The following is a 54,600-nucleotide window of genomic DNA, read 5'->3' as shown; positions in this document are numbered from 1 at the left end:
CCGCCCGGCAGCGCGAGGAACCCGTGCCGCTGGAGCTCGCGGCGCAGGGCGGCGGCGAGACCGCCGGAGCCCGAGAGCGCGTCGGCGAGCAGCGACCGCCGGTGCAGCACGATCTCGGCGCTGGCCAGCGGGGATTCGACGAGCAGGTCGGGGCCGTGGCGGCGGATCACGGCGAACCTCGAGAGATCGAGGTCGGCGGACGGCTCAGGAGCGGGCTCGACCGCGGCCCTCAGCGGATTCACCACGAAGCCCGGACCGTCGTCGTCCCCGAACTCCTGGACGAGCCAGCCGTCCTCGCGCAGTCGCTCCGTGACGGGGTCGTCGGAACCGCCCGGCCCGCCCTCGACGAGCTGCCGGAGTCGCTCGTCGACGTCCGCGCCGTCGCCGAGCGCCAGTGCCCGCGGCCACGCCATCACGGTCGTGCCGCTGCCGTCCCGTGTCGCGTACACCCCCGGTCGCAGGCGCTCAGTGCGAGGTCCCGGCACGTTCTCGTCGCTCATGACGGCTCCTTCTCCATCGAGAGGCGGGCGGCCCGAAGCTCAGGAGGTGCGTCTCGGCGGAGGCGACCCGTCTCGAATATCGACAGAACGTCACTTTAGCCGTCGGGGCCCGACGACGAGATCGCTGCGCGCCAGGGACACACAGCAGGCCCTCCCTGCTGATCGAGCAGCCCGCGCAGCAGGCCCTCCCTGCTGATCGAGCAGCCCGCGCAGCAGGCCCTCCCTGCTGATCGAGCAGCCCGCGCAGCGGGCGTATCGAGATCCACCTACGTCAGGAGAGCGAGTCTGCAGACCCACCCTGCTGATGACGGAGGGTCTCGATACGCCCCTTCGGGGCTACTCGACCAGCATGAGGGGACGCCGCCGCGTCCTCTCCCTCACGACCAGCACGGCGGGACGCCGCCGCATCCGGTCTCTCACCACGGCCGGCGAGAAGGCTGGATCGCGTTCTCGTCCTCGTCGCCAGAGGGGCGGCTTCGCCGCTCGATCGCTGTGGCGGAGGGCTAGGGATTCGAACCCTAGAGACATCTCTGCCCACCAGTTTTCAAGACTGGCTCCATCGGCCGCTCGGACAGCCCTCCCTGTCGCTCCCCGCGGGGAGAGACAGTCGATGGTAACCGACGGCCCGCGCGGCGCGGGAGCGGCGGGCGCCGCGTCGGGTCAGCGCAGGGAGCGGCGGGCGCCGGGTCGGGTCAGCGCAGGTCGGCGAGGGCGACGGCGACGCCGTCCTCGTGCACCGTGGGGAGGATCGCGGAGGCGACCGCGAGGACCTCGTCGGGCGCCTGCCCCATCGCCAGGCCGGCGCCGTGCTCGGCGGCCCAGGTGAGCATCTCGATGTCGTTGCGGCCGTCGCCGAGCGCGACCACGTCGCTCCGCTCGATGCCGAGGCGGTTCCGGACCAGCTCGAGCGCGGTCGACTTGTTGACGCCGTGCGGGGCGATGTCGAGCCAGGCGGTCCAGCCGATGGCGTAGCTGACCTGGTGCAGGCCCATCCGCTCGACGAGCTCGGTGAACTCCTCGATGCCGGTGCCGGGCGAGATGACGACCACGCGGGTGGACTGCACGCCCAGCAGCTCCTCGAACGGCACGTGCACCGTCTCGGCGCCCATCACCGCTCCGCCGGGGAAGGCCTCGGTGTAGGAGAAGGCGCCGTCGGCGTCCTCGACGGCGTAGTGCGCGTCGGGCAGGTGCCGGCGGATGGTCTCCAGGACCTCGGTGGGGTCGAAGGTCTCGACGACGTCGGGGCGGTAGCCGCCGTCCGCCTCGGGGTCGCGGCGCAGGGTGACGGCGCCGTTGCAGCAGATGACGAACTCCGGAGCGATGCCCAGGCGCGCGACCACGGGCAGCGTGGTCGACGGCGAGCGACCGGTCGCGAGCATGACCTCGTCGCCCTGGGCGACCACCCGCGTGATCGCCTCGACGACCGCGTCGGTGATGGTGCCGTCCTCGTGCATGACGGTGCCGTCGATGTCGAGGGCGATGAGGCGGCGACCGGTGCTCATGCGGTGCGGACCGGCTCGAGGACCTCGAGGCCGCCCAGGTGCGGACGCAGCGCCTCGGGGACGAGCACCGAGCCGTCGGCCTGCTGGTGCGTCTCGAGCAGGGCGACGATCCAGCGGGTGGTCGCCAGCGTGCCGTTCAGGGTGGCGACGGGCGCCGTCTTCCCCGACTCGGTGCGGTAGCGGGTGTCGAGGCGGCGGGCCTGGAAGGTGGTGCAGTTCGAGGTCGAGGTCAGCTCGCGGTAGGCGTCCTGGGTGGGCACCCACGCCTCGACGTCGAACTTGCGCGCGGCGCTCTGGCCGAGGTCGCCCGCGGCGACGTCGATGACGCGGTAGTGCAGGCCGAGGCTCTGCAGCACGCCCTCCTGGTGGGCGAGCAGGCGCGCGTGCTCCGCCTCCGCGTCCTCGGGCAGCGTGTAGACGAACATCTCGAGCTTGTTGAACTGGTGCACCCGGATGATGCCGCGGGTGTCGCGCCCGCCCGAGCCGGCCTCGCGGCGGTAGCAGGTGCTCCAGCCGGCGTAGCGCTTCGGGCCGCCCGCGAGATCCAGGATCTCGTCGGCGTGGTAGCCGGCGAGCGCCACCTCGCTGGTGCCGGTGAGGTAGAGGTCGTCGTCGCGGAGGCGGTACACCTCGTCGTCGTGCTCGCCGAGGAAGCCGGTGCCGTCCATGATCTCGGGGCGCACCAGCGTCGGCGTGATCAGCGGGGTGAAGCCGGCCTCGAGGGCGCGCTCCAGGCCGAGGTTCATCAGCGCGATCTCGAGCCGGGCGACGAGGCCCTTGAGGAAGTAGAAGCGCGCGCCGCTGACCTTCGCGCCGCGCTGCATGTCGATGCCGTCGAGCAGCTCGCCGATCTCGAGGTGGTCGCGGGGCGCGAAGTCGAAGACCGGGCGCTCGCCGACGGTGCGCACGAGCTCGAACTTGTCCTCGCCACCGGCGGGAACGCCGTCGATGATCGGGTTGGCCAGCCGCTTCACGAGCGAGCCGAAGCGCTCGTCGGCCTCGGCGGCCTCCTGCTGCGCCTGCTTGGCCGCGGCGGCGAGGCGCTGCGCCTCGGCGACCAGGGCCGCCTTCTCGTCCTTCGGCGCCTTCGCGACGGTCTTGCCGAAGGCGTTCTGCTCGGCGCGGAGGCGCTCGGCCTCGGTGATCGCGGCCCGGCGTGCGCGGTCGGCCTCGAGGGCGTCGTCGACGAGCTCGACGGAGTCGCCGCGGGCCTCCTGCGAGCGCTTGAGGACGTCCGGGTTCTCGCGGAGAAGTACGGGATCAATCACCAGAGCAGTTTAGAGGGGCCGGGAGGCGCGCCTGAGGATCGGCCGGGCGGACCGAACCGGCGGGGCCGGGGCTGCGAACCACTTCTGCGCCACCTCCCCCGACGGAGGGCGCCGGCCCCCTCCGTTCCCCCGCGAGAGGGCCGCAGCTCTTCACCGCAGCTCCCCGACCTCACCCCGAGAGGCCCCGCCATGACTCCCCGACCCCCGACCGTGCGCGTCGAGCGCTCCGGCCCCGTCGCCCGCCTGATCCTCGACCGGCCGGACGCTCTCAACGCGCTCGACCTCGACACGGCCCTGCAGCTGGTCCGCGCCCTGATCGCGCTGAACGCCGACGCGGGCTGCACCGTCCTCGTCGTCGAGTCCGCGGGTCGCGCGTTCTGCACCGGCGGTGACGTCTCGGCGATCATGGGCGCCGACCGGCCCGACCAGTACCTCCGCGATCTGGCGACGACCGCGGGCGAGGCCTTCCGCCTGCTCGGCGAGAGCAGCGCCGTCGTCGTCTGCGCGATCGACGGCATCACCGCGGGAGCCGGGATCGCCTTCGCGCTCGCCGCCGACATCGTCGTCGCGACGCCCGCCGCGACCTTCGTCAGCGCCTACGGCGACGTCGGGCTCGTGCCGGACTGCGGCGTCACGGCGACCCTGCCCGCGACGATCGGCCGCCGCCGCGCCCTGGACTTCGTGCTCTCCGGCCGCTCGGTCCGCGCCGCCGAGGCGCTCGAGTGGCAGCTCGTCACCGAGGTCGTCCCCCGCGCCGAGCTCGCGGCCCGCGTCGACGAGCGCGTCCGGGCGCTCGCGGCCCGCCCGCCGCTGGTGGCCGCCGCCGCCAAGCGACTGCTGACCACCGAGCCGCTCGACCTGCGCGAGCGGATCGAGGAGGAGACCGACACCCTGGTCGAGCTGCTCGCCACCGAGCGCACCCGCGCGCTGCTCGAGGCCGAGCACGAGCGGCAGCAGCGCCGCCGCGCCCGCAGCAGCATCGCGGCCTGACGGCGACCTCCGTCAGGACCGGGCGACGAGCCCGCCGAGATCGCGGATCGACGCCGCTCCCGACTGCCGCAGCATGACCCGGAACTCGCGGTCGAGGAGCCCGAGCAGCCCGGCGACCTCGTCGGCGCCGCCCACGGCGAGCGCCCACATCAGCGGCCGCCCGACGAAGACCGCGCGGGCCCCGAGCGCGAGCGCCGCGAGCACGTGCCGGCCAGTGCGAACCCCGCTGTCGATGTAGACCTCGGCGTCGGCGCCGACCGCGTCGACCACCTCGGCGAGCGCCCCGACCGCGGTGATCGAGCCGTCCATCCGCCGGCCGCCGTGGGTCGAGACGACGACCCCGGAGGCGCCCGCGTCCACGGCGCGACGGGCGTCCTCGCCGCGCAGCACGCCCTTCACCAGGACCGGCAGTCCGCTCACCGAGCGCAAGCGGCCGATGTCGTCGAGTCCCGGGTTCGGCACGGGACGGCCGAGGACCAGGGCGCGCTCCTGCTCGGTCAGATTGCCGAGCCGCGCCTTCCCGGGGATCTCGGGCCAGGTGAGCGGCTCGATGCCGGGGCGCTCGCCGCGCAGCACCGGCATCTCGACCGTGAGCATCAGAGCGCGGGCGCCGTGCTCAGCGGCACGCTCGATCAGCGCGTGAGTCACGTCGCGGTCCGCGAGCAGGTAGACCTGGAACCACCACGGCGCACCCGCCGCGGCGATCCGCTCGAACGGCAGCGCCGTGTTCGTCGAGACGCCGAGCAGGGTGCCGGCGCGGGCCGCCGCCTCCGCCATCGCGATCTCGCCCCGCGGATCCGCCGCGTTCTGCTGCGCCATCGGCGCGATCAGCACGGGGCCCCGCACCTCGGTGCCGAGGACCGTGGTCGTGGTGTCGCCGTCGAGCTCGCCGCGCAGCGCCGCCGGCCGGAAGCGGATCGCGTCCCAGGCCGCGAGGTCGGCGTCGCGCTCCGAGCGGCCGCCCGCGACGGCGCCGTAGTAGTCGGCGACGAACCAGGGCAGCGCCTCGCGGGCGCGCTCCTCCAGCTCGGCGACGAGCCGGCGGGTCGGTGCGCTGTCGGCGGTCATGGGCGGCCTCCCCTTCGAGGGCGCCGGTGCGGCGCGGGGGCGGGCCGGGAGGGTCCGCCGCGGCTCGACTGTACCCGCGGGCACCGCCCCGCGATCGGAGGGGCGCCGCGCTGCCTTCTCGGCTACGGTGGTCCCTGCGAAGGGGAGTAGTTCCCACCGTCCGCCGAGCGGACGACGAGGCGCGTCGACATGCTGGTCCGGAGAGTCCCGGACCCGGCGCGCCACCCGGATCCTCGCGGAACCGGGCGAACGAGACCTTCGGCCAGTCGACACGTGTCCTGGCCGGTCCTCTCGCGCGGGTCGGCCGGGGTGCCGAAGCCCAGGAGATCCCATGGCGACCACCGCCCGAGACACCCCTTCCTCCCCCACTCCCGTGCAGATCCGCCGCTGGCGGCGCTACCTCGCCGACGAGCTCGCCGAGGCCGCGAGCTACCGCGATCTCGCCGAGCGCCGCTCCGGCGAGGAGCGCGAGATCCTGCTCGCCCTGGCCGCCGCCGAGGGCCGGCACGAGGAGCACTGGCGCGAGCTGCTCGGGCCGGCCGCCGAGCCGCAGCCGCGGCCGGATCTGCGCACACGACTGCTCGGCTTCCTGACCCGGCAGTTCGGCTCGGTCTTCGTCCTCGCGCTGATCCAGCGCGCCGAGGCCCGCTCGCCCTACGCCGACGACGACGACGCGACGGAGGCGATGGCCGCCGACGAGCGGATCCACGGCGAGGTCGTCCGCGGGCTCGCCGAGCGCGGCCGCAACCGGCTCTCGGGCACCTTCCGCGCCGCGGTCTTCGGCGCCAACGACGGCCTGGTCTCGAACCTGGCGCTCGTCCTCGGCGTCGGCGCGAGCGGAGTCGGCACCGGGGTCGTGCTGTTCACCGGCATCGCCGGGCTGCTCGCGGGCGCGCTCTCGATGGGCGCCGGCGAGTTCGTATCGGTGCGCTCGCAGCGCGAGCTGCTCTCCGCCTCCTCCCCCGACCTCGACACCAACCACGTCGTCCCCGACCTCGACGTCGACGCCAACGAGCTCTCGCTCGTCTACCGCGCCCGCGGGCTCTCGCAGGAGGACGCGGACGCCCGCGCCGCCCGGGTCTTCGCGGGACTGCGCGGCGGCGCGGCGCCGACCTCGCCGATCACCATCGGCGGAGTGAAGGCCGACCCGTCGGTCGACGAGTACGAGTCGATCGGCACCGGCATGGGCGCGGCGCTGTCGAGCTTCTGCTTCTTCGCCTCGGGCGCGATCATCCCGGTGCTGCCCTACCTGCTCGGGATGTCCGGGCTGGCCGCGGTGGTCCTCGCGTCCGTCCTCGTCGGCCTGGCGCTGCTCGCGACCGGCGCGATCGTCGGCCTGCTCTCCGGCGCGCCGCCCCTCGCCCGCGCCCTGCGCCAGCTCGGCATCGGCTACGGCGCGGCGCTCGTCACCTACCTGCTCGGGCTGCTGTTCGGCGCGTCGGGGGTGTAGAGAGGTCTGCACTGGAGGCGCCGGCGACGGTTGGTCTCGATACGCCCCTCCGGGGCTACTCGACCAGCATGACGGCGCGCGTCGGAATCGGTTCATGCTGATCGAGTAGCGCGCGCAGCGCGCGTATCGAGATCCACCCTCCGCCGGAGGCCTCGCCGTCAGAGGGTCGTCGCCTCGGCCTCGTCGTCGGAGGGCGCCTGCTTGGCGGGCCGGGCTCGCCAGCGCAGTGCCGCGACGCCCATCGCCAGCAGCAGCGCGAACGGCAGGCTGCCCAGCAGCGGGATCGACGCGTAGTAGGTGATCTGGCGCTGGATCCACTCCGGCGACGGGGTGTCGGAGTCGCCGTAGTACGACGCGGGCGGCGAGGAGTAGCCGCTGTAGAGCAGCGCGACGCCGAGCACGCTGCCGGCCAGCCCCGCGAGCAGCAGGGCGAGCAGCCAGGGGTTCCGCCAGAGCGGCGCCGACGGCTCCACGGCGACCTCGACTCGGCGGACGGCCGCCTCCTCGGGCGCGGGATCGGCGAACGGCTCCCGGGCGGGGGCCGCGTCCGAGGGCAGCCGGGCGGGTGCGCTGATCGGAGCGCCGCTCCCGGCCGCCCGCCGCGAGCGCCGGCTGTCGGCCGTGGTCGCGATGTCGGCGAGGGCGGGCGGCCGCCGGCGCGCGATCCCCTCCGGCGCCGTCCCCGGCCGGGCGAAGGCGCGCTCGTCGCCGCGCACCCGGTCCACTCCCCCGGCGAAACCCCGCTGGAAGGCGGCGTCGTACCGCGGATCGACGCGCTCGCGCTCGGCTCCGCCTCGTTCAGTCATCGTCGACCTCCGGTTCGCTGCCGAGGATCCCGCGCAGCCAGTCACGCGCCTCGATGAACACCTCGTCGTCGTAGCGTCGCACGTACGAGACCGGACGGCGATCCGCACGGGGATACGAGCCGAGGAAGATCACCCGCGGACTGAAGCGGCGAAGGCCCAGCAGGGCGTCGGCGACCCGCTCGTCGTGCACGTGGCCGTCGAGGTCGATCACGAAGCGGTAGCGGCCGAGGGCGTCGCCGATGGGCCGCGACTGGATCATGCTCAGGTTCACTCCGCGGGTCGCGAACTGCTCGAGCATGTCGAGCAGCGCTCCCGGGGCGTCGGAGGGCAGCTCGACGATCAGGCTGGTCTTGTCGGCGCCCGTCGGCTCCGGCAGCACCCGCGAGCGCGAGACGTGCACGAAGCGGGTCACCGCGTTCGGGTTGTCGCCGATCCGCTCCGCGAGTACCTCGACGTCGTGGTGGCGGACGATCCCGGGCGGCGCGATGGCGGCCTGGGCGGGCGAGCCCGCGAGCAGGTCGATCGTGGCCTGCACGTTGCTCGACGCCGGCAGGTGCTCGTGGCTCGGGATCGTCCGGTCGAGCCACCCGCGGCACTGGCCGTAGGCGACCGGGTGCGCGGCGACGACCCGCACGTCCTCGAGCCGCGCGCCCGGGCGGCCGACCAGGATGAAGGACACCGGCACGAGGTACTCGCCGACGATCCGCACGCCCGGGATCCTGGCCAGCGCGTCCTGCGCGGCGGTCACCCCGCCCTCGACCGAGTTCTCGATCGCGATCACCGCGCCGTCGCTGCGCCCCGAGACCAGGTCGTCGAGAGCCTCGCCGACGTTGCCGACGCTCCGCCAGACGTGCCCGCGCGCCTCGGGCACCTGCGCGAGCGCCGCCTCCGTGAACGTGCCGGAGGGCCCGAGATAGCTGTAGGTGCGGGGGGCGGAGGCGGTGTCGGGGACACCGTCGGAGGCGCGGTCGGGCATGGCGGACAGCCTAGCCAGCGCCTGTCCAGCCGGTATCGCGGCCCCGGCGCGACTGCCACTATGGACCCCATGACCGATCGCGCAGGGAAGCCGGCAGAGGCCTCCGATCTCATCGACGTCGAGGCCCTCGTGAGGGCGTACTACGAGAAGAAGCCGGACGTGTCCGACCCCTTGCAGAAGGTGGTCTTCGGCACCTCCGGGCATCGCGGCTCGTCGTTCGACACCGCCTTCAACGAGGACCACATCGCGGCGGTGACCCAGGCCATCGTCGAGTACCGCACTAACGAGGGGATCACCGGGCCGCTCTTCATCGGCGCCGACACCCACGGCCTCTCGCGCCCGGCGCTGACGACGGCGCTCGAGGTGCTGGTCGCCAACGAGGTGCGCGTGCTCGTCGACGAGTTCGACGACTACGTGCCGACGCCGGCGCTCAGCCACGCGATCCTCCGCTACAACAACGACCCGTCGCACACCGACCGGGCCGACGGCATCGTGGTCACCCCCTCGCACAACCCGCCCCGCGACGGCGGCTTCAAGTACAACCCGCCGCACGGCGGCCCCGCCGACTCCGACGCCACCTCCTGGATCGCGAACCGCGCCAACGAGCTGATCGCCGACGGCAACCGCGACGTGAAGTCGGCCGAGCCGAGCGCCGTCGAGACCTACGACTACCGCACCCACTACGTCGCGGACCTGAAGAACATCATCGACATCGACGCGATCAAGAAGGCCGGCGTGAAGATCGGAGCCGACCCGCTGGGCGGCGCCTCGGTGCACTACTGGCAGCTGATCGCCGAGATGTACGAGCTCGACCTGACGGTCGTCAACGGCGAGGTCGACCCGGCGTGGGGCTTCATGACCCTGGACTGGGACGAGAAGATCCGGATGGACCCGTCCTCCCCCAGCGCGATGGCCTCGGTCGTCGCCCGGGCCGGCGACTACGACATCCTCACCGGCAACGACGCCGACGCGGACCGCCACGGCATCGTCACGCCCGACGGCGGCCTGATGAACCCCAACCACTACCTCGCCGTCGCGATCGACTACCTCTACCGCCACCGCTCCGGCTGGCGCGAGGACGCGGCGATCGGCAAGACGCTGGTCTCCTCCTCGATCATCGACCGGGTCGCGGAGTCGCTCGGCCGCCGCCTCTGGGAGGTGCCGGTCGGCTTCAAGTGGTTCGTGCCCGGCCTGGTCGACGGCTCGGTCGGCTTCGGCGGCGAGGAGTCGGCGGGAGCGTCGTTCCTCCGCTTCGACGGCACCGTCTGGACGACCGACAAGGACGGCATCCTGCTGGCACTGCTCGCCTCGGAGATCGTCGCCGTCACGGGCAAGAGCCCCTCGGCGCTCTACCGCGAGCTGACCGAGCGCTTCGGCGACCCGGTCTACGAGCGCGTCGACGCGGTGGCCACGAAGGCTCAGAAGGCGGCACTGGGCAAGCTCGACGGCGACGCGATCTCGGCGACCACCCTCGCCGGCGAGGAGATCGTCGCCAAGCTCTCGAAGGCGCCGGGCAACGACGCGGCGGTCGGCGGCGTCAAGGTCGTCACCGAGAACGCGTGGTTCGCCGCGCGCCCCTCCGGCACCGAGGACGTCTACAAGATCTACGCCGAGTCCTTCCGCGGCCTCGACCACCTGCACGAGGTGCAGGCCGAGGCCCGCACCATCGTCGACGCCGCCCTGGGCTCCTAGCCCGCGCTGCCCCCGCCGAGTCGCCCGAGAAGGCTCGTTCTCCACCCCGAGAACGAGCCTTCTCGGGCGAGTCAGCGGGGCCTGTGGACAACTCCGCGCACGGGAAGGCCAAGGGCGCCAGCATGGCGCGGTGAGTGGCGACGGGCCGGAGGGCGTCTTCAGGGTGGCGGAGGGGAGCGCCGCGGGGCTGTCGCGGGCGCGGATGCGGTCGGCGGAGTTCTCGTCGCCGGCCTACGGAGTCAGATCGACGGCTCCGGCCGTCACGCTCGCGGATCGCTGCGCGGCGATGCTGCACCGGCTCGGCGACCACGTCTTCGTCTGCGGGCCGACCGCGGCTCTGCTCTGGGATGCGCCGCTCGACCGGCGCTGGGAGCAGCGGCTCGTCCTGGACGTCGCCGTCATCGCACCGGCTCGGGCGCCGCACGCGCGCGGTCTGGCAGGACGCAGCCTCTCCGTCGATCGCGACGTCGACATCGTCGTCGGCAGGCGAGGCGCGCTGACCTCCCCGGCCCGTACCTGGTGCGACCTCGGCGCCGTCCTCGAGCTCGCGGACCTCGTCGCTGTCGGCGACGATCTCCTCCACCGACGTCTCCTGACCGAGGAGTCACTGCGTGGCGCGCTCGACCGGTATCCGGGTCGACGCGGGATCGCGCGCCTGCGTCGAGCCCTCGTGCTGCTCGACGGCCGGGCGGAGTCCCGTCCCGAGTCGCAAGTCCGCGTGGCTCTGGTACTCGCGGGGATCACGGGTCTCGAGGCGAACGTCGAGATCCGTGACGAGGCGGGCGCCTTCCTCGGCCGAGTCGATCTCTGCATCGCTCGGGCCCGTGTGGTCATCGAGTACCACGGCGACTACCACCGCTCCGAGCCCGGGCAGTGGCGGAGGGACGTCGCCCGCGCCCGCCGCCTCCGCGCGGCCGGCTGGATCGTGATCGACCTCACCGGCGACGACCTCGCCGACCTCGCCTCGGTCGTCGCCCAGGTGCGCTCGGCGCTGCATCACTGACTCGCCCGAGAAGGCTCGTTCTCGGGGTGGAGAACGAGCCTTCTCGGGCGACTCAGCGGGTGTCGGCTACCAGCGGGGGTGGACCGTGGGGCGGAAGTGGGTGTCGTAGAGGGCGTTGACGGCCTCCATGAAGGCGGGGCCGAGGGGGGCGGCGTCCGCGGCGGTGGCGTTCGCCTTCGCCTGCTCGACGGAGCGGGCGCCGGGGATGACGGCGGTGACGCCGTCCTGCTGGATGATCCAGGCCAGCGCGGCCGCGGCGGGGGCGAGGCCGTGGTCGGCGGCCAGGAGGGAGAACTCCTGGGCGGCCTCGACGCCGGTCGCGAAGTCGACGCCCGAGAAGGTCTCGCCGACGTCGAAGGCGGAGCCGTCGCGGTTGTAGTTGCGGTGGTCGTCGGGTGCGAAGGTCGTCTCGGTCGTGTAGCGGCCGCTGAGGAGGCCGGACGCGAGCGGGACGCGCGCCAGGATCCCGACGCCGGCCTCGCGGGCCGCCGGCAGCACCGCGTCGAGCGGCTTGAGGCGGAACGCGTTCAAGATGATCTGGACGCTCGCGACGTTCGGCCGCGCGATGGCGGTGAGCGCCTCCTCCGTGCGCTCGACCGAGACGCCGTAGTGCGCGATGGCGCCCTCGTCGACCAGGGTGTCCAGCGCGTCGAAGACGGCGTCGTCGGAGTAGACGGAGGTCGGCGGGCAGTGCAGCTGCACGAGGTCGAGCGTGTCGACGCCGAGGTTCGAGCGCGAGCGGTCGGTCCAGGCGCGGAAGTTGTCCAGCACGTAGTTCGCGGGGATCTGCTCCACGCGGCGGCCCATCTTCGTCGCGACGAAGACGCCCGCGTCGGGGTGCGCGGCGCGCCAGGCGCCGATGGTCCGCTCGCTGCGGCCGTCGCCGTAGACGTCGGCGGTGTCGAAGAGGGTGACGCCCGACTCCGCCGCGGCGTCGAGGATGGCGAGGGCGTCGCTCTCCGCGACGTCCCCCCAGTCGGCACCGAGCTGCCAGGTTCCGAGGCCGACGACGGAGACGGGCGCACCGGTGCGGCCGAAGATTCGAGTTTCCATTCCTCCACCGTAGGTGCGGCCGGAGGATGCGAGCAGCCCCTTGCGCGTGCCCTACCGTCGGAGCATGAGCCTCGTCGTCCTCGGAAGCGCCAATCTCGATCACGTCCACCGGGTCGCCCGCATCCCCGCGCCCGGCGAGACCGTCCTCGCCCTCGACTCCCGCACCTTCCCCGGCGGCAAGGGGCTCAACCAGGCGGTCGCCGCCGCCCGCACGGTCGCGGGCAGCAGCTTCGTCACGAGCCTCGGCCGCGACGCCGCGGGCGACGAGCTCGCGGGGCTGCTGGCGGAGGAGCCGCTCGAGCTGCACGCGCGCCGCGGCGACGAGCGCACCGGCACGGCGCAGATCACGGTGGACGACGCGGGCGAGAACGCGATCGTCGTCGACTCCGGCGCCAATGCCGCCTTCACCGACCTCACCGCGGAGGAGGAGGGGCTGATCGCCGGCGCCTCGGCGCTCCTGCTGCAGCTCGAGATCCCGGTCCCGACCGTGCTGGCGGCCGCGCGGGCCGGCCGCACGGCGGGGACCACCACGATCCTCAACGCGGCGCCGATCGGCCCGCTGCCCGAGGAGCTGCTCGCCGAGCTGGACGTGCTGATCGTCAACGAGCACGAGGCGCGCGAGCTCGGCGCCGAGCGCGGCCTCTCAGCGGCGGACGACACGGCCCTCGCCGTCGCCCTCACCGCGCTCGTGCCGGTGGTGCTGGTCACCCTCGGTGCGGACGGCGTCGTGGTCGCCGTCCGCGACCGCGAGCCGGTGCGCGCGCCGGCCTTCCGCGTCTCCGTCGTCGACACCACCGGCGCCGGCGACACGTTCTGCGGCGTCTTCGCCGCCCGGCTCGCGAGCGGCGGCGAGAGGCTCGACGACCCGGCCGCGCTGGTCGAGCTCGTCCGCTGGGCGACCGCCGCCGCGGCGATCTCGGTCACCCGGGCGGGAGCGGCGGTCTCGACGCCGACGGCGGCCGAGACGGAGGCGTTCCTCGCCGAGCACGGCGCCTAGCGACGGCACCCTCGAGGACGGCGCGCTTCCGCGTCAGTCGACGGAGGCGATTCGGATCGCCACGCGCGCGCGGCGCCCGGGGTGCTCGCGCCGGCACCACTCGCGCACCGCGGAGCCGACCGCGCGGGCGATGTCCGGCGCCGAGGACTCGGCGGCGACGCAGACCTCCGCGGACACCGACACCTCGTCGCCGAGAACGCGCACGAGCACCGGCTCGGCGAAGGTGCCGCCGGAGACCGCACCGAGCGGGCCGTCGGCCGGATCGACGGTGGCGGGCGTCAGCGCGCCGGCCGCGTGCGCGAGGACGTCGCGCACCTGGCCGCGCGCCGGGACGAGCATCGCCACTCCCGCGAGGGCGCGGATCTCGGCGCTGAGCACGGCGGCCGCACTCGGCGCGGATCCACCGGGGGCGACCGCGGGGACCAGCACGGCCGGGGCGACGGGGATCGGCTCGGACCCGCTCACGACTCCTCCCCTCCCGGCACGTAGACGTCCTCGACGCGCACGTCGATCGTCGAGACGCGCAGCTCGGTCTGGGTGAGCAGACGGGAGTGGATCCGCTCGCGCACCTGCTGAGCCGCGTCGGCGATCGGGACGCCCCAGAAGACCGAGATCGTCACCTCGACCGCGATGTCGGCACCCGGATCGGCGACGTCGCCCTGCAGCCGGCAGCGGCCGACGAGGACTCCGGAGACGCTGTCGCCCGCCTCGCGGACGATGCCGCGGACGGCGCCCTCGGTGATCGTCAGCTCGACGTCGGGGTCGGTGCTCGCGAGCGGGATGTCGCGTCCGGCCCGCGCCTCGCGCCGCACCTGAGTGAGGATCGAGCCGAACCAGCTCTCGGTGGGCGCGGGCAGGTGCGCCGCGTCGTCGTCGATCAGCGCACCGGAGAGCGCGCGGACGCGCTCGAGGGCGCGCAGCGTGCGGCGGTGCTCCGGCGACTCCTCGATGGCGGGGTCGTAGGGCAGGCGGCCCCGGTCCAGGTAGTCGCCGAGCTCGTCGATGCCGATCGCGTCGGCGGAGCCGGCGTCCGGATCGGCGGCGGCGTCATCCGCGACCAGCGGCACGGTCAGCGGCAGCACGGCGTCCTCGCCGGTGCCGGGCAGACCGGGCGTCCCGCCGGGCGTCTCGTCCGGGGTCATCGCGCCGACTCCTTCATCGCGCCGACTCCTTCTCCGCGGGCCCTCATCGCCAGTCCTCCATCGCCACGACCAGCGACTCCCGTGCTCGGGCGAGCTTGCCGCGGACGGCGGTGGCGGTGATGCCGAGGTGCTCGGCGATCTCACTGTACGACTCGCCGCCGACCTCGCGGAGCAGCCAGCACTGCCGCTGGGTCTCGGGCAGCTCGGCCAGCGCCTGGGCGAGAGCGCGCATCGCGTCGCTCTGCTCGACCGACTCGAACGGCCCCGGCTCGCGCGCCGGCGGGTGCTCGACGGCGTCGACGTCGTCGACCGGCTTGCGCTGGCGGAGCAGGTCGACGCTGGAGCGGCTGACGATCCGCATCATCCAGCTCCGCACGCTCGCCGGCTCCTGGAGCTGCGGGAGCTGGGCCCAGACGGTGATCAGCGCGTTCTGCACCGCGTCGGAGGCGTCCGCCTGCGAGCCGGTCAGCCGCCAGGCGTAGGCGCGGAGGATCGACTGGTGCCGCTTGACCAGCACCTCGAACGCGCGGACGTCGCCCTCGGCGGAGCGCTCGGCGAGGAGCGCGTCGCTCGCCGTCTCCAGACCGGGCATGAGGCTCCTCCAGCGGGCACCGGCTCGAGCCGGCATCGACCATCAGGTGACTATCAGGAAAAACTCCGGATCGCACCGTGACGAATCCCCGTCGGGCTCCGTCTCACTCATGAAAGCACAGCCCGACGGGAAATCCGCCGGACTCCCCGACCCCGGCCGCGCACCACCAGCGGCCGACGACACGCACAGGAGTCACCATGAGCGACAGCACGCGCACCCCCGCCACCCCCGCCACTCCCACCGCCCCCCGCGTCGACAAGGCGTCGGTCGACACCGTCACCAGCCTCGGCAACAGCGCCGCCTCGGGCACGGCTCAGGGCCGCACCGTCATCGACGACGCCGTGATCGCCAAGGTCGCCGGCATCGCCGCGCGCCAGGTGCCCGGTGTCTTCGCCCTCGGCAACAACGCCGCCCGTGCCTTCGGCGCGATCCGCTCGGCCGTCGGCGGCAACGACCACGCCCAGGGCGTCAGCGTCGAGGTCGGCGAGACCCAGGTCGCCGCCGACGTCACCCTCGTCGTCGAGTACCCGGTGCCGATGCAGTCGGTCGCCGACCAGGTCCGCGCCGCGGTCTCCGAGGCCATCACCGAGCTCGTCGGCATGTCCGTCGCCGAGATCAACGTCGCCATCGTCGACGTGCACATCCCCGGCGAGGACAAGGGCGACACCGAGACCGAGAGCCGCGTCCGATGAGCGACCCCCGCACCCCCGCACCCGCCCCGGCCGGCCGCAGCACCACGCTGGGCCTCGTCGTCGGCGCGGTCCTCGCCTTCGCCGCCCTGCTCTTCGGCTTCTGGGGCTTCGTCCTCACCGCCGTCTTCATGGCGCTCGGCGTCCTGATCGCGCGGATGCTGGACGGCTCGCTCGACGTGCGCAGCCTCGTGGACGTGTTCCGCGGCCGCACCACCTCCCGCTAGGAGTCGCCGTGACCGCACTCGACCAGCGTCCCGGCGAGCGGACCGCTCCGTCGGAGCCGGGCACCGTCACCATCTCCGTCCGCTCCCTCGAGCGGATGGCCGTGGCGGTCGTCCACGAGGAGCTGGGCGTCGAGGTCTCCGCGATCCGCGTCCGGCTGTCGGACGACAGCGGCGGCCTCGCGCTCGCCGTCTCCGCCCCGGTCCTGACCGAGGGCGCTTCCACCGCCGAGGGGAGCCTGCTCGACCGCCTCCACCGCGACCGGACGGCCATCGCCTCCCGGATGGGCGCGCTCACCGGCCGCACCGTCAGCCGCGTGGACATCCGCGTGACCGGCACCCGCACCCCGACCCGAGCCACGAGGAGAGTCGCATGAGCCCCGCAGCCACACCGCGCGACGCGGCACCGGACGCGCGCTACCGCCGCTACCTGCGCCGCGAGACCCACAGCTCGCGCTCGGCCGCCCAGATCGTCGTGCTCGTGCTGATCATCCTGATCGCCGCGTACGTCGGAACGGAGGCGGTGCTCGCGATCTTCGGAGCCGCTCCGCTGCTGCTCGCCCCGTCCGCGCTCCTCGGAGCGATCGTGGGCGTGACCGATCTCGCCTCCGGCGCGATCATCGGCATCGCCGTCGGCACCGCGGTGCTGGCGCTGATCCTCCTGGTCCTCGCCCTCGCCCCGGGGGCCCGCGCCCGCCACACCGTGGCGGACGACCGGCTCGCCGTGGTGATCGACGACGGCGTGATCGCCTCCTCGCTCGCCCGCTCGGCCCGCTCGGCGGCCCGCTCGCGCCGCGAGGACACCCGCGCCTCGATCGGCCGCCGCACCGCCGTGATCGAGGTGACCCCCTCCTCGGGGATCACCGTCGACCGCGACTCCGTGCAGTCCGCGGTCGACGACGAGCTGAGCCGCATCGCGGCGACGCCCGCCACCCGCGCCACCGTCCGCATCTCCGAGTCCGGGAGGATCTGATGACCACGAGCAACCGGTTCGTGAACCGCCTGATCCTCTTCCTGCTCGGCCTCGTCCTCGCCGCCGTCACGGCAGGCCTGGTCCTGATCGCCGTCTCGCAGCCGGTCCGCGACGCGGTCGCCGACTTCGCGGACGGCCAGGGCGCGGCCCTCGTCTCCCGCATCTCGCCGGAGGACGGCACCGCCTGGTCCGACGCCGCCGTGCTGTGGCCGCTCTACGCGATCCTCGGGATCTGCCTGCTGGGCATCGTGCTCGCGATCGTCCTGATCTCCGCGCACGGCCACGGCCGCACGAGCACCGTCCTCACTGACGCGGGCTCGTCCAGCGGCGTCGCCGGAGAGGTCGAGATCGCCACCGGCTTCGCCGAGGACGTGCTCGAGAACGCGCTGGCCGGGCGCACCGACCTGATCGACGTCACTGTCTCGGCCTACCGCCACGGCTCGTCGACGGCGCTCAAGGTCCGGGTTCTGCCCCGCGGCGGGGTCTCGCCCCGCACGGTCGTGGACGCGGTGCACCAGGAGGTCCTGGAGCTCGATCGCCTGCTCGGCGCGCGACTGCCCGTCGTGCTCGAGGTCGCCTCGAGCGCCCGGGCCGGGTTCTCCAAGGAGGACCGGGTCGCCTGACCCGCGAGCGCCCGCGCTCGCCCACCACTTCCTCCGGCGGCCGTCGCCGGAGGACGAACCGAATCGAACGGAAGGAGCCCCTCATGGGTGCTGACGACAAGATCCGCAACGCGGCCGAGAACCTGCTCGGCAAGGCCAAGGAAGCGGCCGGCAAGCTGACCGACAACGAGAAGCTCGAGGCCGAGGGCCAGGCCGACCAGACCAAGGCGCACACCAAGAAGGTCGGCGAGGACGTCAAGGACGTCTTCAAGAACTGACGCCCGCGTCGAACGACGAAGAGGCCGCCTGTCGCTGATGCGACGGCGGCCTCTTTCGCTGTGTCCGGGCTCCCTGCGGAGTCCTGAACTCGCGGCTCCGGTTCCGGCTCAGACGCTCCAGAACATGATGCGTCCGGCGGAGGCCGAGTCGATGCTCTGGTCGAGGTTGTCGGCGGTGTGCGAGGAGTAGAGGATCGTGCTCCCCTTCACGCTCGTGACGACGCCGGTGTGGTCCCAGTCGCCCGAGCCGTCCCAGTCGAACTGCACGACGTCGCCGGGCTTCACGTCCGCGCGCTGCGCGTTCGTCAGGGGCGTCGCCCGCTCCGGGTGCGCGGCCAGATAGGAGTTGAAGGCGGTCGAGGACGCCCAGGCCGAGCTGTAGCCGCCGGTGCGCGAGTAGCTCCACTCGCCGTCCATCTCCCAGCCGCGGGCGATCAGCGACTGGGAGGTGAAGTTGACGCAGTCGTTGCCGCCGATGACGCCGTACTGCGCGGAGTTGTAGTCGGACCAGTAGGTCTGCAGATAGTCGAGCTGCGAGGCGAGGCGGCTGGCCTCGAGCGCGGCGGCGGCCTTCGCGGCCTCGATCGCCGGGTCGGGCGTGTAGGCGAAAGTGATCGCGGAGGCGACGACCTTGGTGGTCGCGAGCACGCCGGTCGCGGTCGGGCTGGGCGAGGCGGTCGCGGTGGGGGCGACGAGCTCGGCGGGCTGCGCCTCGGTCGCGGCGGCGGCCGGCGTCGCGGTCGGAGTGGCCGTCGGAGTGGCGGTCGCGTCGGCGGCCGCCGGAGTGGCCGTGGTCGCGGTCAGCGGCTCCTCGGTCGGAGTCGTGGTGTTCACGGCGGGCTGCACCGTCTCGACCGGTGTGCCGTCCACGGTCGCGGCGGCGACGGAGTCCGTGACGGCGTCGAAGGTGATCGGCGCTCCCCCGGCGTCGAAGAAGGCGACGGGGACGACGCCCTCGGTCTCGCCGTCGGCGGGCGGAGCGGTGACGGTGATCTGGTCGGGGTTGTCGACGGTGACGCTGCCCTCGGCGTCGCCGAAGCGGACCGTGGCGACGGAGTCGAGGTTCGAGCCGGCGATGGTGACGCTCGTGCCGCCGGCGACGGTGCCGGTGGTGGTCGAGACGCTGCTGAGCACCACGCGGGCGTCGGCCGTGATGGCCGGCAGCACGGTGACGGGCGCGGCCGTCGCCGTCGGGGCGGCGGTGGAGGCGGTCGCCGACTCGGCGTCGGCGGAGGCGCCGACGGTGAGGCTCACGCCGGAGGCGGCGGCCACGAGGACGAGCCCGCCCGACATCGCCAGCACGAGGTGCCGGCGCGAGGGGCGGAAGAAGGAGGAGCCGCGACGAGCGGGCTCGACGCGCTGGCGGTGCCCCTCGGCGGCGCGGCGGTCGCGGCGGGAGGGGAAGACGTCGCCGCTCGCGGGGTGCAGCGGGGCTCCGGCGGAGGGGCGGATGCCCTCGGCGGCCGGCGCGAGCGCGGCGGGAGCGAGGACGGCCGGGGCCGGGGCTCGACGGCGGGGGCGGCGGGAGCGGCGACCGGAGTCGCGCGGACGCGGCCCTCGCGCTCGCGCGCCTCACGGCGGGTCAGCGGCGGTGCGAGCTGAGCGTCGGCGGGGGCGACCTCGGCGGCAGCGGGCACGGTGGAACGGGTGGAACTGTGGGGCACAGGGGAACTCACGGGTCGGTGCGCACGGGGGCGGGGGCGTGCGGGATTTCAGGGGGAAGCGGCCATGTCACCACGCGGGAGTCGGAGTCCCCTAAGGGTGACCTCCGAAAGCACTCCGAGTAACGGTACGGTAACAACGCCCGTCTGTCACGTCCGCTTCTGATCGCGGCCGTCTCCGCAAGCCCTTGCGGACCGATTTCCGGACACATCCGGATGTCCGAACGGACACGCGTTCAGCCCCCGAGCCGCTCGATCCTCCGCACGGCCGCACGCCGCCGATTGTGCAGCCACCCCCAGCTGGAGAAGTTCCGGGCGTAGAAGATCCAGATTCCCGGGATGGTCGGCAGACCCTCCTCCGCCAGGCGCGCGTTGATCCGCTGCCCGTCCCTCCCACTGCCGTCGCTCTCGGCGAAGACCGATTGGAGGCGAACGAGCACGTCGGAGGAGAACGGATGTCCGGCGATCGCGGCGTCGATCACCTCCAGCTCGCGTTGCAGCTTCTCCCGCGTCGGTCTCCGGAGCACCGTGCTTCCCTTCCGCCTTTCGGCCACGCGGGCGGGAACCCCTCCCGCCCGCGTCTCAACAGGCTTGTCACCCCTCCAACGGATGCGCCGACAGCTCCCCAGTCCGTTCGAGCACTGGGCAGGCTCACCGACGGACGACGAGCGGGTTCAACCCCGCTGCCGCTCGATCCTCCGCACGGCCGCGCGCCGCCGGTTGTGCAGCCACCACCAGCTGAGCGAGTACCGCAGCGTGGAAGCTCCGATCGTCTGAAGTTCCGGCAGGCCCTGCTCACGGAGTCGCGCGCTGATCAGCTCCTTGTCCCCGTCGCCGTCCTCGATGACGGCGAAGGCGCGCGTGATCGGCTCGGACCTGAAGGGATGGGCTTCGATGGCGTCATCGATCGAGCGGAGCTCACGCGATAAGCGCTCAGGTGAGCGTCGGCGGAACACGCTCCGGCCCTACTTTCCCCTGAGGCAGACCATGATCGACACGGCCAGCCCTCCACCGATCGATCCCGGCCCGCCCGACGCCATGATCGACACGATCTGCGGTCCGTTGATTCCGAGTCCGATGAGGCACTTGAACACGAAGGGCGCCAGCCACGCCGGATCGGCTACGACCGGGTACGCCACTCCGGGCGCCGAGTGATCGACCGTCTGCGTGAGGGTCGAACCGGACACCGAGTAGTGCGTCGGGATCCGGTCCCCGTCCGCGTCGATCGCCCACGCTGCTCCGATGAGCAGCGCGATGCCGCCGTCGGCGTTGACGACCGCCGCTCCGTCGCCGAGCAGCTCGAGCCGCTGCCCCTCGGCGAGGGTCACGTCGTAGGAGTAGTCGGCCGGAGCCTGGGCATCCGCGATCGTCGTCAGCATCTGCACGCCTCGATCGCCGACCACGACGGAGGTCGCACTGTGAGCCGCGGGGTACACGACTCCCCCGTCCGCGAGGGCGGCAGCCGGACCAGAGCTCTCCGCGGCAGGGAGATCGACGATCACGGTCCGAGCGCCGTCGCCGATCCGGACACCGGCGGACGGATCGGACGGCACGACGACCGAGCCGGAGCCCAGGGCGGCCGTCCCGGCACCCTCGAGAACAGCGTCGTGGAGGAGAGTCGGATCGACCCTCTCGACGTTCTCGAGGGCCTCGGCGACCGTCGCCGACGCGAGCGTCGGCGGGGCCCGGATCCTCGGCGGCGATGGCGGCCGGGGCGAGGAGTGCGGAGACGGCCACGAGGGCCGTGAAGGACAGTGCGGACGAGCGCCTCGAGGAGGCGAGCAGCGGGAATGTCATGAGATCTCCTTCGATCGAAAGCGAGCCTGCCTCGCGTTCAAGGAGAGGTTAGGCAAGCGGTCGTTCGACGGGGAGACGTGGCGTGTGACGCCCGACAGAGCGCGCTGGAAGGCGCGAGGGGGTGCTCGCGAGCCCGCCGATCAACCGTCCGGAGACGCCGCTACGAGACCGTGCCCGGCGCGTAGTCGGGGGCGTCCGGCAGCCCGAACAGGCGCTCGAGCGTGGGGATGCCGGCGTCGTGCAGGTGCTGCGCGAGCTCCACGCCGATGTAGCGGAGGTGGTACGGCTCGGACTCGTAGCCGGTGATCGGCGTGGTGTCCGGCTTGTAGCGGACGAGGAAGCCGAAGCGGTGCGCGTTCGCGCCGACCCACTGGCCCTCGGGGGTGTCGCCCCAGCAGATCTCGAGGGCGCAGGTCCCCGAGGAGCCGACGACGTCGACGGCCCAGCCGGTCTGATGCTCGCTGTGCCCCGGGCGCGCGCTGGTCGCGTCCGCTCCGGCCTGGCCGCGCGAGGACACCCAGCCGGCGTAGACGCTGACCTGGGTGTCGTAGGAGCGGTAGGCGCTCTGCACCGCGAGCGTCAGGCCGGCCTCGCTCGAAGCCGCCGCGAACATCGGCACCAGCGCGTCCGCGGTCGCCTGCCGCATCGGCTGGCGGTTGACGTAGCGGACGTCCGGGTAGACGAGGTCGGCCGGCACGTAGTCGACCGGATTCAGGGTGCGCAGCTTGTTGACGACCACCCAGATGCTGGCCGGGTCGTCGTTCGAGTGGGCGGAGAGGTCGATCCCCGGCGTCGCGGTCGGCGTCGGCGTCTCGGTCGGCGTCTCGACCGGAGCGGCGCTCGCCGAGGCGGAGGTGCCGGCCGACGCGCCCGGGGTGGCACTCGGACTCGCGGACGCCGTCGGAGCGCTCGCGCGCCCCGCACCGAGGGCCGCATTGACGCCGACGGCGGCGATCCCGGCGGCCACGGCGACTCCCCCGATCACCAGGGCTCGGCGCCGTACGGGGCGCCCGTCGGGGGCCGGGTTCTCGTCCGAGGTCATGCTCCGAGCCTACGCGGGGGCCCGTTCGCGCCCGCGGAGAGCGCTGTCAAGCACCCAGGGGTGTCTCCGTTCAGCACTGCTCCTCCACGCGGGTGTCGAATATCCTCAAAGGATTCACATAAGCAGACCCCCTAGCTTGAGTGACAGCCTCGGCGACCGCGCGCATCCGCCCCCTCGGATGAGCCGCCCACCGGTCCCGAAGACGAGAGGACCCCATGCTGCGCCCCCTGCACGTCCGAGCAGTCCCCCTCCCCGCCCTCGCCCGCGCGATCGAGCTGCCCGACGGCGACGTCCCGCCCGTCGAGGTGACCGGGATCACGCTCACCGCCTCGGACGTCGAGCCGGGCGACCTCTTCGTCGCCCTCGCCGGCGTCCACCGCCACGGCTCCGACTTCGTCGCGGAGGCCGCCGAGCGCGGCGCCGTCGGCGTCCTCACCGATCCGGCCGGCGAGTCCGCCTCGCGCGCCACCGGTCTGCCCGTGCTGGTCGTCGACGACCCGCGCGCCCGCCTCGGCGCCGTCGCCGCCGTCGTCTACGCGACCACCGAGCGCGCTCCCCTGCTCCTCGGCGTGACCGGCACCAACGGCAAGACCTCGACGGTGCACATGCTCGAGGGGATGCTCCGCCAGCTCGGCGTCGTGCCGGGCCTGAGCTCCACGGCCGAGCGCCACATCGGCGACACCTCGGTGACGAGCGGGCTGACCACTCCCGAGGCCACCGAGCTGCACGCCCTCATCGCCCGGATGCAGGAGGAGGGCGTCGGCGCCGCGGCGATCGAGGTCAGTGCGCAGGCCCTCACCCGGCACCGCGTCGACGGTGTCGTCTTCGACGTCGCGGCGTTCACGAACCTCAGCCACGACCACCTCGACGACTACGGCGACATGGACACCTACTTCGCCCAGAAGGTGCAGCTGTTCCAGCCCGACCGCTCCCGCCGCGCGGTCGTCTCGCTCGACTCGCCCGCCGGGCAGCGGGTCGTGGCGGAGGCGGGCGTGCCCGTCACCACGATCACGTCGTTCCCCGACGTCGACGCCGACTGGCGGGTGAGCATCCTCGAGCAGGAGTTCGGCCGCACCCACTTCCGCGTCGAGAACCGCGAGAACCGGGCGATCACCACCTCCGTCCCGATCATCGGCTCGCACATGGCGGCCAACGCCGCCCTGGCGATCGTGATGCTGATCGAGGCGGGCCGCCCGATCGGCGAGATCCGCGCCGCCCTGCACCGCGACGGCGGCCTCGACGTCTCGCTCCCCGGCCGCACCGAGCGCGTCTCGGGCGAGCGCGGCCCCACCGTCTACGTCGACTTCGGTCACAGCGCCGACGCCTTCGCCCGCACGCTCGAGGCGGTCCGCGAGGTCACCCCCGGCCGCGTGATCATGGTCTTCGGCGCGGACGGCGACCGCGACGCCCTCAAGCGGCCCGCGATGGCCGAGGCGGCGGTCTCGGGTAGCGACGTGCTCGTGATCACCGACCACCACCCGCGCTTCGAGGACCCGGCGTCGATCCGCGCCACGCTGCTGGCGGCGGCCCGTGCGGCGCGTCCCGACGGCGAGATCCACGAGGTCGACGACCCCAAGCGCGCGATCCGCGTCGCGGTGTCGCTGGCGCACGAGGGCGACTCGATCCTCTGGGCGGGACCCGGGCACCAGAACTACCGCGACATCGAGGGCGTGCGGACGCCGTACTCGGCGCGGGCCGAGGCGCGGGCGGCGCTCCGCGAGGCCGGCTGGGCCGAGGCGGGGGTGCCGGCGCACAGCTGATCGGCGGCGCTTCGGACCCTCGGTCGCCGGCGCTCCGGGCGCTCGCTCGGGTGCGCTCCCGGGCCCGGATCGACGGCCTTCCCGGACCCTGACCGACGATCTCGGACCCCGGATCGGGCGGCGCCCTCTGAGATCCTCCACAGGCTCGCCGGAAGCAGTGCCGGTGAGCTCGCACGCGGTGTAACTTTGCGCAGCACGCAACGTTTGCGGCGGTCCGCCGTGCCCTGGCGGCGTCCGCCAGACAAGGGGACCCCCGTGACCGATTCCGCCCGCCCGCCCGCGACCGCCGCCTCCCCGTCGGGCGCGATCATGACGCACCGCCAGATCCTCTTCGTGATCTTCGGCCTGATGGCGGGGATGTTCCTGTCCTCGCTCGACCAGACCATCGTCGGCACCTCGATGCGCACCATCGCCGACGACCTCGACGGCCTCTCGCAGCAGGCCTGGGTCACCACCGCGTACCTGATCGTCTCGACGATCGCGACGCCGATCTACGGCAAGCTCTCCGACATCTTCGGCCGCCGCCCGCTCTACCTGATCGCCATCGTCCTGTTCCTGATCGGCTCGCTCCTGGCCGGCTTCGCGACCTCGATGCTCGGCCTCGCCGGCTTCCGCGCGGTGCAGGGCCTCGGCGCCGGCGGACTGATGTCGCTGGCCCTCACGGTGATGGGCGACATCCTCCCGCCGCGCGAGCGCGCCAAGTATCAGGGCTACTTCCTCGCCGTCTTCGGCATCTCGAGCGTCGTCGGTCCGCTGATCGGCGGGCTCCTCGCCGGCACCCCCGAGATCCTCTTCATCACCGGCTGGCGCTGGGTCTTCCTGATCAATCTGCCGATCGGCGCCGTCGCGCTCTTCATCGTGGTGCGCTTCCTGCACCTGCCCAAGCCCGCCGCCCGCCGCTCCGTCCGGATCGACTGGTGGGGCGCCGCGCTCGTCATCGTCGCCGCCGTTCCGCTCCTCCTCGTCGCCGAGCAGGGCCGCGAGTGGGGCTGGGGCTCGCCGATCGCCTGGGTCTGCTACGTCGTCGGCGTGCTCGGCATCGTCGGCTTCATCGCGGCCGAGCGGATGATGGGTGACGACGCGCTGATCCCGCTCAAGCTCTTCCGCTCGCCGACCTTCTCGATGGCGACCGTCCTGGGCGTCCTCGTCGGCTTCGGCATGTTCGGCGGCATGATGGCGCTCCCGCTCTACCTGCAGCTCGTCAACGGCGCGACGCCGACCGAGTCCGGCTTCCTGATGCTGCCGATGATCCTCGGCCTGATGATCGCCTCGATCGTCTCGGGCCAGATCATCTCCCGCACCGGCCGCTACCGCGCCTTCCCCATCCTCGGCACCTTCCTGATGTCGGCGGCGTTCTTCTACCTGTCCTTCGTCTCGATCGACAAGCCGGTGATCTTCGTGATGGGCGGCATGCTGCTGCTCGGCCTCGGCCTCGGCCAGATGATGCAGACGCTGACCCTCGCCTCGCAGAACTCGGTCGACACCGCGAACATGGGCGTCGCGACCAGCGCCTCGACGTTCTTCCGCCAGATCGGCGGCACGCTGGGCACCGCGGTCATCTTCTCGGTGCTGTTCAGCCGCATCCCGGAGACGATCGCCGCCGCGTTCAAGAACCCGACGATCGCTGCGAACCTGCAGGCCGCCGCCTCGGACCCGACCATCGCGGCCGACCCGGCCAACGCCGGCATCCTCAAGCTGCTGCAGTCGCAGGACACCGCCGCGATCGGCTCGGCGCTCGACGGCGACACCTCGTTCCTGAACACGGCGAACGACGCGCTCTCGGCGCCGTTCCTCACCGGCTTCAACGACGCGACGGTCACGGTCTTCCAGGTCGCGCTCGGCGTGGTGCTGCTCGCCTTCGTGCTCTCCTGGTTCCTGAAGACCCCGCCGCTGCGGGCGAAGTCGGCCATGCAGGAGGCGCACGACCTGGCGAACGAGGACGCCGCGGCCGAGCTGCGCCGCACCGACCCGCAGATGGCCGCCCGCGCCGGTGCCGATCTCGCCGCCGGGAGCATCGAGCCCGACGTGCGGACCGACTCCGTCGCCACGGCGCCCCGGCGCACGGAGGACGGCGACCGGCGCGGCTGAGCGCTGCGCCCGGTCGACTCCCCGCGACCCTCGACGGCCCGGACGCCTCGGCGTGCCGGGCCGTCGGCGTTCCCGGGGCCACGCCTCCGCCCGCCGTGCCGCCCGACCCACCGCCCACCCCGCCAGCGCGGTGAGAGAGCGCTCCACCGGGATGGTCGTAGGATGACGGGACAGCCGCCGAAGGAGTCCGCAGTGACCGTTCCCCCCTCCCCCGCCTCGCCGACCCTGCCGGAGCAGATCGCCCTGGCCGAGCGCCTCGCCGCGCGCGACTGGCCCGCCGGATTCCTCTGGGGCTCCGCCACCGCCGCCGCGCAGATCGAGGGCGCCGGCCACGAGGGCGGCAAGGAGGACAGCATCTGGGACGCCTTCTCCCGCGTCCCCGGTGCCGTCGCGAACGGTGACACCCCCGAGGTCGCCGTCGACCACTACCACCGCATGCCGGCCGACGTGCAGCTGATGAAGAGCCTCGGCCTCGACTCCTACCGCTTCTCGGTGAGCTGGTCGCGGGTGAAGCCCGGCGACCGCGCCGTCAACACCGAGGGACTCGACTTCTACTCCCGCCTCGTCGACGAGCTGCTCGGCGCCGGCGTCCTGCCCTGGCTGACCCTCTACCACTGGGACCTCCCGCAGGCCCTGGAGGAGACGGGCGGCTGGACGAACCGCGACACCGCCGAGCGCTTCCGGGACTACGCGGAGGCCGTTCACGCGCGCCTGGGCGACCGGGTAGCCCACTGGACCACCTTCAACGAGCCGTTCTGCTCGACCCTGCTCTCCTACGGCGCCGGGATCCACGCGCCCGGCGTGATCTCCCAGCAGGCCGCTCTCGCCGCCGTGCACCACACTCACCTCGCGCACGGGCTCGCCGTCTCGGCCCTGCGCGAGCTCGGCGCGCAGAACCTCGGCATCACGCTCAACCTCTCCAACGCCGTCCCCGACGACCCGGAGGACGAGGTCGACCTCGACGCCGCGCGCCGCTTCGACGCGCTGCAGAACCGCATCTTCCTCGACCCGCTGCTGCTCGGCGAGTACCCCGAGGACCTGCTCGAGGACGTCGCGGGCCTGGGCCTGGACGAGCTGATCCAGGACGGCGATCTCGCGACGATCGCGCAGCCGCTCGACTTCCTCGGCGTGAACCACTACCACGACGACAACGTCTCCGGGCATCCGCTGCCGGCCGGCGCGGAGGACTTCGCCCAGGCCACCGAGCGCGAGGTCGGCTCGCCGTGGGTCGGCTCGGAGTCGATCACCTTCCCCTCGCGCGGCCTCCCCCGGACCGCGATGGACTGGGAGGTGCACCCCGACGGGCTGCGCTACCTGCTCACCCGGCTGGGCCTGGAGTACGAGAACCTGCCGCCGCTCTACGTCACCGAGAACGGCGCCGCCTACGACGACGTCGTCGAGGACGGCCGCGTGCACGACGTCGACCGCACGCAGTACGTGCTCGACCACGTCGAGAAGGTCGCCGACGCGATCGATCAGGGCGCCGACGTCCGCGGCTACTTCGTCTGGTCGCTGCTCGACAACTACGAGTGGGCCTGGGGCTACGAGAAGCGCTTCGGTATCGTCCGCGTCGACTACTCGAGCCAGGAGCGGCTGATCAAGGACTCGGGACTCGTCTACTCGCGGCTCATCGGCGGCACCGCGGCCGAGGCGCTGGACTAGACCGTGTCCGAGGGGATCAGGGGAGGCGGGCGCTCGCCGACGCTCGAGGCCGTGGCCGCCCGGGCCGGGGTCTCGCGCGCGACGGTCTCGCGGGTCGTCAACAACGCCCCGCAGGTCGCCGCGGAGATCGTCGCCGCCGTGCAGAAGGCGATCGCCGAGCTCGATTACGTGCCCAACCGCGCGGCGCGGATGCTCGCCTCGCGGCGCACGCAGTCGATCGCGCTGATCGTGCCGGAGTCGACCGCGCGCGTCTTCGCCGACCCGTTCTTCGCCGCGATCGTGCAGGGCGCCGCGATGCGCCTCGCCGACACCGACTACACGCTCTCGATGCTGATCGCCTCGGAGACCAGCGGCGAGAAGACCCGGCGCTACCTCCTCGGCGGCAACGTCGACGGCGCCCTGGTCGTCTCGCACCACTCCGGCGACCACTCCTACGCCGCGCTGTCGAACTCGCTGCCGATCGTCTTCGGCGGCCGGCCGCTCTCGCCGGACGAGCGCGACTCCTACTTCGTCGACGTCGACAACGCCGACGGGGCCGCCGTCGCGACCGCGCACCTGATCGCGGGCGGCCGCCGCCGCATCGCGACCATCGCCGGCCCCGCCGACATGCCGCCGGGTGTCGACCGCCTGATCGGCTGGCGCAGCGCCCTGACCGACGCGGGGCTCGACGACTCCCTGGTCGAGTGGGGCGACTTCTCGCCCGAGAGCGGCACGGAGGCGATGCGCCGCCTCCTCGAGCGCGATCCCGCGATCGACGGGCTCTTCGCCGCGAACGACCAGATGGCCGTCGGCGCCTACGCCGCGCTGCGCGAGGCCGGCCGGCGCGTCCCCGAGGACGTCGCCGTCGTCGGCTTCGACGACGACATCTTCGCCCGCTCCGCGGTGCCCGCCCTCAGCACCGTCCGCCAGGTCCCCGTCGAGCTCGGCGCCCGCATGGCCGAGCTCCTGACCGCCCGCCTCGAGGGCGCCGACGTCGAGCACCGCACCCTGATGCCCACCGAGCTGATCGTCCGCGCGAGCTCCTGACCGCGCCCGGCGCACCTCCCCTCCCCGCGAGCCCCCGCCCGTCCTCGCCGCCCGTCCTCACCCGCCCGTCCTCCCCGCCCGTCCTCCCCCGCCCCCCCATTCCTCAAAAGTTGCGGTAGTCACACGCGAGTACCGCAACTTTCGAGGAGTCGCCGAGCCGGGAGCCGCGAGCAGCCGGCCCGGCCGTGGGGTGCGCGTGGCGGCGCCTCCCCACTCCTCAAAAGTTGCGGTAGTGGCGCGCGACTACCGCAACTTCTGGAGGATGACCGAGTCAGGAGCGGCGACCGGCCGAACCGGTGCGGGGCGTGCGGGGCGTGGGGGCGGCGGCGCGGAGGGCTGAGGCCTCCCCGACTCCTCAGAAGTTGCGGTAGCGGCGCGCGACTACCGCAACTTTTGGAGAGTGACCGAGTCGGGAGCGGCGATCAGCCGACGCCACTCCTCAGTAGTTGCGGTAGTGGCGCGCGACTACCGCAACTTCTGGAGAGTCGATGCGCGTCAGCCGACCCAGCCGTGGGCGCGGAGGGCGGCGCGGATCTCGGCGATCGTGCGCGCGCGTCCGCGGGCCAGGCCCTCGGCGCGGACGGGCACGGTGATCCAGCCCGCGAGCTGGAGGTCGAGCAGGCGCTGCCGGTCGCGGGCGAACTGGGCGTCTCCGGTGCGGTGATGAGCTCCGTCGTACTCGGCCAGCACCTTCCACTCCTCGAAGACGAGGTCGCCGATCGCGATGAGGCGACCGCCCGCCCTGATCGGGGCGTTCGCCCGCGGCGTGGGGAGGCCTGCTTCGACGACGGCGAGACGCAGGTCGGTCTCGGGTCGCGAGGCGGCGGCGTCCGACGCGACGGCCAGCGCCGCTCGAAGTGCCCGTGACCCTCGCCCGTGGTAGGCGTCGAGCACGAGCGCGAGCTGCTCCTTCGTCGCGAAGGGACGATCGATCGAGGCTGTCCGCGGGACGAACAGGAGGTTGTCGGTCGCCGTGACCAGCTCCTTGTGCGGCAGCTCCGCTCCGAGGAGCAGCCAGGTCGAGACGGCATCGGTGACGGGGAGCCCGAGTCGCTCGACCACGCTCACCCTGGTCGCCGAGATCACGTGCCCGATCACCCCGCGGCACCGGGGCGGACGAGCCGGATCGAAGACAGACACGTGGACGGGATCGTCCTCGGCGGCGCGCATCGGCACGGGGATCCCGAAGACGACCGCCGCAGTCAGGTGCGAGTAGAAGTGCCCGGCTCGCAGCCTCGGCACGTAGGCCTGCGCTCGCTGCAGGTGGGTCCTCGGCTCGACGAGCGTCCGCACCCCGTGGAACGGGCGGGCGAGAGCGCGAGTACGGACCCGGTCCTCCGACCAGCCGGCCTTGATCGCGGCACCACGCGTGAAGGCTCCGAGGGGACCGGCTGCTTCGCTCATCCCCCGATGGTGGCCCGCTCCTCGAGCCCGATCCCGTTCTCCACAGCTCCCGCCCCTCGCGACCCCCCTGTGGAGGAGCCCCGCCCCTCGAACGCGCCACCCACTCTCCAAAAGTTGCGGTAGTGGCGCGCGACTACCGCAACTTTTGAGGAATGGGACGGGGAGACCGCGGGGCCGGGCCACGAGGGGGCGGCGGGGCGTCAGAGGTACAGCGGCTCCGGGTCGTGGGCGGCGAAGCGGCGGCGCATCACGGCGATGGCGTCGGCGTGCTCGTCGACGAGGACGAAGCGGCGGCCCAGGGCGTGGGCGACGGCGCCGGTGGTGCCGGAGCCGGCGAAGAAGTCGAGGACGGCGTCGCCCTCGCGGCTGGAGGCCTGGACGATGCGACGGAGCACGCCCTCGGGCTTCTGGGTGGGGTAGCCGGTCTTCTCGCGGCCGGTGGGCGAGACGATGGTGTGCCACCAGACGTCGGTGGGGCGCTTGCCGCGCTCGGCCTTCTCGGGGGTGACGAGGCCGGGCGCCATGTACGGCTCGCGGTCGACGGCGGCGGAGTCGAAGTGGTAGCCGCGCGGGTCCTTGACGTAGACGAGGATCGTGTCGTGCTTGGTCGGCCAGCGCTTGGTGGCCTTGGCGCCGTAGTCGTAGGCCCAGATGATCTCGTTGAGGAAGCACTCGCGGCCGAACAGAGCGTCCAGCAGCACCTTGGCGTAGTGCGCCTCTCGGTAGTCGAGGTGCAGGTAGAGGGTCCCGTCGTCGGCGAGCAGGCGCCAGGCCTCGGCGAGGCGCGGCTCGAGGAAGGACCAGTAGTCGTCGAAGCGGTCGTCGTAGCGGAGGAGGTCGCCGCGGATCCGCTCGTAGCTGCGGCCCTTGAAGCCGGAGATGGTCCCGGTCGCCGAGCGGACGGAGGTGGTCGACGTCCGCACCTGCGCGCGCCCGGTGTTGAACGGCGGATCGAGGTACACCACGGTGAAGGACCCGTCCGCGAGCAGCGGCAGGACCTCGAGGTTCTCGGCGTGGATCACCGCGCTCCGGGTCTCCGGGACGCCGTCCGCGATCTGGATCGTCCTGGGCACTCCGCAATGGTGTCACGGGGGCGCGGGCCCCTCCGACACGGCGCGGGCCCCGCCGACACGCCTCGGCGGGCGGGTGCCCGGGCCGCCGTGGGCCCCGGCGTAGAGTGACGCGATGATCTCCGAGGTGCGCCACGACGAGGACCGGTCCCAGTACACGCTGTGGGTCGACGGCGAGAACGTCGGCCTCGCCGACTACGCGGTCCGCGGCGCGGACGTGGTCTTCCTGCACACCGAGATCGCGCCCGAGCACCGGCACGAGGGCCTCGGCGACCGCCTGGTCGGGGCGGCCCTGGACGACGCGCACGAGCGGGGAGCGCACGTCGTCCCGCTCTGCCCCTTCGTCGCCGACTTCATCGCCGAGCACCCGGACTACCAGGAGCTCCTCGCGAGCTGAGCGGAGCGGAGCCGGCGCCCCCGAGGGCGCCCCGCCTCACGGCACCCGGCGCAGCCATTCCGGCGTCGAGTACTTCGACGCCACGAGCTCCTCGGCCTCCGCGTACTCCTCGGCCGTCAGGTCGCCCGCGGTCCCGCCGTGCAGCTGGACGAACGTCGCCTTCATCCGCTCGATGATCTCGGCGCGGCTGAGCCCGGTCTGGCTGCGCAGCGGGTCGACGCGCTTCACGGCGGAGGCGATGCCCTTGTCGGAGAGCTTCTCGCGCCCGATCCGCAGCACCTGCACCATCTTCTCGGCGTCGATGTCGTAGCTCATGGTGACGTGGTGCAGGACGGCGCCGGAGCCGAGCCGCTTCTGCGCCGCTCCGCCGATCTTGCCGGAGGGCGAGGTGATGTCGTTGAGCGGCTGGTAGACCGCGTCGATGCCGAGCGACTGCAGGGCGCTGACGGCCCACTCGTCGAGGAAGGCGTAGGAGTCGGCGAAGGTGAGGCCCTGCACCAGGTCGCCGGGCACGTAGAGCGAGTAGGTGACGACGCTGCCGGCCTCCATGAACATCGCGCCGCCGCCGGAGATCCGGCGGACGACCTCGACGCCGTACTTCTCCGCGTTCTCGAGGTCGACCTCGTTGCGCAGCGACTGGAAGCTGCCGATCACCACGGCGGGCTGGTCCCACTCCCAGATCCGCAGCGTCGGCTCGCGGCGCCCCTCGCCCACGGCGGCGGTGAGCACCTCGTCGAGCGCGAGGTGCATCGACGGCGAGACCGCCTTCGCGTGCACGATCCGCCAGTCGTAGTCGCGCCAGCTGGTCGCCTGCTGCAGCGAGCGCCGGATCGCCACCGCGACGGCCTCGGGCGTGAAGCCGAGCAGCACGGCGTCGGCGGGGAGCGCCTGCCGGATGGCCGCGGCGATCGTCTTCGCGTCGCTCTCGGCCGGCAGCCCCACGACCGCGCGGTCGATGTCGTCGAGCGCCGTGTCGGGCTCGAGGAAGAAGTCGCCCGCGAGCCGGAAGCCGGCGAACCTCCCGTCGACCACGTCGAGGTCGACGACCACGAGCTTTCCACCGGGGACCTTGTACTCGCCATGCATGACGTCAGCCTAGGCCGGAGGAGCGACGTCCTCCCCTGCCGCCGGGAACCGGTCGTCGAGCCAGCCGACCAGGTCGGCCGTGACCTCGACGCGGTTGAGCTCCTGGAACAGCTCGTGCCGCGCTTCCGGGTACACCCGCACGCTGACGTCCGTGTAGCCGGCGCGGCGGCGGTACGCCTGCGCCAGCGCCCGTACCGAGCGCTCGCCGCCGAGGGTGTCGTCGGCGCCGACCACCAGCAGCAGCGGCAGCGGGTGCTCGGGCCGCCGGGCGGGCCGGCCGATCAGGCGGAGCGTCTCGCGCAGCCCGATCCGCTTCGCGAGCGGAGTGGTGAAAGTCAGCGGGTCGTCGTGGAAGAGCTGCCAGACCGCCGGGTCGCGCGAGAGCCACTCGAGCCCGAGCCCGCCGGGCACCCGGTGCCGGCGCGCCAGATCGCCCGCGTTCATGTAGCCGGGCAGCCGGTAGGCCGTGCCGCTGAGGATCAGGGCCGCGTAGTCGGCGGAGCGGTGGTCGACGATCCGCTGCGCCATCAGCGAGCCCCAGGAGTGGCCGAGCAGGACGATCGGGACGCCGCAGTTCTCCCCGGCGAGCTCGCGGGTGAGCCGGTTGATCGCCTCCTCCGCCGCGCGCAGACCGCCCGGCCCGAGCCGGCCGAGCTCGGCGACGTCGCCGCCGTGCTGCTCGAGGCCGGTGCGCCCGTGCCCGCGGTGGTCGTCGGCGGCGACGGCGTAGCCCGCGGCGACGAGCGCCTCGGCGAGCTCGACGTAGCGGCCGGAGTGCTCGCCGACGCCGTGCGCGATCTGCACGATCGCCCTCGGACGCGGGTGCGACCACCAGCGCCAGTGGATCGTCACGCCGTAGGCGTCCTGGAAGGTCCTGTCGACCGCGGTGCCGGGCATGGGACCAGTGTGGCCCTCCGGCCGCTGAGCGCGAAGACGAGCGGAAGAACTGAGAAGATACTCACGATCCGTCGGACAACGGTCCCACCCGCCCGCCTGATCGCTAGCGTTCTACCGCCGTGCGGAGCCCCCACGACCGTCCCCATCCCCCTTCTCGAGCGAGGCCAGCCCCCACATGACCGTGTCGCCCCTGATCTGGACCCTGACGATCGTCTTCATCGTCCTGCTCCTGCTCTTCGACTTCTTCTTCCACGTGCGCAAGGCGCACGAGCCGACCCTCAAGGAGTCCGCGCTCTGGTCGGCCCTCTACGTCGGCATCGCCGTGCTCTTCGGCGTCGGCGTCCTGGTCTTCGGCGGACCGACCCCCGGCTCCGAGTACTTCGCCGGCTACATCACGGAGAAGGCGCTGTCGGTCGACAACCTCTTCGTCTTCCTCATCATCATGGCGAGCTTCAAGGTGCCGCGCGCCGACCAGCAGAAGGTGCTGCTCTTCGGCATCGTCTTCGCGCTGATCGCCCGCACCGGCTTCATCTTCCTCGGCGCCGCGCTGATCAACTCCTTCGCCTGGATCTTCTACCTCTTCGGCCTGATCCTGCTGCTGACCGCGTTCAACCTGGTCAAGCCCGGCGACGAGCACGCCGGCGACAACGTGATGGTCCGCCTCGCCAAGCGCATCTTCAAGACGAGCGACCAGTACGACGGGGACAAGTTCTACACCCACATCGACGGCAAGAAGGTCCTCACGCCGATGATCCTGGTGATGGCGGCGATCGGCGGCACGGACATCCTGTTCGCCCTCGACAGCGTCCCCGCGATCTTCGGCCTCACCAGCGACGTCTTCCTGGTCTTCACCGCCACCGCGTTCTCACTGCTGGGCCTGCGCCAGCTCTACTTCCTGATCGACGGCCTGCTCGACCGCCTCGTCTACCTCAGCTACGGCCTCGCCGCGATCCTCGCCTTCATCGGCGTGAAGCTGATCCTGCACGCGCTGCACGAGAACAACCTGCCGTTCATCAACGGCGGCGAGCACGTCGAGGTCTTCGAGATCGGCACCGGCCTCTCGCTCACCGTGATCATCGGAGTGCTGGCCGTCACGGTCATCGCCTCGCTGGTCAGCCCGAAGGGCCGCCGCATGGCCGCCGAGGCCGCGGAGCGCAAGCGCGTGGCCGAAGCAGCGGGCGCGGACGTCGACGCGACTCACTGACCTGCAGAAGTAAGGCTGGGACGCCGGTCCGGGGAGGAATGCCCCGGATCGTGCGTCCCAGCCTTCGTCGTGCGGCTACTTCGCTCGGTACCGGTGCTCCGGGCGGCCGGTGGTCCCGTAGCTGAGGGTCATCTCGACCAGGCCGCGGCCCGCGAGGCCCGAGAGGTAGCGCTGCGCCGTCGCGCGGGAGATGCCGGCGCGCTCCGCGACCTCCAGGGCCGAGAGCTCGGCGCCGGACTCGGACAGCCGCGCCAGCACCAGCTGCTCCGTCGCGGAGCGGGACGGCTGGGTCGCCGCCGCATCGCCCGAGTGCAGGATGCGCAGCGCCCGCTCCACCGCCTCCTGGTCGGCGACCCGGTCCTCGCGCAGCACGTTGCGGAAGCGCACGTAGGCGTCGAGGCGCTCGCCGAGCAGCCGCGCGTCGAACGGCTTGATCAGGTAGCCGAGGGCCCCCGCATGCAGGGCCTTCCGCACCGTCGCCCCGTCGGAGGCGGCGCTCACGACGAACGCGTCCGTCTCCAGCTCGCGCAGCAGCGCGATCCCGCTCTGGTCCGGCAGGTGCACGTCGAGCAGCAGCAGGTCCGGCGCGTGCTCGAGCACCGCCGCGCGCGCCGCCCGCGCGGTGTGCACCGGCGGCAGCGCCCGCAGGCCCTGCCGAGTGTCGACCAGGTCGGCGTGCAGCTGCGCCACCCGGAAGTCGTCGTCGACGACGAGCACGGTGCGCTCCTGCTGATCCGGGGTCATCGGTCCTCCTCCTCGAGCGGCGACTCGTCGGGCAGCTCCTCCGGCGGCAGGACCGCGCCCGGCAGCCGCGCGCAGAGCACCGCCCCGGAGGACTCGCCACCGGCGTCCGCCAGCCAGACCTCGCCGCCGCGCCGCGCCGCGACCTCGCGGCAGAGCGGCAGCCCGAAGCCGCGGCCGTGCACGCGGTCGTCGTCCTCCTCCACCGCGCCCGGCCCGCGCGCGAAGAGCGACTCCGGATCGGCGACGCCGTCTCCCGAGTCCGCGACCGTCACGAAGAGCGCGTCCCCGTCGTCGAGCAGCTCGACCTCGACGAACCGGACGTCCCGGCTCCCCTCGACCGCCGCGCGCACCGCGTTGTCGACGAGGTTGCCGACCACCGTCGCGACGTCCTCCGGCTCGATCACCGTCCCGCGCACCAGCGTCTCCTCCCCCAGCGTCAGCAGCACGCCGCGCTCGGCCGCCTCGATCCCCTTCGCCCCGACCAGCGCCTGGAGGTAGGGCTCCTGCAGCCGGTCGGCGTGCTGCACCGGGTACTTCAGCGGTCCGCGGGTCAGCACCTCGTCGAGGTACTCGCGCGCCGAGCCGGTCCGGCCGGCGTCGAGCAGCCCGGCGACCACGTGAAGCCGGTTGGCGAACTCGTGCCGCTGCACCCGCAGGGCGTTGGTCATCGCGCCGACGGCGTCGAGCCGCCGGCTGAGGGCGGCGAGCGCCGTCCGGTCGCGCAGGACCACGACGACGCCGAGGTCGCGGTCGCCGCGGGTGACCCGCCGGATGTCGACGTAGACGATGCGGGAGCGCACGACGAAGCCCTCCTCGCCGGTCCCGCGGGAGGGCTCCGTCGAGGCGAGGGCCGCGGCGATCGCGTCGGCCAGCGGCTGCGGCAGCCCGAGGTCGCCCAGCGCGCGGCCGTGCAGCGCCCGCCCGCTCGGGTCCTCCGAGCCGAGGATCGCCGCGGCGCGCGCGTTGCAGACGCCGACCCGTCCGTCGCGGTCGAGGGCGAGCACCCCCTCGTCGACCCCGTCGAGCACCGCGGCCTGGTCCTGCACCAGAGCGGTGAGCTCCTCCGGAGCGAGCCCGAGGGTGAGCCGCAGCAGCCGGCGCCGGATGAAGACGGAGGCGACGGCCGCGAGCACGAGCCCGGCGAGCGCCGCCGCCAGCACGCCCAGCAGCGCGGTCGGCAGGTCGTCGAAGACGCTGGAGCGGGCGAAGCCGATGCTCACCTCGCCGACCACGCGCGCGCCGTCCGGCCCGTAGACCGGCACCTTCGCCCGCGCGGACTCCCCAAGCGTGCCGGTGCCCCAGGACACCGACTCCCGGCCGGCGAGCGCCTCCTCCGCACTCGTCGAGACCACCTCGCCGAGCCGCTCGGGGTCGGGGTGGGCCAGCCGGATGCCGCGGTCGTCGGTGATCACCACGAAGAGGGCGCCCGTGCGCTCCTCGATCGCCTCGGCGGCGGTCTCGAGCGTCCCGCCCTCCAGCTCGGCCCGGGAGGGCACGGCCGGGTCGGCGGAGGACGCGGCGACGGCGTCGCGCACGTCGGCGTCCTCGGCGACGGTGCGGGCGATGGCGAGCGCCGTCTCCTCCGCCTCGCCCTGCAGCTGCTGCACGCTCAGCGCGGTGACGAGGCCCGCGCAGACCAGGACGGCCGCCGTGACCGTCGCGAGCTGCAGCACGAGCACGTGGGTCGCGAAGCGCATCGAACTCCTCGTCGTCGAGACGGTCGGGCCGGTCGGGATGCGCAGAATGCGCAGAACCCACACTATGCGCAGATCCCGCGCTTATGAGCGATACCCGGGCCGGGCGCCGGTGGCTGCCTAGTGTGTCCACGACCTGGAGAGCCCGCCGCGGGATCCCGGACGCACGACGACGAAGGAGTCAGCAGTGTTGGTAGTACTCGGATTCACGATGATCCTGGCCTTCATGGCCCTGATCATGACCAAGCGGCTCACGCCCATGGTCGCCCTGATCGTCGTCCCGACGATCTTCGGGCTCTTCGCCGGCGCCGGTCTCGGCATCGGCGACATGGTCCTCGAGGCGATCGGCAGCCTCGCCCCCACGGCCGCCCTGCTGATGTTCGCGATCATGTACTTCGGCATCATGATCGACGTCGGCCTGTTCGACCCGCTGATCCGCTTCATCGTCCGCGCGCTCGGCGACGACCCGGCCAAGGTCGTCCTCGGCACCGCGCTGCTCGCCGGCGCGGTCTCGCTCGACGGTGACGGCTCGACCACCTTCATCGTGACCACCGCCGCGATGCTGCCGATCTACCTCCGCCTCGGGATGAACCCCGTCGTCCTCACCTGCGTCGCCGGCCTCGCCAACGGCACGCTCAACATCGTCCCCTGGGGCGGCCCCACGGTGCGCGCCGCCGCGGCGCTGCAGGTCTCGCCGAGCGAGATCTTCGTGCCGATGCTGCCCTCGCTCGCCGTCGGCCTCGCCGTCACCCTCGTCTTCGCCTGGTTCCTCGGACTCGGCGAGCGCCGCCGCCTCGGCTCGCTCGCCCTCGCCGAGCCGATGCTCGAGCAGGAGCTCGTCGGCGCCGGCTCGTCCCGCGGCGGCGCGGCCCGCTCCGGCTCCTCGCGCACCGGCGGCCTCGCCGCCCTCACCGGCGGCATCCGCACCGTCGCCCGCGAGCGCTTCTCCTTCCTCCGCGGTCCGGAGTCGCTGCGCGGCGCCCAGGTCGCCGTCGCGGCCCGTGTCCAGGCCGACGACGCAGACACCGCGATGGCCGACACCATGCTCGACCCCGAGCGCGAGACCCTCCGCCCGAAGCTGATCTGGGTCAACCTCGTGCTGACCCTCGCCGTGATGACCCTCCTCGTCGCCGACGTCCTCCCGCTCCCCTACGTCTTCATGGTCGGCTCCGCGGTCGCGCTGCTGATCAACTTCCCGAAGATGAAGGACCAGGCGTCCGAGATCGTCAAGCACGCGCCGAGCATCGTCGGCGTCGTCTCGATGGTCCTCGCGGCCGGCGTCCTGATCGGCGTCCTCAACGGCACCGGCATGGTCGACGCGATGGCCGAGTGGGTCGTCGACGTCATCCCGCCCGCGCTCGGCCCGTTCCTCGCCGTGATCACCGGCGTGCTGAGCATCCCGATGACCTTCTTCATGTCGAACGACGCCTTCTACTACGGCATCCTCCCGGTGCTCTCCGAGAGCGCCGCGCAGTACGGCATCGACCCGGTCGAGATGGCCCGCGCCTCGATCACCGGCCAGCCCGTCCACCTGCAGAGCCCGCTCGTGCCGGCGATCCTGCTGCTGGTCTCGCTCGCCGCGGTCAACCTGGGCGACCACCACCGCAAGGTGCTCTGGCGCGCGGTGATCGTCTCGCTGGTGATGCTGGCGGTCGGCGTCCTGGTCGGAGCGATCCCGTTCGGCTGATCCGCCGCCTTCTGAATGCAGAACATCAGCCAGGAAGGGCCGTCCTCCGCGATCAGCGATGACACCCCTTCCTGGCTGATGTTCTGTCGCCACCGCCCGCCGTCAGCCGAGCAGCGGCGCCAGGTTCTCCGTCCAGACGTCGAAGCCGAGCTTCACGATCAGCGCCCCGACGACCACGAGGAACGCGATCCGGATGAACCGGCTGCCCTTCGCCACCGCCATCCGCGAGCCGAGGTAGGCGCCCGCCACGTTCGCGAGCCCCATGAACAGCCCGAGCACCCAGATCACGTGGCCGCCCGGCACGAAGTACAGCAGCGCACCGAGGTTCGTCGCGACGTTGACGATCTTCGCCTTCGCACTCGCGAGCAGGAAGTCGTAGCCCAGCGCCGTGATCAGCGCGATGATCAGGAACGTCCCGGTCCCCGGCCCGATCAGCCCGTCGTAGAAGCCGATGACGAGCCCGAGCACCCCTGCCGTCACCAGGTGCCGCCGCCCCGCGTGCTTGAGCGCGGTGACAGCGCCCATCGCGGGCCGCGTGATCGTCACCACGGCCACGACGATCAGCGCGACGACGATGATCGGCTTGAACACCGAGGCGGGCAGCAGCCCCGCGAGGTTCGCTCCCCCGTAGCTGCCGGCCAGCGCCACCGCCGCCATCGGCAGCGCCGTCCGCAGGTCCGGCCTCGCCCGCCGGTAGAAGGTGATCGCGCTCGTCGTGGTCCCGAAGATCGAGGCGAGCTTGTTGGTCGCGAGCGCCTGCACGGGCGAGATGCCCGGCACGAGCAGCAGGGCGGGGAGTTGGAGCAGGCCGCCGCCGCCCACCACCGCGTCGATCCAGCCCGCGGCGAACGCGGCCAGGATCATCAGCAGGATGACCGGGAGGGCGAGGTCCTCGGTGAACGTCAGCATCGGTCGGAAGCGTATCCGGCCGCCGCCACCCCCTCGACCCGGGCGTCGCGCCACCCTAGGGTCGGCGGCATGCGATTCGGACTCTTCATCCCCCAGGGCTGGCGCCACGACCTCGTCGGCATCGATCCCGCCGACCAGTGGCGCACCATGCGCGACCTCGCCCAGCACGCCGACGCCGGCCCGTGGGAGTCGGTGTGGGTCTACGACCACTTCCACACCGTCCCGGTGGTGACGGAGGAGGCGACACACGAGGCGTGGACGCTGATGGCCGCGTTCGCCGCCGCCACCTCGCGGGTGCGGCTCGGCCAGATGTGCACCTGCATGAGCTACCGCAACCCCGCGCACCTCGCCAAGATCGCCACCACCGTCGACATCGTCTCCGGCGGCCGGGTCGAGATGGGCATCGGCGGCGGCTGGTACGAGCACGAGTGGCGCGCCTACGGCTACGGCTTCCCGCCGATCGCCGAGCGCCTCGGCCGCCTCGACGAGGGCGTCCAGATCATGCGCCAGGCCTGGACCGAGGGCGTCTCCACGCTCGACGGCCGCTACTACCAGGTGGACGGCGCGGTGAACCGCCCGCTCCCCTTACAGGACGGCGGGATCCCGCTCTGGGTGGCCGGCGGCGGCGAGAAGGTGACGCTGCGCATCGCGGCTCAGTACGCGCAGTACACCAACTTCGCGGGCGCTCCGGAGGCGTTCGAGTACAAGAGCGCCGTCCTCCGCGGCCACTGCGAGCGACTCGGCACCGACTACGCCGCGATCACCCGCAGCTCCAACTACAACGTGATGATCGCCGAGACGGAGGCGGAGGTCGAGAAGGGCCTGCAGCGCCTGGAGGAGCGCGTCACCCCCGCCCTCGGCGCCGAGGCGGCCGCGGCGTTCGTCGCCGAGTACCGCAGCCCCGACGCCCTCGCGGTCGGCACCCCCGCGCAGATCGTCGACCGCCTCGGCGACATGCGCGAGCGCGGCATGGACTACGCGATCACGTACTTCCCCGACGCCGCCTACGACCGCTCCGGCCTCGAGCTCTTCGAGCGCGACGTCGTCCCGCACCTGTCCTGACCCGCGCCGTCGATCCGTCGCGAACGGCTCTCGCCACACGGGCGGGACGACCGTTCCCGACGGATCGGCAGCGTGCCTACGCCTCGCTCGCGCGGTCCGCAAGTCCCTGCGTCGGGGCGGGCCTCCCACCTACGGTCGAGGCATGGACGCACAGGACATCCGCTGGAACGACGAAGCCCGCGACAAGATCCTCGAGGACTCGGACAGGGTCCTCCGCGAGGCGGTGCTCGACCTCGCGAAGACCAAGAAGGGCGAGCCCTGGGAGGACGTCTTCGCCGAGCTGAACGCACGCCTCAAGGACCGCTTCATCGACTTCGAGCCCGGACCGGACCTCCGCAAGTACGCCGAGGCGGTCTCCGCGGGCGAGATCGACTCGTGAGCGCCGACGACGGCGACACCGGCCGCGCCGTGGACCCGGCGCTCGCCGACGAGCTCGCCTCGATCCGCGCCGTCGGCGAGGGCCGCCGCGGCGACGCCGCCGACGAGTCGGACGTCGAGCACGGCGACCCCCAGACCGTCGAGCAGGTCGAGCAGGAGCTCAAGGGCGGCCTCGACCTCGACTGATCGGTCGCAGAACGCAGAAGGCCCGCTCCCCCGATGAGGGAGCGGGCCTTCTTGCGTTTGCGGGCGACTACGCCGAGAGGCGCTCGTAGTCGGTGTAGCCCTCGGCGCCGCCGCCGTAGACGGTCTCCTGGACGAGCTCGTTCTCGGGGTGGCCGCCCTGCCAGCGCTCGACGAGGTCGGGGTTGGCCATGACCGGACGGCCCACCGCGACGGCGTCGGCGTGGCCGTCGCTGATCAGCGCGGTCGCCTCCTCGCGGGAGGTCGGGCTGCCGAAGCCGCTGTTCGCGACGAAGACGCCGCCGAAGCGGGTGCGCAGGTCCTGGACCAGCTCGCCGGCGGGCTCGGCGTGCAGGACGCTGAGGTAGGCGAGGCCCAGCGGCGCGAGGCCGTCGACGACCGCCTCGTAGGTCGCGCGCACGTCGGCCTCGTCGGTCTCGACGACGTCCTGGATGTTGTGCGCGGGCGAGAGGCGGATGCCGACCCGGCCGGCGCCGATCTCCTCGGCGACCGCGCGGGTGACCTCGATCACGAAAGCGGCGCGGGCGGCGGGGGTTCCGCCGTAGGCGTCGGTGCGGACGTTGGACACCGGCGAGAGGAACTCGTGCAGCAGGTAGCCGTTGGCTCCGTGCACCTCGACGCCGTCGAAGCCGGCGTCGACGGCGCGGCGGGCACCGGCGACGAACTCGTCGCGGACGGTGGCGAGCTCCTCGGTGGTCAGCGCGTGCGGGACCGGGAACGGCTTCTTCTCGCCGCTCGGGACGCGGACCTCGCCGTCGATCGCGACGGCGCTCGGCGCGACGATGCGGTCGGTGCCGGTGACGTCGGTGTGCGTGACGCGCCCGCCGTTCATGACCTGCATGACGATGCGGCCGCCGGCGGCGTGCACGGCGTCGGCGACGCCCTTCCAGCCCTCGGCCTGCTCGGCGGTGACGATGCCGGGCTGGCCCGGGTACGCCTTCGACTCGGCGCTCGGGAAGACGCCCTCGCTGATGATCAGGCCGAGGGAGGCGCGCTGGGCGTAGTGCTCGGCGATGAGGGCGCCGGGGACGCCCTGCTCGTCGGCGCGCAGGCGCGTCATCGGCGCCATCACGAGGCGGTTCGGCAGCTCGAGGTCGCCGGCGGTGAGGGGGGAGAAGGGATCCATGGATCGCCTTTCGATCGGAGAGCGGGGGGAGGACACGTCACCGTTCCCGGGACGCACCCCGGAGGCAACGGCGCCCGCCCCGCGCGCATTCCGCTTCCCGGCGTTCTCCCACTCACGGTGCGCCGGGACGGGCGCGAACATGCTGGTCGAGTAGCCGCGGAGCGGCGTATCGAGACCTGCCGACGCCGACAGGGCGGTCTGCAGACTCGCCCTGTGACGCTGGTGGATCTCGATACGCCCGCTGCGCGGGCTACTCGATCAGCATGGCCAGGAGCACGACGCGACAGCACGTCGCGCCTTCCGGGACGGCCGCTCGTCGCCCGGCCTACAGTCCTGCTGTTCCCTGCGCCGGATGAAGGAGACGAGCAGATGTCCGCAGAGCTCACCGAGTTCACGATCGGCATCCTGGCCGATGACGAGACCGTCGAGAGGATGCGTCTCGCTCTGCTCGCGGTACTCGAGAACGGCGAGTTCCGCGACCTGCCCTGGACGTTCTCCGTCTCGCCCGACCCGGACCGGCGCGGCCGGTAGGGTCACCTGCTCGTCGAGGCGGCGGTCAGATCCGCCGACACGAACGGCCCCCGCTCGAATCGAGTGATCGCGCGATTCATGCCGGTCGAGTAGCCGCGGAGCGGCGTATCGAGACCCGCCGTCCTCAGCAGGGTGGCCTGCAGACCCGCCTGCTGGCGCCGGTGGATCTCGATGCGCCCGCTGCGCGGGCTACTCGATCAGCACGGGCCCTCCGTCACGCACTCCCTCTCCTCCCCCTCACGGACAGCCCTCGCTCGGGTGACACCCGGGCTGTCTACACTCGGGAGGCGAACGACGAGGGAGTGCGCGATGCCGAACGATTCATCCCCGACGAGGGCCGCGGGCCGCCGGGGCGCCCGCCGATCGCCGATCGCAGCGCTCCTCGCCCTGCTCGCCGCCGCCGCACTCGCGCTCGTCCCTGCCGCCGGCGCCGCGGCCGAGCCGCCTGCGACGCTCGGCTCCTCCGTCGTCCTCGACTCGGCCGGAGTCCTCAGCTCAGCGGAGATCGGCGACATCGAGGCCGCCTCCGCCCAGCTCTACCAGGAGCACAGCGTCCAGCTCTTCGTCGCCTACGTCGACACCTTCACCGGCACCACCGGCGACGAGCGCTGGTCGGACGCGACCGCCGAGCTCAACGGACTCGGCACGAACGACGTCCTCCTCGCCGTCGCGGTCGAGTCCCGGCAGTACCAGGTGTCCGTCGACAACGGCTTCGCCCTCGACGCCGGCCAGGTGTCCGCACTGGAGACCGACGACATCGAGCCCCAGCTCGTCGACGGCGACTGGGCGGGCGCCGCGGTCGCCGCCGCTCAGGGCATCGGCACCCGCCTCGACGCCCCGAGCGCGGGCGAGTCGCTCGGCTCCGGCCTCCTGGTCGTCCTCGCCGTGCTCGCCGGACTGGTCGTCGTCGGCGTGATCGTGTGGCTCCTCGTCCGCCGCGCGCGCCGCCGGAAGGCCGCCGAGGCCGTGGAGGCGTCGATCGACGAGCTCGCCACCCGCGCCGGCTCCGCCCTCGTGCAGGCGGACGACGCCGTCCGCACCAGCGAGCAGGAGGTCGGCTTCGCGGAGGCGCAGTTCGGCTCGGACGCGACCGGCCCCTTCCGCGAGGCGCTCACGACCGCGAAGCGGCTTCTCGGCGAGGCCTTCGCCCTCCAGCAGCGGCTCGACGACGCGGAGCCGGAGACCGACCAGGAGCGCCGCGACGGCTACGGCCGGATCCTGCAGCTCTGCGCCGACGCCGAGCAGGTTCTCGATGAGAAGGCCGAGGCCTTCGAGGAGCTCCGCGCCCTCGAGAAGAACGCCCCGGAGGTGGCCGCCCGCCTGACCGCGCGCGCAGCGGAGGTCCGGACCCGCCTCTCCCCGACCCGCGCACTGCTGACCGACCTCTCCACCCGCTACGCCCCGACGGCGATCGACGACGTGGAGGACGACGCCGACCAGGCCGAGGACCGCCTCCGCTTCGCCGACGACCAGGTGACCGAGGCGCGGACGGCGCTCACCGCCGGCGACTCGGGCCGCGCGGCCGTGCTCCTGCGCGCCGGCCAGCAGGCGGCCGAGCAGGCCTCGGGCCTCCTCGACGCCGTCGCCACCCGCTCCACCGATCTGCAGGACGCCGAGCGCACCCTCGCGGGGCGGGTGGCCGAGATCCGCGCCGACGTCGCCCAGGGCCGCACGATCGTGGCGGCGGGCGACTCCGCCGACGCCGCGAGCGCACCCCTCGTCGCGAACGTGCAGTCCGCGGTCGCCACGACGGAGGCCGCCCTCGACTCCGTGGAGCGCGACGCCGCCGCGAGCCCGCGCGACCCGCTCGCGCTCCTGGAGCGCCTCACCGCGGCCGACGCCACCATCGACGCCGCGGTCGGCGGCTACCGCGACGCCCAGGCGCAGCGCGAGCGCCAGCGGGCCGCCCTCGCCGCCGAGATCGGCGCCGCCCGCAGCCGTGTGTCCGCCGCGGAGGACTTCATCGCCGCCCGGCGCGGAGCGGTCGGCTCGCAGGCGCGCACCCGCGTCGCCGAGGCCGCGCGCTCGGCGGAGTACGCCGCGCAGATCGCGGCCACCGACCCGGCCGAGGCGCTCGCCTCCGCCCAGCGCGCCTCCGCCCTCGCGCAGCAGGCGCTCCAGGCCGCCCGCTCCGACGCGAGCGCCTACTCCGCCCCCGGCCTCGGCGGCGGCTACGGCGGCAACACCACCGGCGCCTTCCTCGGCGGCATCCTCGTCGAGTCGCTCCTCGGCGGCGGCGGCGGCCGGCGCTCCGGCTACCGCTCCGGCGGCTTCGGCGGCGGTGGCTTCGGGGGCGGTGGCGGCTTCGGCGGCGGCGGCTCCCGTCGCTCCTCCGGAGGCGGCTTCGGCGGCGGCGGCGGTGGAGGCCGTCGCGGCGGCGGCGGACGCTTCTGACCCGCTCCGGACCACCCGCTCGATCCGACGACCCCCGCTCACAGACCCCGGGCCCGCATCCGCTCGGCCCCCGCCCGCAAGCACCTCACCCAAGGAGAGACAGCATGGCCCAGAAACAGTCGATCTTCGGCCGCATCGCGCAGCTCGCGAAGGCCAACATCAACGCGCTCCTCGATCAGGCCGAGGACCCGCAGAAGATGCTCGACCAGATGGTGCGCGACTACACCGACAGCATCCGCGACGCCGAGGCCGCCATCGCGCAGACCATCGGCAACCTGCGCCTGCTCGAGGACGACTACCGCGAGGACGTCCAGAACGCCGACGAGTGGGGCGGCAAGGCGCTCGCCGCGAGCCGCAAGGCCGACGAGCTGCGCAGCTCCGGCAACGCCGGCGACGCCGACAAGTTCGACGCGCTCGCCAAGGTCGCCCTGACCCGCCAGATCCAGTCGGAGAAGGAGGCGAAGGACGCCGAGCCGACCATCGCCTCGCAGACCGAGGTCGTCGACAAGCTCAAGTCGGGCCTCAACCAGATGCGCGAGAAGCTCAACCAGCTCTCGTCCAAGCGCGACGAGCTGATCGCGCGCTCGAAGACCGTCGAGGCCCAGTCGCAGGTCCAGGACGCGATCAAGAGCATCGACATCATGGACCCGACCAGCGAGGTCAGCCGGTTCGAGCAGAAGATCCGCCGTGAGGAGGCCCGCGTCCGCGGCGCCGAGGAGCTCGCCTCCTCGAGCCTGGACGCGCAGTTCGAATCGCTCGAGGACCTCGGCGAGATGACCGAGGTCGAGGCGCGCCTCGCCGCCCTCAAGTCGGGCCGTCCGCAGGACTCGATCGGCTCCTGACCGGGCGGAGAGCTCCGGGCCGACGATCGCCTGGTCGGCCCGGAGTTCTCCTCATCGCATACCCCCTCCGGCATGCCTCTCGAAGACTGGCAATCGCCCTGATGCGGGGCCGCGCGGCACCCCATAGTGTTGACCTCGGTCGCCCCGGAACCCGGTTGGCCGCAGCCTCGTCCGGCCCCTACCGACGCGGTGAACACCATGAGCGGACCCGGACCTCCCGGGGATCGCTCACCGAGCGGCCGTCGACGAGGACGGCCACCCCGAACGAGCGAGGCGCCGATGAGCACCCCCACCGCACTGACCGACGGAAACGTCCCCACCGCCCCCCGGGTCGAGACCTCCCCCCGGGTCCAGGCCTCCCCCCGCGTGATCCGCACCCGCCCCCGCGGCGAGGGCAACACGAACCCGACGACCGAGTACTCCGGTCTGCTGAGCACCGTGCGCGACGCCGGGCTCCTCCGCCGCCGCCGCGGCTTCTACTACATCCTCTTCTCCGTGCTGACGCTCGCCCTCGGCGGCATCGTCACCGGCTTCGTCCTGCTGGGCGACTCCTGGTTCCAGCTGCTGCTCGCCGCCGCGCTGGGCATCGTCCTCACCCAGTTCGCCTTCCTCGCGCACGAGGCCTCGCACCGCCAGGTGTTCGAGTCCGGCAAGGCCAACGACGTCGCCGGCCGCACGCTCGCGAATCTCGTCGTCGGCATCAGCTACTCCTGGTGGATGAACAAGCACAGCCGCCACCACGCCAACCCGAACGTGCTCGGCAAGGACCCGGACATCGTCCGCGACGTCGTGTCGTTCACCCCGGAGGACGCGGCCCGCTCGCGCGGCGCCTACGCCTGGCTCACCCGCCGTCAGGGCTACGCCTTCTTCCCGCTGCTGCTGCTCGAGGGCATCAACCTGCACCTGCACGGCTTCCGCACCGTGTTCGGCAAGGGCAAGGTCGACAAGCGCTGGGTCGAGATCTCGATGCTCGTCGCCCGCGTCGGCCTGTACCTCGCCGTCGTCTTCTGGGCGCTGCCGCTCGGGATGGCCTTCGCCTTCGTCGGCGTGCAGATGGCCGTCTTCGGCCTCTACATGGGCGCCTCGTTCGCCCCGAACCACAAGGGCATGCCGATCCTGCCCAAGGAGGCGCGCGTCGACTTCCTGCGCCGCCAGGTCCTCACCTCGCGCAGCATCCGCGGCAACTGGTTCAACGACTACTTCATGGGCGGCCTGAACTACCAGGTCGAGCACCACCTCTTCCCGAACATGCCCCGCCCCGCCCTGCGCGAGGCCCAGGTCATCGCCAAGGAGTACTGCGCGACGCACCAGATCCCCTACACCGAGACCTCGCTGCTCGAGTCGTACGGCATCGTCGTCCGCTACCTCAACCGCGTGGGCCTCTCGGCCGGCGGCGACCCGTTCGACTGCCCCGCCGCGGGCGCCTACGGGCGCTGAGCCGCCGCTCCGCACCGCACGAACGACGAAGGCCCTCCCCTCCGAGAAGGAGGAGGAGGGCCTTCGCCGTTCCGCGCGTCAGTTCGCGGAGCAGAGGATGAGCGTGCTCGACACGTTCGCCGCCGTCTTCGAGCCGGTCCCGCTGTAGCCGGAGGGCAGCGTCGAGACGGCGTTCAGCTGGAAGGCGACGCTGATCGAGAGCGTCGTGCGGACGGCGATGGTCGCTCCTGCTGCCAGCGGGGCGGTCAGGGTGATCTGACGGGACGTGTTGCTCAGCACGGCCACGGAGGCCGTGCCTCCCGAGACCGAGAAGACGCCGATGTTGGCGACCCCGGAGCCGGTGATGATGATGGTCGTGCCGGTCGGCAGCGGCTCCGTGGGGCCCGCCTGCAGCAGGAAGCCGGGGCCGAGCAGACCGAGGGTGCCGCAGGTGCCGCGGAGCGCGTACGCGCCGAGATCGACGATCGACGCCGCAGCGGACGGGGTGGCGACGGCGACGGCGACGACCGGCACGGTCCACGCGGCGGCGGCGGTGACGGAGCGGCGGGTGACCAGGCGGTCGGAATCGGAGCGGGGCGAGGAGTCGTGGGTCACGGTGTGGCCTTCCGGTCGAGGTGCGCGGGCTTCGGCGCCACACCGGCGACGGTGACGGGTGGTCCGGCTCGATGCTCGCGAGAGGCGCAGGACCGCGCCAGCGCCCGGAGCCTGTCCCCCGTCAGTGGGACGGCGTCCGGTCGGCAGCCGCTTCCGGGCGAGACGCAAGGGGCTTCCGGGCGCGGAGGAGGCGTCCTAGCGTTGACCCATGAGCAGCTCCGAGAACGACATCGAGACCACCCCCGTCGACCCCGAGGAGACCACCGGCACGGCCGGCACCGGGAACCCCGCCGGACTCGACGAGGTCGGCAGCCCGTCCCCCGATGGACCCGACGGCGTCGACGCCGCGGGCGAGGAGCAGAACCCGCCCCTGCCCGACTGGGGACCCACCGACGGCGTCCACGGCACCGACGCGGAGACCGCCGACGGCACCGACGCGTCGGGCACCGCCGGTCACTGACCGCCCCTCCGCAGGGCCCTCGCACCTCCCCTCCGGCACCGCGCCGGCCGGGAAGCGCGGGGGCCCTGCGCCGTCCCTCCGTGTTCGCCGGAACGTCGCCGGAGGCCCCCGCCGGCGGCCCTACACTGGCGCAATGCAGCCGAACGAACGCGCTCTCCGCGTGATCTCCTACAACCTCCGGGAGCACCGGGCGCACGGCGAGATCGCCCCTCTCGCCGCCCGGCACGACGTCGACGTCCTCTGCCTCCAGGAGTGCGACACCACGAAGCTCCCCCAGGAGCTCGGCGATCTGCGGCTCGCCTCGGTGACCGCGCGCAACCGCCTCGGGCTCGCCGTCTACTACTCGCACGCCCGCTTCGAGCTCCTCGGCAGCGCCGCGTTCGAGCTCAGCAAGTCGATGCACGACCGGGTGATGTCCCCCGCTCACGAGCGTCTGCTCGCCGTCCGGCTCGAGGACCGCGAGGGCGGATCGATCGCCGTCTCGTCCTTCCACGCGGCCCCGCTCTCGGCCGGCAACGCGCTGCGCCGGAAGCAGATCGGCGAGGCGCTCGACCGCCTCCGCGACTACGCCCCGGACACCCCGTCGCTGATGGTCGGCGACTACAACTACCCTTGGTTCTTCCGCGGACTCGACCGCAAGATGACGCGGAACGGCTACCTCGTGTCGCGCAGTGATTCCCCGACCTACGCGCGCTACCGCTACTTCAGCGGGCACTTCGACTTCGCGATCAGCGACTCGGTGCGGATCGAGCGGGTCTCGACCCTGCCGCAGGGCGTCTCCGACCACCTCCCGGTGCTGGTCGACGCGCACTACGACGTGCGCGCCGCATGACCGGTCGGGCTCCCAGGGGCCGCCTCGGTAGGCTCGTCGAGTGACGACCCTGATCCTCGCCCGGCACGGAGAGACCGTCTGGCACGCCGAGAACCGCTACGCGGGCTCCTCCGACATCGCGCTGACCCCGCTCGGCCAGGACCAGGCGGCGACGCTCGCCTCCTGGGCCGTCGACGCCGAGCTCGACGCGGTGTACTCCTCCACCCTCGTCCGCGCCGTGCGCACCGCCGTGCCCGCCGCCCGGGCCGCCCACCTCGAGGTCCAGCTCGACCCGGCCCTCGTCGAGGTCGACTTCGGCCAGGGCGAGGGGCTGACGAACGCCGAGATGGAGAAGCGCTTCCCCGACGAGTACCGCGCCTGGGTCGCCGCGCCCGCGATCCAGCCGATGCCCGGCGGCGAGTCCGGCCTCGACGCCGTCGCCCGCGCCAACACGGCGCTCGCCCGCATCCACCGCGACCACCCGGACGGCCGCGTGCTCGTCGTCGCGCACGGCACCCTCATCCGGCTGCTGCTCTGCGCCTACCTCGGCATCAATCCCGAGACCTACCGGCACACCTTCCCCTCGGTCGACAACGTCTCGCTGACGACCCTGCTCTGGGACGAGACCGGCGTCGGCCTGCTCGGCTACAACGTCCCTCCCGTGCAGAAGCAGCGGCGCTCGAGCTGAACGCCGTCCCGCCCGCCCGGGCGAGCGCGGGATCGATCGGACTCGTGCTCGGCTCGATCGCGAGCGTGCAGCTCGGCGCGTCCTTCGCCGTCCTGCTCTTCCCCACCGCCGGGCCGATCGGCACGGTGACCCTGCGCCTGGTCTTCTCCGCGCTGGTGCTGCTCGTCGTCTGCCGGCCGCGGATCCGCGGCTACTCGCGCTCGGACTGGGCCACCGTCGGCGCCTACGGCCTCGCGCTCGGCGGGATGAACGCCTGCTACTACGAGGCGATCGCCCGGATCCCGCAGGGCGCGGCGGTGACGCTCGAGGTGCTCGGTCCGCTGGTGCTGTCGGTGATCGCCGGGCGGAGCCTCGTCAGCCTGCTCTGGGCGGCCCTCGCCCTCGGCGGCGTGGTCGTGCTCTCGCAGGGCGGCTTCTCCTCGCTCGATCCCGTCGGCGTCGCCTTCGCGCTCGGCGCGGCGGCGCTCTGGGCCACCTACATCGTCTTCGCCGGGCGCACCGGCGGGCGCTTCCCGCGGCTCGACGGCCTCGCGCTCGCGCTGACCGCCGGCGCGATCGTGTCGCTGCCGTTCGGCATCGCCACCGCCGGGCCCGCGCTCGTGCTGCCGCCGGTGCTGCTGCTCGGACTCGCGGTCGCCGTGCTGTCGTCCGCACTGCCCTACGCACTGGAGCTTCTCGCGCTGCGGCGCCTGCGCTCGTCGACCTTCTCGATCCTGATGGCGCTGGCGCCCGGCGCCGCCGCGCTCTCGGGGTTCCTGGTGCTGGGCCAGCGGCTGACCGCGATCGAGGCGGTCGGCATCGCCCTCGTCGTCGCGGCGAGCGTCGGCGCGGTGCGCACCGCCCGTCGGACCTGACCCGCCCGTCCCGCTGCCGTCGCGGAACGACGGGAGGCGGAGGCCAGGCCGGGGCGCGGGAGCCGCCCTTTCGGGTCGGGCGGCCGATCGGACCAGGTCACCGTACGCGTCGTGTCCCCGGCCTGGTCTGCCTCCGACGGTACTGAGCGCCGCCCGTCCCGCCAAGCTGTCGCGATCGGTGTGGCCACAACGGGGGGGATCGGCGGACCCGGGGTCTCGATACGCCGCTGCGCGGCTACTCGACCAGCAGGCTCCTCATCGGCTGCCCGCACTCATGCCCGTCGATCCCGGATGCACGCACTCATTCCGGTCGATCCCGGCGCGCGCATTCATGCTGGTCGAGTAGCCCCGCAGGGGCGTATCGAGACCCACCGTCACCAGCAGGTGGGGTCTGCAGACCCGCGCTCTGACGATGGTGGATCTCGATACGCCCGCTGCGCGGGCTACTCGATCAGCATGGGGGGCGCCCGCTGCGCGGTCCACTCCATCACCATGAGGGCGCCCGCTGCGCGGGCTGCTCGATCAGCATGCAGCGGGCCAACTCTTTTGTTAGGCTAACTATGTGACTACCGCCGACACCGATCTCCCCGCCCTCGCCGGCGAGACGCGCATCGCCGTGGGCCGGCTCGGCCGCCGCCTGCGCCAGGAGAAGGCGGAGCACGAGCTCAGCGACGCGCAGTTCGGCGTCCTCGCCCTCCTGCACCGGGAGGGACCGCGCACCCTCGGCGAGCTGGCCGAGGCGGAGCGCGTCCGTCCGCCCTCGATGACCCGCACCGTCGGCTGCCTCGCCGACGACGGACTCGTCGAGCGCCTCGCCGATCCGGCCGACGGCCGCGTCACCCGCATCCGCGCGACCGCGCGCGGCTCCGAGCTGGTCCTCGACGTCCGGCGCAGCCGCGACGCCTGGCTCATCGCCCGCCTCCGCGAGCTCGACCCCGACCAGCGCCGGCTGCTGCACGACGCCGCTGCGCTCCTGCGCGAGGTGGCGGACCGATGAGCGCGATGTTCCGCTCGCTCGCGGTGCCGAACTACCGCATCTGGTTCGCCGGTGCGATGGTCTCCAACATCGGCACCTGGATGCAGCGCACGGCCCAGGACTGGATCGTCATCAACGATCTGACCGACCACGACGCGACCGCGCTCGGCGTGACGATGGCACTGCAGTTCGGCCCGCAGCTGCTGATGGTCCCCTTCTCCGGCTTCATCGCCGACCGCTTCGACCGCCGGAAGCTCCTGATGGCGACGCAGGCCGCGATGGCCGTCCTCGGCCTCGCGCTCGGCCTGATCGTCGTGACCGGGATCGTCCAGCTCTGGATGGTCTACGTCTTCGCGCTGCTCCTGGGCTTCGCCGCCGCGATCGACGCTCCGGTGCGCCAGACCTTCGTCTCCGCGCTGGTCGAGGAGCGCGACCTCTCCAACGCGGTGTCGCTGAACTCGGCCTCCTTCAACTCCGCGCGGATGATCGGCCCGGCCCTCGCGGGCGTGCTGATCGCGGCGGTCGGCTCCGGCTGGGTCTTCCTCCTCAACGCGGCGAGCTTCATCGCGGTGCTGGTCTCGCTGCGCTTCCTGCACCGGGAGCAGCTGCGCTCCGCCCCGCGCGCGACCCGCGGCCCCGGCGCGCTGCTCGAGGGCTTCCGCTACGTCTCGCGGCGGCCGGACATCCTGGTCGTGCTCTCGATCGTCTTCCTGATCGGCACCTTCGGCCTCAACTTCCCGATCTTCGCGTCGACGATGGCGACGGTCGAGTTCGACATGGGTGCCAGCGAGTTCGGCCTGCTCTCCTCCGCCATCGCCGTCGGCTCGGTCGTCGGCGCCCTGCTCTCGGCCCGTCGCGACCGCCCGCGACTGCGCCTGATCGTCGGCGCCGCCGCTGCCTTCGGTGTCGCGCTCGCCCTCGCCGGCCTGATGCCGACCGTCTGGGCCTTCGCGATCCTGCTGCCCTTCGTCGGCATCGCCGCGCAGACGCTGATGACCTCGGCCAACGGCTACGTCCAGCTCTCGACCACGCCGGAGATGCGCGGCCGGGTGATGGCGCTCTACATGGCGATCTTCATGGGCGGCACCCCGATCGGCGCCCCGCTGATCGGCTGGGTCGCGAACGCCTACGGCCCGCGCTGGGCGATGCTGGTCGGCGCCGCCTCCGGAGCCCTCGCCTTCGGCGTCGGCCTCGGCTGGTACCTGCGCACCCGCCGCCGCGCCCGCGCCGGCGAGCCCGCCGCCCAGGAGGAGGTCGCCCTCGTGACGACCCCCGCCCTCACGCCTCGCGCGTGATCTCCACCCGGACGAACAGCTTCGAGGAGTGCGGCCCGGCGTAGACGCCGCGGAGAGGCGCGATGTCGTTGTAGTCGCGGCCTCGGCCGACGATCACGTGGCGGTCGCCGATGTCGATCAGGTTGGTCGGGTCGTAGCCGCGCCAGGCGCCGCCGCAGAACCACTCGACCCAGGCGTGCGACTCGCCGACGACGGTCTCGCCGATCGCCGCGTTCGGCTTGGGGTGCAGGTAGCCGGAGACGTAGCGCGCGGGGATGCCCGTCGAGCGCAGCGCGCCCAGGACGATGTGGGTGATGTCCTGGCAGACGCCCTCGCGGGCGGTCCACGACTCGGTCGCCGTCGAGTGCACGCCGGTGACGCCCTGGCGGTAGGTCATCTCCCGGCCGATGGTCTCGGCGATCGACAGGGCCGCGTCGCACGGACCCTCCGCCGCGTCGGCCAGCCGGCGGGCGAGCTCGACCAGGTCCTCGGGCGGCGCCGTGCGGTTGGTCTGCTTGAGCTGCTCGACGTACTCGGTGAGCGTCTGGACCTGGTCGTCCAGCTGCTCCCAGCCGACGGGGTGGTCGGGGTGCGCCTTCGGGCGGATCTCGACGAGTGAGGTCGCCGTGAGCGAGAGCTCCTGGTGCGGGTCGAGCACGTCGAACGACGAGACCCGGGTGCCCCAGTAGTCGGTGTAGGTGTGCGCGGAGGTGACCGGGCGGATGACCAGGTTCGAGGAGAGCACGAGCTGACCGTCCGAGGACGCCGGGAGCATCCTCGCCTCGTTGTAGGAGGCGACGACGTCGCCCCGGTAGGTGAACCCTGTCGTGTGCGTGATGCGCAGCCTGCTCACAGCGCCTCCCCGATCCAGCTCGGCATGACGTTGGTGGGGAAGTAGCGCTGGCGGATCGCCTCGGAGGCCGACGAGGTCGCCTCCTGCACGCTGTCCATGTGCCGCGGCAGGTCCTCGAGGATCTCGGCGATCGGCCGGTACTCCAGCTCGCTGCGGATCTGGCCGAGCACCCGCTGGGCGTCG

General features: G+C 72.9%; 57 protein-coding genes and 1 tRNA gene (2 of these 58 cut by a window edge). 31 read left to right on the top strand and 27 right to left on the bottom strand.

Annotation, left to right across the window (positions count from 1 at the left end; translation table 11 throughout):
* The 4 genes from C1I64_RS00540 to serS all read right to left on the bottom strand — a co-directional run.
* A protein-coding gene (locus C1I64_RS00540; RefSeq protein ID WP_127885889.1) for a SagB family peptide dehydrogenase crosses the window boundary here: on the bottom strand, positions 1-500 show its beginning. 838 nt of this gene lie to the left of the window's left edge; 500 of the gene's 1,338 nt are visible here — the first part of the coding sequence; the start codon lies at positions 498-500; the stop codon falls past the left edge of the window.
* 493 nt (positions 501-993) lie between these two features.
* Positions 994-1,081: transfer RNA gene (locus C1I64_RS00535), tRNA-Ser, on the bottom strand.
* A 111-nt stretch (positions 1,082-1,192) separates the two neighbouring features.
* Positions 1,193-2,002 (bottom strand): HAD family hydrolase, encoded by an 810-nt coding sequence (locus C1I64_RS00530; protein ID WP_127885888.1) that lies wholly within the window; start codon positions 2,000-2,002, stop codon positions 1,193-1,195.
* On the bottom strand, positions 1,999-3,270 hold the full coding sequence (gene serS / locus C1I64_RS00525) for a serine--tRNA ligase (RefSeq protein WP_123702032.1): 1,272 nt from the start codon (positions 3,268-3,270) through the stop codon (positions 1,999-2,001). Before serS ends, C1I64_RS00530 begins: the two co-directional genes overlap by 4 nt.
* Positions 3,271-3,459: 189 nt before the next feature.
* Here serS and C1I64_RS00520 point away from each other — a divergent pair, with 189 nt between their 5' ends.
* The gene (locus tag C1I64_RS00520; protein WP_127885887.1) at positions 3,460-4,260 is read left to right on the top strand and encodes an enoyl-CoA hydratase/isomerase family protein; all 801 of its coding nucleotides are present in this window, start codon (positions 3,460-3,462) and stop codon (positions 4,258-4,260) included.
* A gap of 12 nt (positions 4,261-4,272) precedes the next feature.
* Here the strand turns inward: C1I64_RS00520 and C1I64_RS00515 are convergent, their stop codons facing one another.
* A complete protein-coding gene (locus C1I64_RS00515; RefSeq protein WP_164874407.1) occupies positions 4,273-5,328 on the bottom strand; it encodes an alpha-hydroxy-acid oxidizing protein in 1,056 nt (351 codons plus the stop codon).
* Positions 5,329-5,659: 331 nt separating this feature from the next.
* On the opposite strand from C1I64_RS00515, the gene C1I64_RS00510 reads away from it, so the two are divergent.
* The gene (locus tag C1I64_RS00510; RefSeq protein ID WP_123445000.1) at positions 5,660-6,778 is read left to right on the top strand and encodes a VIT1/CCC1 transporter family protein; all 1,119 of its coding nucleotides are present in this window, start codon (positions 5,660-5,662) and stop codon (positions 6,776-6,778) included.
* 158 nt (positions 6,779-6,936) lie between these two features.
* Here C1I64_RS00510 and C1I64_RS00505 read toward each other — a convergent pair whose 3' ends face one another.
* Positions 6,937-7,584, bottom strand: a complete 648-nt coding sequence (locus tag C1I64_RS00505; RefSeq protein WP_127885885.1) for a hypothetical protein — start codon at positions 7,582-7,584, stop codon at positions 6,937-6,939.
* The gene (pheA, locus tag C1I64_RS00500; RefSeq protein ID WP_127885884.1) at positions 7,577-8,560 is read right to left on the bottom strand and encodes a prephenate dehydratase; all 984 of its coding nucleotides are present in this window, start codon (positions 8,558-8,560) and stop codon (positions 7,577-7,579) included. The genes C1I64_RS00505 and pheA overlap by 8 nt, the downstream gene beginning before the upstream one ends.
* A 69-nt stretch (positions 8,561-8,629) precedes the next feature.
* Between pheA and pgm the strand changes: the two genes are divergently transcribed.
* On the top strand, positions 8,630-10,252 hold the full coding sequence (gene pgm / locus C1I64_RS00495) for a phosphoglucomutase (alpha-D-glucose-1,6-bisphosphate-dependent) (RefSeq protein WP_123734992.1): 1,623 nt from the start codon (positions 8,630-8,632) through the stop codon (positions 10,250-10,252).
* A 130-nt stretch (positions 10,253-10,382) separates the two neighbouring features.
* Positions 10,383-11,255, top strand: coding sequence for a DUF559 domain-containing protein (locus C1I64_RS00490; RefSeq protein ID WP_127885883.1), 873 nt, complete (start codon positions 10,383-10,385; stop codon positions 11,253-11,255).
* 66 nt (positions 11,256-11,321) lie between these two features.
* Here the strand turns inward: C1I64_RS00490 and C1I64_RS00485 are convergent, their stop codons facing one another.
* On the bottom strand, positions 11,322-12,308 hold the full coding sequence (locus tag C1I64_RS00485; protein ID WP_127885882.1) for an aldo/keto reductase: 987 nt from the start codon (positions 12,306-12,308) through the stop codon (positions 11,322-11,324).
* 64 nt (positions 12,309-12,372) lie between these two features.
* On the opposite strand from C1I64_RS00485, the gene C1I64_RS00480 reads away from it, so the two are divergent.
* Positions 12,373-13,305, top strand: a complete 933-nt coding sequence (locus C1I64_RS00480) for a ribokinase (protein WP_127885881.1) — start codon at positions 12,373-12,375, stop codon at positions 13,303-13,305.
* 33 nt (positions 13,306-13,338) lie between these two features.
* On the opposite strand, the gene C1I64_RS00475 is transcribed toward C1I64_RS00480, so the two are convergent.
* The 3 genes from C1I64_RS00475 to C1I64_RS00465 are packed head-to-tail and all read right to left on the bottom strand — an operon-like array spanning position 13,339 to position 15,039.
* On the bottom strand, positions 13,339-13,770 hold the full coding sequence (locus C1I64_RS00475) for a hypothetical protein (RefSeq protein ID WP_127885880.1): 432 nt from the start codon (positions 13,768-13,770) through the stop codon (positions 13,339-13,341).
* Positions 13,767-14,447, bottom strand: coding sequence for an Asp23/Gls24 family envelope stress response protein (locus C1I64_RS00470; RefSeq protein WP_127885879.1), 681 nt, complete (start codon positions 14,445-14,447; stop codon positions 13,767-13,769). Before C1I64_RS00470 ends, C1I64_RS00475 begins: the two co-directional genes overlap by 4 nt.
* 43 nt (positions 14,448-14,490) lie before the next feature.
* Positions 14,491-15,039, bottom strand: a complete 549-nt coding sequence (locus C1I64_RS00465) for an RNA polymerase sigma factor (RefSeq protein ID WP_123444992.1) — start codon at positions 15,037-15,039, stop codon at positions 14,491-14,493.
* Between the two features lie 197 nt (positions 15,040-15,236).
* Between C1I64_RS00465 and C1I64_RS00460 the strand changes: the two genes are divergently transcribed.
* The 6 genes from C1I64_RS00460 (at position 15,237) to C1I64_RS00435 (ending at position 17,805) form a co-directional block, all read left to right on the top strand.
* On the top strand, positions 15,237-15,731 hold the full coding sequence (locus tag C1I64_RS00460) for an Asp23/Gls24 family envelope stress response protein (RefSeq protein WP_123702013.1): 495 nt from the start codon (positions 15,237-15,239) through the stop codon (positions 15,729-15,731).
* A complete protein-coding gene (locus C1I64_RS00455) occupies positions 15,728-15,955 on the top strand; it encodes a DUF2273 domain-containing protein (RefSeq protein ID WP_123444990.1) in 228 nt (75 codons plus the stop codon). Before C1I64_RS00460 ends, C1I64_RS00455 begins: the two co-directional genes overlap by 4 nt.
* 8 nt (positions 15,956-15,963) lie before the next feature.
* The gene (locus C1I64_RS00450; RefSeq protein WP_127885878.1) at positions 15,964-16,329 is read left to right on the top strand and encodes a hypothetical protein; all 366 of its coding nucleotides are present in this window, start codon (positions 15,964-15,966) and stop codon (positions 16,327-16,329) included.
* Complete coding sequence (locus C1I64_RS00445; RefSeq protein WP_123734983.1) at positions 16,326-16,925, top strand: hypothetical protein; 600 nt, start codon at positions 16,326-16,328, stop codon at positions 16,923-16,925. Before C1I64_RS00450 ends, C1I64_RS00445 begins: the two co-directional genes overlap by 4 nt.
* The gene (locus C1I64_RS00440) at positions 16,925-17,548 is read left to right on the top strand and encodes a hypothetical protein (RefSeq protein WP_127885877.1); all 624 of its coding nucleotides are present in this window, start codon (positions 16,925-16,927) and stop codon (positions 17,546-17,548) included. The genes C1I64_RS00445 and C1I64_RS00440 overlap by 1 nt, the downstream gene beginning before the upstream one ends.
* 83 nt (positions 17,549-17,631) lie before the next feature.
* Positions 17,632-17,805, top strand: coding sequence for a CsbD family protein (locus C1I64_RS00435; protein WP_123444986.1), 174 nt, complete (start codon positions 17,632-17,634; stop codon positions 17,803-17,805).
* Positions 17,806-17,913: 108 nt separating this feature from the next.
* Here the strand turns inward: C1I64_RS00435 and C1I64_RS00430 are convergent, their stop codons facing one another.
* From C1I64_RS00430 to C1I64_RS00410, 5 genes are all read right to left on the bottom strand, one after another.
* A complete protein-coding gene (locus C1I64_RS00430; RefSeq protein ID WP_127885876.1) occupies positions 17,914-19,098 on the bottom strand; it encodes an amidase domain-containing protein in 1,185 nt (394 codons plus the stop codon).
* Between the two features lie 604 nt (positions 19,099-19,702).
* Complete coding sequence (locus C1I64_RS00425) at positions 19,703-19,948, bottom strand: hypothetical protein (RefSeq protein ID WP_127885875.1); 246 nt, start codon at positions 19,946-19,948, stop codon at positions 19,703-19,705.
* Between the two features lie 192 nt (positions 19,949-20,140).
* Positions 20,141-20,422 carry a hypothetical protein gene (locus tag C1I64_RS00420; RefSeq protein WP_127885874.1) on the bottom strand — a complete coding sequence of 94 codons (282 nt, stop codon included), beginning with the start codon at positions 20,420-20,422 and terminating at the stop codon, positions 20,141-20,143.
* A gap of 9 nt (positions 20,423-20,431) precedes the next feature.
* Positions 20,432-20,845: a hypothetical protein gene (locus C1I64_RS00415; RefSeq protein ID WP_127885873.1), complete on the bottom strand. Its 414-nt coding sequence runs from the start codon at positions 20,843-20,845 to the stop codon at positions 20,432-20,434.
* 578 nt (positions 20,846-21,423) lie between these two features.
* Positions 21,424-22,305 (bottom strand): M15 family metallopeptidase, encoded by an 882-nt coding sequence (locus tag C1I64_RS00410; protein WP_127885872.1) that lies wholly within the window; start codon positions 22,303-22,305, stop codon positions 21,424-21,426.
* Positions 22,306-22,520: 215 nt separating this feature from the next.
* Between C1I64_RS00410 and C1I64_RS00405 the strand changes: the two genes are divergently transcribed.
* The 4 genes from C1I64_RS00405 to C1I64_RS00390 all read left to right on the top strand — a co-directional run bounded on the left by C1I64_RS00405 (position 22,521) and on the right by C1I64_RS00390 (position 28,841).
* On the top strand, positions 22,521-24,065 hold the full coding sequence (locus tag C1I64_RS00405; RefSeq protein ID WP_127885871.1) for a Mur ligase family protein: 1,545 nt from the start codon (positions 22,521-22,523) through the stop codon (positions 24,063-24,065).
* Between the two features lie 309 nt (positions 24,066-24,374).
* Positions 24,375-26,153, top strand: a complete 1,779-nt coding sequence (locus C1I64_RS00400; protein WP_123704617.1) for an MDR family MFS transporter — start codon at positions 24,375-24,377, stop codon at positions 26,151-26,153.
* Positions 26,154-26,315: 162 nt separating this feature from the next.
* Entirely contained in the window at positions 26,316-27,815 is a 1,500-nt protein-coding gene (locus C1I64_RS00395) for a GH1 family beta-glucosidase (protein ID WP_127885870.1), read from the top strand.
* 3 nt (positions 27,816-27,818) lie between these two features.
* Positions 27,819-28,841, top strand: coding sequence for a LacI family DNA-binding transcriptional regulator (locus C1I64_RS00390; protein WP_127885869.1), 1,023 nt, complete (start codon positions 27,819-27,821; stop codon positions 28,839-28,841).
* Positions 28,842-29,336: 495 nt separating this feature from the next.
* On the opposite strand, the gene C1I64_RS00385 is transcribed toward C1I64_RS00390, so the two are convergent.
* Both C1I64_RS00385 and C1I64_RS00380 read right to left on the bottom strand, forming a co-directional pair.
* Positions 29,337-30,245, bottom strand: coding sequence for a hypothetical protein (locus C1I64_RS00385; protein WP_127885868.1), 909 nt, complete (start codon positions 30,243-30,245; stop codon positions 29,337-29,339).
* 200 nt (positions 30,246-30,445) lie between these two features.
* The gene (locus C1I64_RS00380; RefSeq protein ID WP_123444978.1) at positions 30,446-31,318 is read right to left on the bottom strand and encodes a DNA-methyltransferase; all 873 of its coding nucleotides are present in this window, start codon (positions 31,316-31,318) and stop codon (positions 30,446-30,448) included.
* Between the two features lie 112 nt (positions 31,319-31,430).
* On the opposite strand from C1I64_RS00380, the gene C1I64_RS00375 reads away from it, so the two are divergent.
* Positions 31,431-31,712 carry a GNAT family N-acetyltransferase gene (locus C1I64_RS00375; RefSeq protein WP_127885867.1) on the top strand — a complete coding sequence of 94 codons (282 nt, stop codon included), beginning with the start codon at positions 31,431-31,433 and terminating at the stop codon, positions 31,710-31,712.
* Positions 31,713-31,748: 36 nt separating this feature from the next.
* Here C1I64_RS00375 and lplAB read toward each other — a convergent pair whose 3' ends face one another.
* A complete protein-coding gene (gene lplAB, locus C1I64_RS00370; RefSeq protein ID WP_127885866.1) occupies positions 31,749-32,798 on the bottom strand; it encodes a lipoate-protein ligase LplAB in 1,050 nt (349 codons plus the stop codon).
* A gap of 9 nt (positions 32,799-32,807) precedes the next feature.
* A complete protein-coding gene (locus tag C1I64_RS00365; RefSeq protein ID WP_127885865.1) occupies positions 32,808-33,695 on the bottom strand; it encodes an alpha/beta fold hydrolase in 888 nt (295 codons plus the stop codon).
* A 175-nt stretch (positions 33,696-33,870) separates the two neighbouring features.
* On the opposite strand from C1I64_RS00365, the gene C1I64_RS00360 reads away from it, so the two are divergent.
* Entirely contained in the window at positions 33,871-34,899 is a 1,029-nt protein-coding gene (locus tag C1I64_RS00360; protein WP_127885864.1) for a TerC family protein, read from the top strand.
* A 75-nt stretch (positions 34,900-34,974) separates the two neighbouring features.
* On the opposite strand, the gene C1I64_RS00355 is transcribed toward C1I64_RS00360, so the two are convergent.
* Complete coding sequence (locus C1I64_RS00355; protein WP_123444973.1) at positions 34,975-35,643, bottom strand: response regulator; 669 nt, start codon at positions 35,641-35,643, stop codon at positions 34,975-34,977.
* Positions 35,640-37,340 carry a sensor histidine kinase gene (locus C1I64_RS00350; protein ID WP_127885863.1) on the bottom strand — a complete coding sequence of 567 codons (1,701 nt, stop codon included), beginning with the start codon at positions 37,338-37,340 and terminating at the stop codon, positions 35,640-35,642. The genes C1I64_RS00355 and C1I64_RS00350 overlap by 4 nt, the downstream gene beginning before the upstream one ends.
* Positions 37,341-37,548: 208 nt before the next feature.
* Between C1I64_RS00350 and C1I64_RS00345 the strand changes: the two genes are divergently transcribed.
* The gene (locus C1I64_RS00345) at positions 37,549-39,024 is read left to right on the top strand and encodes a CitMHS family transporter (RefSeq protein WP_123444971.1); all 1,476 of its coding nucleotides are present in this window, start codon (positions 37,549-37,551) and stop codon (positions 39,022-39,024) included.
* A gap of 102 nt (positions 39,025-39,126) precedes the next feature.
* Here the strand turns inward: C1I64_RS00345 and C1I64_RS00340 are convergent, their stop codons facing one another.
* A complete protein-coding gene (locus C1I64_RS00340; protein ID WP_127885862.1) occupies positions 39,127-39,933 on the bottom strand; it encodes a sulfite exporter TauE/SafE family protein in 807 nt (268 codons plus the stop codon).
* Between the two features lie 69 nt (positions 39,934-40,002).
* Here C1I64_RS00340 and C1I64_RS00335 point away from each other — a divergent pair, with 69 nt between their 5' ends.
* The 3 genes from C1I64_RS00335 to C1I64_RS00325 all read left to right on the top strand — a co-directional run bounded on the left by C1I64_RS00335 (position 40,003) and on the right by C1I64_RS00325 (position 41,559).
* Positions 40,003-40,995, top strand: coding sequence for an LLM class F420-dependent oxidoreductase (locus C1I64_RS00335; protein WP_127885861.1), 993 nt, complete (start codon positions 40,003-40,005; stop codon positions 40,993-40,995).
* Positions 40,996-41,137: 142 nt separating this feature from the next.
* Positions 41,138-41,374 carry a hypothetical protein gene (locus tag C1I64_RS00330; protein WP_127885860.1) on the top strand — a complete coding sequence of 79 codons (237 nt, stop codon included), beginning with the start codon at positions 41,138-41,140 and terminating at the stop codon, positions 41,372-41,374.
* On the top strand, positions 41,371-41,559 hold the full coding sequence (locus C1I64_RS00325; protein WP_123444966.1) for a hypothetical protein: 189 nt from the start codon (positions 41,371-41,373) through the stop codon (positions 41,557-41,559). The genes C1I64_RS00330 and C1I64_RS00325 overlap by 4 nt, the downstream gene beginning before the upstream one ends.
* Positions 41,560-41,626: 67 nt before the next feature.
* On the opposite strand, the gene C1I64_RS00320 is transcribed toward C1I64_RS00325, so the two are convergent.
* On the bottom strand, positions 41,627-42,703 hold the full coding sequence (locus tag C1I64_RS00320) for an alkene reductase (protein WP_127885859.1): 1,077 nt from the start codon (positions 42,701-42,703) through the stop codon (positions 41,627-41,629).
* A gap of 369 nt (positions 42,704-43,072) precedes the next feature.
* On the opposite strand from C1I64_RS00320, the gene C1I64_RS19910 reads away from it, so the two are divergent.
* The 4 genes from C1I64_RS19910 (at position 43,073) to C1I64_RS00305 (ending at position 47,907) form a co-directional block, all read left to right on the top strand.
* The gene (locus C1I64_RS19910) at positions 43,073-43,234 is read left to right on the top strand and encodes a hypothetical protein (protein ID WP_164874406.1); all 162 of its coding nucleotides are present in this window, start codon (positions 43,073-43,075) and stop codon (positions 43,232-43,234) included.
* Positions 43,235-43,543: 309 nt separating this feature from the next.
* Positions 43,544-45,628, top strand: a complete 2,085-nt coding sequence (locus C1I64_RS00315; protein WP_127885858.1) for a TPM domain-containing protein — start codon at positions 43,544-43,546, stop codon at positions 45,626-45,628.
* Between the two features lie 104 nt (positions 45,629-45,732).
* The gene (locus tag C1I64_RS00310) at positions 45,733-46,470 is read left to right on the top strand and encodes a PspA/IM30 family protein (RefSeq protein ID WP_127885857.1); all 738 of its coding nucleotides are present in this window, start codon (positions 45,733-45,735) and stop codon (positions 46,468-46,470) included.
* A gap of 279 nt (positions 46,471-46,749) precedes the next feature.
* The gene (locus tag C1I64_RS00305; RefSeq protein WP_123444960.1) at positions 46,750-47,907 is read left to right on the top strand and encodes a fatty acid desaturase family protein; all 1,158 of its coding nucleotides are present in this window, start codon (positions 46,750-46,752) and stop codon (positions 47,905-47,907) included.
* A 78-nt stretch (positions 47,908-47,985) separates the two neighbouring features.
* Here the strand turns inward: C1I64_RS00305 and C1I64_RS00300 are convergent, their stop codons facing one another.
* Positions 47,986-48,501 (bottom strand): hypothetical protein, encoded by a 516-nt coding sequence (locus C1I64_RS00300; protein WP_148076880.1) that lies wholly within the window; start codon positions 48,499-48,501, stop codon positions 47,986-47,988.
* 208 nt (positions 48,502-48,709) lie between these two features.
* Between C1I64_RS00300 and C1I64_RS00295 the strand changes: the two genes are divergently transcribed.
* The 6 genes from C1I64_RS00295 to C1I64_RS00270 all read left to right on the top strand — a co-directional run bounded on the left by C1I64_RS00295 (position 48,710) and on the right by C1I64_RS00270 (position 53,585).
* Positions 48,710-48,961 (top strand): hypothetical protein, encoded by a 252-nt coding sequence (locus tag C1I64_RS00295; protein ID WP_123444959.1) that lies wholly within the window; start codon positions 48,710-48,712, stop codon positions 48,959-48,961.
* 133 nt (positions 48,962-49,094) lie between these two features.
* Entirely contained in the window at positions 49,095-49,793 is a 699-nt protein-coding gene (locus C1I64_RS00290; RefSeq protein WP_123444958.1) for an endonuclease/exonuclease/phosphatase family protein, read from the top strand.
* A 40-nt stretch (positions 49,794-49,833) separates the two neighbouring features.
* The gene (locus tag C1I64_RS00285) at positions 49,834-50,460 is read left to right on the top strand and encodes a histidine phosphatase family protein (protein WP_123444957.1); all 627 of its coding nucleotides are present in this window, start codon (positions 49,834-49,836) and stop codon (positions 50,458-50,460) included.
* A gap of 44 nt (positions 50,461-50,504) precedes the next feature.
* Positions 50,505-51,314 carry an EamA family transporter gene (locus C1I64_RS00280; protein ID WP_244209373.1) on the top strand — a complete coding sequence of 270 codons (810 nt, stop codon included), beginning with the start codon at positions 50,505-50,507 and terminating at the stop codon, positions 51,312-51,314.
* Positions 51,315-51,876: 562 nt separating this feature from the next.
* Positions 51,877-52,311: a MarR family winged helix-turn-helix transcriptional regulator gene (locus C1I64_RS00275; protein ID WP_127885855.1), complete on the top strand. Its 435-nt coding sequence runs from the start codon at positions 51,877-51,879 to the stop codon at positions 52,309-52,311.
* Complete coding sequence (locus tag C1I64_RS00270; protein ID WP_127885854.1) at positions 52,308-53,585, top strand: MFS transporter; 1,278 nt, start codon at positions 52,308-52,310, stop codon at positions 53,583-53,585. The genes C1I64_RS00275 and C1I64_RS00270 overlap by 4 nt, the downstream gene beginning before the upstream one ends.
* Here C1I64_RS00270 and C1I64_RS00265 read toward each other — a convergent pair.
* Both C1I64_RS00265 and C1I64_RS00260 read right to left on the bottom strand, forming a co-directional pair.
* Positions 53,569-54,417, bottom strand: coding sequence for a transglutaminase family protein (locus tag C1I64_RS00265; protein ID WP_123444952.1), 849 nt, complete (start codon positions 54,415-54,417; stop codon positions 53,569-53,571). The two genes, C1I64_RS00270 and C1I64_RS00265, sit on opposite strands and share 17 nt — an antisense overlap.
* Positions 54,414-54,600, bottom strand: partial view of an alpha-E domain-containing protein gene (locus C1I64_RS00260; protein WP_123444951.1) — the 3' portion only. The gene runs 746 nt beyond the window's last position; only the last 187 of its 933 coding nucleotides appear in the window; the start codon falls outside the window, past its right edge; the stop codon is at positions 54,414-54,416. The genes C1I64_RS00265 and C1I64_RS00260 overlap by 4 nt, the downstream gene beginning before the upstream one ends.

Origin of the sequence: Rathayibacter festucae DSM 15932 (assembly GCF_004011135.1) — a bacterium.
Taxonomy (GTDB): Bacteria; Actinomycetota; Actinomycetes; order Actinomycetales; family Microbacteriaceae; genus Rathayibacter; species Rathayibacter festucae.
This window is presented reverse-complemented; position numbering and strand designations above follow the sequence as displayed.

What these genes read in the sequence shown, in the direction of transcription:
- C1I64_RS00400 (WP_123704617.1), top strand. Translation starts at nt 24,375, where the DNA reads ATGACGCACCGCCAGATCCTCTTCGTGATCTTCGGCCTGATGGCGGGG.
- C1I64_RS00485 (WP_127885882.1), bottom strand. Translation starts at nt 12,308, where the DNA reads ATGGAAACTCGAATCTTCGGCCGCACCGGTGCGCCCGTCTCCGTCGTC.
- C1I64_RS00505 (WP_127885885.1), bottom strand. Translation starts at nt 7,584, where the DNA reads ATGACTGAACGAGGCGGAGCCGAGCGCGAGCGCGTCGATCCGCGGTAC.
- pgm (WP_123734992.1), top strand. Translation starts at nt 8,630, where the DNA reads ATGACCGATCGCGCAGGGAAGCCGGCAGAGGCCTCCGATCTCATCGAC.
- C1I64_RS00345 (WP_123444971.1), top strand. Translation starts at nt 37,549, where the DNA reads ATGATCCTGGCCTTCATGGCCCTGATCATGACCAAGCGGCTCACGCCC.
- C1I64_RS00360 (WP_127885864.1), top strand. Translation starts at nt 33,871, where the DNA reads ATGACCGTGTCGCCCCTGATCTGGACCCTGACGATCGTCTTCATCGTC.
- C1I64_RS00440 (WP_127885877.1), top strand. Translation starts at nt 16,925, where the DNA reads ATGACCACGAGCAACCGGTTCGTGAACCGCCTGATCCTCTTCCTGCTC.
- C1I64_RS00455 (WP_123444990.1), top strand. Translation starts at nt 15,728, where the DNA reads ATGAGCGACCCCCGCACCCCCGCACCCGCCCCGGCCGGCCGCAGCACC.
- C1I64_RS00465 (WP_123444992.1), bottom strand. Translation starts at nt 15,039, where the DNA reads ATGCCCGGTCTGGAGACGGCGAGCGACGCGCTCCTCGCCGAGCGCTCC.
- C1I64_RS00445 (WP_123734983.1), top strand. Translation starts at nt 16,326, where the DNA reads ATGAGCCCCGCAGCCACACCGCGCGACGCGGCACCGGACGCGCGCTAC.
- C1I64_RS00335 (WP_127885861.1), top strand. Translation starts at nt 40,003, where the DNA reads ATGCGATTCGGACTCTTCATCCCCCAGGGCTGGCGCCACGACCTCGTC.
- C1I64_RS00375 (WP_127885867.1), top strand. Translation starts at nt 31,431, where the DNA reads ATGATCTCCGAGGTGCGCCACGACGAGGACCGGTCCCAGTACACGCTG.
- C1I64_RS00515 (WP_164874407.1), bottom strand. Translation starts at nt 5,328, where the DNA reads ATGACCGCCGACAGCGCACCGACCCGCCGGCTCGTCGCCGAGCTGGAG.
- C1I64_RS00530 (WP_127885888.1), bottom strand. Translation starts at nt 2,002, where the DNA reads ATGAGCACCGGTCGCCGCCTCATCGCCCTCGACATCGACGGCACCGTC.
- C1I64_RS00320 (WP_127885859.1), bottom strand. Translation starts at nt 42,703, where the DNA reads ATGGATCCCTTCTCCCCCCTCACCGCCGGCGACCTCGAGCTGCCGAAC.
- C1I64_RS00365 (WP_127885865.1), bottom strand. Translation starts at nt 33,695, where the DNA reads ATGCCCGGCACCGCGGTCGACAGGACCTTCCAGGACGCCTACGGCGTG.
- C1I64_RS00330 (WP_127885860.1), top strand. Translation starts at nt 41,138, where the DNA reads ATGGACGCACAGGACATCCGCTGGAACGACGAAGCCCGCGACAAGATC.
- C1I64_RS00340 (WP_127885862.1), bottom strand. Translation starts at nt 39,933, where the DNA reads ATGCTGACGTTCACCGAGGACCTCGCCCTCCCGGTCATCCTGCTGATG.
- C1I64_RS00520 (WP_127885887.1), top strand. Translation starts at nt 3,460, where the DNA reads ATGACTCCCCGACCCCCGACCGTGCGCGTCGAGCGCTCCGGCCCCGTC.
- C1I64_RS00305 (WP_123444960.1), top strand. Translation starts at nt 46,750, where the DNA reads ATGAGCACCCCCACCGCACTGACCGACGGAAACGTCCCCACCGCCCCC.
- C1I64_RS00350 (WP_127885863.1), bottom strand. Translation starts at nt 37,340, where the DNA reads ATGCGCTTCGCGACCCACGTGCTCGTGCTGCAGCTCGCGACGGTCACG.
- C1I64_RS00430 (WP_127885876.1), bottom strand. Translation starts at nt 19,098, where the DNA reads ATGTCGGGCGGGCTCGTCCTCGTGGCCGCCGCCTCCGGCGTGAGCCTC.
- C1I64_RS00270 (WP_127885854.1), top strand. Translation starts at nt 52,308, where the DNA reads ATGAGCGCGATGTTCCGCTCGCTCGCGGTGCCGAACTACCGCATCTGG.
- C1I64_RS00480 (WP_127885881.1), top strand. Translation starts at nt 12,373, where the DNA reads ATGAGCCTCGTCGTCCTCGGAAGCGCCAATCTCGATCACGTCCACCGG.
- C1I64_RS00410 (WP_127885872.1), bottom strand. Translation starts at nt 22,305, where the DNA reads ATGACCTCGGACGAGAACCCGGCCCCCGACGGGCGCCCCGTACGGCGC.
- C1I64_RS00405 (WP_127885871.1), top strand. Translation starts at nt 22,521, where the DNA reads ATGCTGCGCCCCCTGCACGTCCGAGCAGTCCCCCTCCCCGCCCTCGCC.
- C1I64_RS00415 (WP_127885873.1), bottom strand. Translation starts at nt 20,845, where the DNA reads ATGCTGACGACGATCGCGGATGCCCAGGCTCCGGCCGACTACTCCTAC.
- C1I64_RS00435 (WP_123444986.1), top strand. Translation starts at nt 17,632, where the DNA reads ATGGGTGCTGACGACAAGATCCGCAACGCGGCCGAGAACCTGCTCGGC.
- C1I64_RS00510 (WP_123445000.1), top strand. Translation starts at nt 5,660, where the DNA reads ATGGCGACCACCGCCCGAGACACCCCTTCCTCCCCCACTCCCGTGCAG.
- C1I64_RS00295 (WP_123444959.1), top strand. Translation starts at nt 48,710, where the DNA reads ATGAGCAGCTCCGAGAACGACATCGAGACCACCCCCGTCGACCCCGAG.
- C1I64_RS00290 (WP_123444958.1), top strand. Translation starts at nt 49,095, where the DNA reads ATGCAGCCGAACGAACGCGCTCTCCGCGTGATCTCCTACAACCTCCGG.
- pheA (WP_127885884.1), bottom strand. Translation starts at nt 8,560, where the DNA reads ATGCCCGACCGCGCCTCCGACGGTGTCCCCGACACCGCCTCCGCCCCC.
- C1I64_RS00395 (WP_127885870.1), top strand. Translation starts at nt 26,316, where the DNA reads ATGACGGGACAGCCGCCGAAGGAGTCCGCAGTGACCGTTCCCCCCTCC.
- C1I64_RS19910 (WP_164874406.1), top strand. Translation starts at nt 43,073, where the DNA reads ATGTCCGCAGAGCTCACCGAGTTCACGATCGGCATCCTGGCCGATGAC.
- C1I64_RS00460 (WP_123702013.1), top strand. Translation starts at nt 15,237, where the DNA reads ATGAGCGACAGCACGCGCACCCCCGCCACCCCCGCCACTCCCACCGCC.
- C1I64_RS00470 (WP_127885879.1), bottom strand. Translation starts at nt 14,447, where the DNA reads ATGACCCCGGACGAGACGCCCGGCGGGACGCCCGGTCTGCCCGGCACC.
- C1I64_RS00310 (WP_127885857.1), top strand. Translation starts at nt 45,733, where the DNA reads ATGGCCCAGAAACAGTCGATCTTCGGCCGCATCGCGCAGCTCGCGAAG.
- C1I64_RS00385 (WP_127885868.1), bottom strand. Translation starts at nt 30,245, where the DNA reads ATGAGCGAAGCAGCCGGTCCCCTCGGAGCCTTCACGCGTGGTGCCGCG.
- C1I64_RS00355 (WP_123444973.1), bottom strand. Translation starts at nt 35,643, where the DNA reads ATGACCCCGGATCAGCAGGAGCGCACCGTGCTCGTCGTCGACGACGAC.
- C1I64_RS00315 (WP_127885858.1), top strand. Translation starts at nt 43,544, where the DNA reads ATGCCGAACGATTCATCCCCGACGAGGGCCGCGGGCCGCCGGGGCGCC.
- lplAB (WP_127885866.1), bottom strand. Translation starts at nt 32,798, where the DNA reads ATGCATGGCGAGTACAAGGTCCCCGGTGGAAAGCTCGTGGTCGTCGAC.